42 protein-coding genes (1 of these 42 running past the window's edge) are annotated in these 57671 nt (G+C 72.4%); 15 read left to right on the forward strand and 27 right to left on the reverse strand.

All coding sequences use genetic code 11. The annotated features are described in order from the left end of the window. The 9 genes from R2B67_RS01630 to R2B67_RS01670 all read right to left on the reverse strand — a co-directional run. Window positions 1-879 carry the 5' portion of a nitroreductase gene (locus tag R2B67_RS01630; protein WP_317816012.1) on the reverse strand. The gene continues 477 nt to the left of window position 1, outside the view, so the window shows 879 of its 1356 coding nt (coding positions 1-879); it begins with the start codon at window positions 877-879; the stop codon falls past the left edge of the window. Window positions 880-893: 14 nt separating this feature from the next. Continuing rightward, window positions 894-2261 carry a YcaO-like family protein gene (locus tag R2B67_RS01635; protein WP_317816013.1) on the reverse strand — a complete coding sequence of 456 codons (1368 nt, stop codon included), beginning with the start codon at window positions 2259-2261 and terminating at the stop codon, window positions 894-896. Further along, complete coding sequence (locus R2B67_RS01640) at window positions 2258-3775, reverse strand: CocE/NonD family hydrolase (RefSeq protein ID WP_317824756.1); 1518 nt, start codon at window positions 3773-3775, stop codon at window positions 2258-2260. The genes R2B67_RS01635 and R2B67_RS01640 overlap by 4 nt, the downstream gene beginning before the upstream one ends. 62 nt (window positions 3776-3837) lie before the next feature. Next, window positions 3838-4677: a hypothetical protein gene (locus R2B67_RS01645; protein WP_317816014.1), complete on the reverse strand. Its 840-nt coding sequence runs from the start codon at window positions 4675-4677 to the stop codon at window positions 3838-3840. A gap of 80 nt (window positions 4678-4757) precedes the next feature. Next, window positions 4758-4892, reverse strand: coding sequence for a streptamidine family RiPP (gene amiA / locus R2B67_RS01650; RefSeq protein WP_317816015.1), 135 nt, complete (start codon window positions 4890-4892; stop codon window positions 4758-4760). A 67-nt stretch (window positions 4893-4959) separates the two neighbouring features. After that, window positions 4960-5826: an ABC transporter ATP-binding protein gene (locus tag R2B67_RS01655; protein ID WP_317824757.1), complete on the reverse strand. Its 867-nt coding sequence runs from the start codon at window positions 5824-5826 to the stop codon at window positions 4960-4962. A gap of 71 nt (window positions 5827-5897) precedes the next feature. Continuing rightward, a complete protein-coding gene (locus R2B67_RS01660) occupies window positions 5898-6956 on the reverse strand; it encodes a FecCD family ABC transporter permease (protein WP_317816016.1) in 1059 nt (352 codons plus the stop codon). Further along, window positions 6953-8002 (reverse strand): FecCD family ABC transporter permease, encoded by a 1050-nt coding sequence (locus tag R2B67_RS01665; protein ID WP_317816017.1) that lies wholly within the window; start codon window positions 8000-8002, stop codon window positions 6953-6955. The genes R2B67_RS01660 and R2B67_RS01665 overlap by 4 nt, the downstream gene beginning before the upstream one ends. A gap of 32 nt (window positions 8003-8034) precedes the next feature. Continuing rightward, complete coding sequence (locus tag R2B67_RS01670) at window positions 8035-9012, reverse strand: ABC transporter substrate-binding protein (protein WP_317816018.1); 978 nt, start codon at window positions 9010-9012, stop codon at window positions 8035-8037. A gap of 176 nt (window positions 9013-9188) precedes the next feature. On the opposite strand from R2B67_RS01670, the gene R2B67_RS01675 reads away from it, so the two are divergent. Both R2B67_RS01675 and rpmF read left to right on the forward strand, forming a co-directional pair. Next, window positions 9189-10454 carry a hypothetical protein gene (locus R2B67_RS01675; protein WP_317816019.1) on the forward strand — a complete coding sequence of 422 codons (1266 nt, stop codon included), beginning with the start codon at window positions 9189-9191 and terminating at the stop codon, window positions 10452-10454. Between the two features lie 91 nt (window positions 10455-10545). Beyond that, the gene (gene rpmF / locus R2B67_RS01680; RefSeq protein ID WP_109980641.1) at window positions 10546-10716 is read left to right on the forward strand and encodes a 50S ribosomal protein L32; all 171 of its coding nucleotides are present in this window, start codon (window positions 10546-10548) and stop codon (window positions 10714-10716) included. An 84-nt stretch (window positions 10717-10800) separates the two neighbouring features. Here the strand turns inward: rpmF and rpsN are convergent, their stop codons facing one another. Together rpsN and rpmB are read right to left on the reverse strand one after the other, a co-directional pair. After that, on the reverse strand, window positions 10801-11106 hold the full coding sequence (gene rpsN / locus R2B67_RS01685; RefSeq protein WP_128852112.1) for a 30S ribosomal protein S14: 306 nt from the start codon (window positions 11104-11106) through the stop codon (window positions 10801-10803). After that, window positions 11106-11342 carry a 50S ribosomal protein L28 gene (gene rpmB, locus R2B67_RS01690; RefSeq protein ID WP_093692390.1) on the reverse strand — a complete coding sequence of 79 codons (237 nt, stop codon included), beginning with the start codon at window positions 11340-11342 and terminating at the stop codon, window positions 11106-11108. Before rpmB ends, rpsN begins: the two co-directional genes overlap by 1 nt. Window positions 11343-11411: 69 nt before the next feature. On the opposite strand from rpmB, the gene rpmG reads away from it, so the two are divergent. The 5 genes from rpmG (at window position 11412) to R2B67_RS01715 (ending at window position 15095) form a co-directional block, all read left to right on the forward strand. Next, window positions 11412-11576 carry a 50S ribosomal protein L33 gene (gene rpmG, locus R2B67_RS01695; protein ID WP_003964410.1) on the forward strand — a complete coding sequence of 55 codons (165 nt, stop codon included), beginning with the start codon at window positions 11412-11414 and terminating at the stop codon, window positions 11574-11576. An 85-nt stretch (window positions 11577-11661) separates the two neighbouring features. Continuing rightward, window positions 11662-11916, forward strand: a complete 255-nt coding sequence (locus tag R2B67_RS01700) for a type B 50S ribosomal protein L31 (protein WP_018512979.1) — start codon at window positions 11662-11664, stop codon at window positions 11914-11916. Next, on the forward strand, window positions 11913-13070 hold the full coding sequence (locus R2B67_RS01705; protein ID WP_317816020.1) for a CobW family GTP-binding protein: 1158 nt from the start codon (window positions 11913-11915) through the stop codon (window positions 13068-13070). The genes R2B67_RS01700 and R2B67_RS01705 overlap by 4 nt, the downstream gene beginning before the upstream one ends. A gap of 48 nt (window positions 13071-13118) precedes the next feature. Then, complete coding sequence (rpsR, locus tag R2B67_RS01710) at window positions 13119-13361, forward strand: 30S ribosomal protein S18 (RefSeq protein WP_109980637.1); 243 nt, start codon at window positions 13119-13121, stop codon at window positions 13359-13361. A gap of 78 nt (window positions 13362-13439) precedes the next feature. Beyond that, window positions 13440-15095 carry an MFS transporter gene (locus R2B67_RS01715; protein ID WP_317816021.1) on the forward strand — a complete coding sequence of 552 codons (1656 nt, stop codon included), beginning with the start codon at window positions 13440-13442 and terminating at the stop codon, window positions 15093-15095. Here the strand turns inward: R2B67_RS01715 and R2B67_RS01720 are convergent. Continuing rightward, window positions 15083-15526 (reverse strand): subtilase-type protease inhibitor, encoded by a 444-nt coding sequence (locus tag R2B67_RS01720; RefSeq protein WP_317816022.1) that lies wholly within the window; start codon window positions 15524-15526, stop codon window positions 15083-15085. The genes R2B67_RS01715 and R2B67_RS01720 overlap by 13 nt on opposite strands. Before the next feature lie 532 nt (window positions 15527-16058). On the opposite strand from R2B67_RS01720, the gene R2B67_RS01725 reads away from it, so the two are divergent. The 7 genes from R2B67_RS01725 (at window position 16059) to R2B67_RS01755 (ending at window position 40619) form a co-directional block, all read left to right on the forward strand. Continuing rightward, the gene (locus R2B67_RS01725) at window positions 16059-16856 is read left to right on the forward strand and encodes an ABC transporter ATP-binding protein (RefSeq protein WP_032771923.1); all 798 of its coding nucleotides are present in this window, start codon (window positions 16059-16061) and stop codon (window positions 16854-16856) included. Between the two features lie 8 nt (window positions 16857-16864). After that, on the forward strand, window positions 16865-17839 hold the full coding sequence (locus tag R2B67_RS01730) for an iron-siderophore ABC transporter substrate-binding protein (RefSeq protein WP_317816024.1): 975 nt from the start codon (window positions 16865-16867) through the stop codon (window positions 17837-17839). A gap of 2 nt (window positions 17840-17841) precedes the next feature. Further along, window positions 17842-19989, forward strand: coding sequence for an iron ABC transporter permease (locus R2B67_RS01735; protein ID WP_317816025.1), 2148 nt, complete (start codon window positions 17842-17844; stop codon window positions 19987-19989). A gap of 600 nt (window positions 19990-20589) precedes the next feature. After that, window positions 20590-21324, forward strand: a complete 735-nt coding sequence (locus tag R2B67_RS01740; RefSeq protein ID WP_317816026.1) for a thioesterase II family protein — start codon at window positions 20590-20592, stop codon at window positions 21322-21324. A 7-nt stretch (window positions 21325-21331) separates the two neighbouring features. Next, window positions 21332-31657 carry a non-ribosomal peptide synthetase gene (locus R2B67_RS01745; RefSeq protein ID WP_317816027.1) on the forward strand — a complete coding sequence of 3442 codons (10326 nt, stop codon included), beginning with the start codon at window positions 21332-21334 and terminating at the stop codon, window positions 31655-31657. Window positions 31658-31679: 22 nt separating this feature from the next. Further along, window positions 31680-39704, forward strand: a complete 8025-nt coding sequence (locus R2B67_RS01750) for a non-ribosomal peptide synthetase (protein WP_317816028.1) — start codon at window positions 31680-31682, stop codon at window positions 39702-39704. Window positions 39705-39878: 174 nt separating this feature from the next. Continuing rightward, the gene (locus R2B67_RS01755) at window positions 39879-40619 is read left to right on the forward strand and encodes a helix-turn-helix domain-containing protein (protein ID WP_317816029.1); all 741 of its coding nucleotides are present in this window, start codon (window positions 39879-39881) and stop codon (window positions 40617-40619) included. 98 nt (window positions 40620-40717) lie between these two features. On the opposite strand, the gene R2B67_RS01760 is transcribed toward R2B67_RS01755, so the two are convergent. The 14 genes from R2B67_RS01760 to R2B67_RS01825 all read right to left on the reverse strand — a co-directional run bounded on the left by R2B67_RS01760 (window position 40718) and on the right by R2B67_RS01825 (window position 56049). Beyond that, window positions 40718-41890 (reverse strand): MFS transporter, encoded by a 1173-nt coding sequence (locus R2B67_RS01760; protein ID WP_317816030.1) that lies wholly within the window; start codon window positions 41888-41890, stop codon window positions 40718-40720. After that, window positions 41887-42330 (reverse strand): nuclear transport factor 2 family protein, encoded by a 444-nt coding sequence (locus R2B67_RS01765; protein WP_317816031.1) that lies wholly within the window; start codon window positions 42328-42330, stop codon window positions 41887-41889. Before R2B67_RS01765 ends, R2B67_RS01760 begins: the two co-directional genes overlap by 4 nt. An 81-nt stretch (window positions 42331-42411) precedes the next feature. Beyond that, window positions 42412-44031 carry an adenosine deaminase family protein gene (locus tag R2B67_RS01770; RefSeq protein ID WP_317816032.1) on the reverse strand — a complete coding sequence of 540 codons (1620 nt, stop codon included), beginning with the start codon at window positions 44029-44031 and terminating at the stop codon, window positions 42412-42414. 113 nt (window positions 44032-44144) lie between these two features. Next, window positions 44145-44744 (reverse strand): NADPH-dependent FMN reductase, encoded by a 600-nt coding sequence (gene ssuE / locus R2B67_RS01775; protein WP_317816033.1) that lies wholly within the window; start codon window positions 44742-44744, stop codon window positions 44145-44147. Between the two features lie 94 nt (window positions 44745-44838). Then, complete coding sequence (locus tag R2B67_RS01780; RefSeq protein ID WP_317816034.1) at window positions 44839-45603, reverse strand: alpha/beta hydrolase; 765 nt, start codon at window positions 45601-45603, stop codon at window positions 44839-44841. A 33-nt stretch (window positions 45604-45636) separates the two neighbouring features. Continuing rightward, window positions 45637-47415 (reverse strand): FAD-dependent monooxygenase, encoded by a 1779-nt coding sequence (locus R2B67_RS01785; protein ID WP_317816035.1) that lies wholly within the window; start codon window positions 47413-47415, stop codon window positions 45637-45639. Between the two features lie 9 nt (window positions 47416-47424). Then, window positions 47425-48765 (reverse strand): NtaA/DmoA family FMN-dependent monooxygenase, encoded by a 1341-nt coding sequence (locus R2B67_RS01790; RefSeq protein ID WP_237329134.1) that lies wholly within the window; start codon window positions 48763-48765, stop codon window positions 47425-47427. A gap of 36 nt (window positions 48766-48801) precedes the next feature. After that, window positions 48802-49674 carry an ABC transporter ATP-binding protein gene (locus R2B67_RS01795; protein ID WP_317816036.1) on the reverse strand — a complete coding sequence of 291 codons (873 nt, stop codon included), beginning with the start codon at window positions 49672-49674 and terminating at the stop codon, window positions 48802-48804. Continuing rightward, on the reverse strand, window positions 49671-50573 hold the full coding sequence (locus tag R2B67_RS01800) for an ABC transporter ATP-binding protein (protein WP_317816037.1): 903 nt from the start codon (window positions 50571-50573) through the stop codon (window positions 49671-49673). Before R2B67_RS01800 ends, R2B67_RS01795 begins: the two co-directional genes overlap by 4 nt. After that, on the reverse strand, window positions 50570-51463 hold the full coding sequence (locus R2B67_RS01805; RefSeq protein WP_317816038.1) for an ABC transporter permease: 894 nt from the start codon (window positions 51461-51463) through the stop codon (window positions 50570-50572). The genes R2B67_RS01800 and R2B67_RS01805 overlap by 4 nt, the downstream gene beginning before the upstream one ends. Before the next feature lie 2 nt (window positions 51464-51465). Continuing rightward, on the reverse strand, window positions 51466-52494 hold the full coding sequence (locus R2B67_RS01810) for an ABC transporter permease (protein WP_317816039.1): 1029 nt from the start codon (window positions 52492-52494) through the stop codon (window positions 51466-51468). Between the two features lie 77 nt (window positions 52495-52571). After that, window positions 52572-54146 carry an ABC transporter substrate-binding protein gene (locus R2B67_RS01815; protein WP_317816041.1) on the reverse strand — a complete coding sequence of 525 codons (1575 nt, stop codon included), beginning with the start codon at window positions 54144-54146 and terminating at the stop codon, window positions 52572-52574. 512 nt (window positions 54147-54658) lie between these two features. Continuing rightward, window positions 54659-55570 (reverse strand): DsbA family oxidoreductase, encoded by a 912-nt coding sequence (locus R2B67_RS01820; RefSeq protein WP_398869567.1) that lies wholly within the window; start codon window positions 55568-55570, stop codon window positions 54659-54661. A 32-nt stretch (window positions 55571-55602) separates the two neighbouring features. Continuing rightward, complete coding sequence (locus tag R2B67_RS01825) at window positions 55603-56049, reverse strand: RrF2 family transcriptional regulator (protein ID WP_076968353.1); 447 nt, start codon at window positions 56047-56049, stop codon at window positions 55603-55605. A 140-nt stretch (window positions 56050-56189) separates the two neighbouring features. Between R2B67_RS01825 and R2B67_RS01830 the strand changes: the two genes are divergently transcribed. Next, window positions 56190-56702: a cupin domain-containing protein gene (locus tag R2B67_RS01830; RefSeq protein WP_317816042.1), complete on the forward strand. Its 513-nt coding sequence runs from the start codon at window positions 56190-56192 to the stop codon at window positions 56700-56702. On the opposite strand, the gene R2B67_RS01835 is transcribed toward R2B67_RS01830, so the two are convergent. Continuing rightward, window positions 56703-57575 (reverse strand): SDR family NAD(P)-dependent oxidoreductase, encoded by an 873-nt coding sequence (locus R2B67_RS01835; protein ID WP_317816043.1) that lies wholly within the window; start codon window positions 57573-57575, stop codon window positions 56703-56705. Window positions 57576-57671: the final 96 nt, after the last annotated feature.

Raw genomic sequence — 57671 nt, forward strand, 5'->3', positions numbered from 1 at the left:
GTGCGCCAGGTCGGAGGGGGGTGCGCTCCTTCGCGTACGGAGGGTCTCGTCCGTCACCGGGGCGGGGCGGGCAGCCGGGTGCCAGGTGAGGCCTGTTCCTGCGGTCAGGTACGTCAACAGGTGCCGTGCGGCAGCCAGTTCGCGGGGCGGGGCGTCGCCTCCGGCGCCCCGTTGCGGGAGTGGGTCGGCGGCGCAGGGCAGGGCGGCCCAGGCAGTGAGCGGGGCAGTTGAGGGGACGGACCCGTCTGCGGACGGCAACCAGACGGCCGCGAGTGGGAGTTCGGGTTCGACGCCGGGCCATCGGGCCTGCCGATCGGCCGCGCGGGGCAGCCCGGCAGCCGCGGCGAGCTCTTGACCGTCCGCGTCGAGGGAGACCCGCACGTCGCCCGGGGCAGCGGCCAGCGCCAAGGCGGCCGCCGCGTGACCGGCGTCCAGCAGGAGCAGTGGCCAGGCGCGGTGCTCGTAGTGGGCGACCGTACGGGCGGCCGTCACGGTGAGGACGACGGCAACTCCCGGGAGCGCGTCAGCGGGGGCCCGGCCGCGCGGGTGGGCACGGTGGGCACGCGGGTCGTAGGCGTACCGCCCGGGCGGCAGCGAGCAGCCGGGGCCGACGAGCAGATGCGCCCGTACGGGATGGAGCGCGCCCGCCGAGGCGACGGGCCGCAGTCGGCCGCCCGCGTTCCGGGGCGCGGCGAGGGACAGCCGCAGAACACGGTCCAGATCCACCCCTCCCCCGGCCCCGGCCGGGTGCAGTCCCGGTTCGCCCCACGGAAAGGCACGCTCCGGCAGATACGGGACGGTGCGCGGCACGCGGGGTGACCTGGCGTCGGCCAGGGCGCGGCTCAGGAGGCCGGGGGCTGCGGGAGGAGCGTGGGTCATGGGCACGTGCTCCTTTACATGTGCGGCGGCGGTGCGAGGGTGAAGTCCGCCGGGCCGGTAGGGGGTTGGGTGCGCCAGCCCCGGTCGAGCGCGGCCCCGGCGAAGCGCGGGCAGCCGAAGTAGGCGAAGGCGGCGGGCGCGTTGGGGATCAGGCCGGAGACCAGCACACGGGCGACCCGCAGGGAGGTTTCGGCGATGTCCTCGGTGGTCAGGTCGACCGTGATCACCCGGTGGCCACCGGCGGCGAGTGCCGCGTCCAGGGCGGGGCGGCTGCCGGGGGCGATCTCGGTGACGGGGACGACGCCCCCGGCGGGGGCGGTGAAGCGACTGGCCAGCGGCGCCATCCGGTCGTCGAGCCAGACCTGCACATGGGCGCCGAGGTCCCGTACTGCGGCGAACTCCGTTCCGCAGTCGTCGAGATAGCGGCGGTCGGTCCGGTGGTCCAGGTAGAGGCCCCGGGCGAAGAGTCCGGCCTCCACGGAGCGGTGGACCCAGCCGTCGGCATCCACCGCGCCTTGCGTGAAGACCCAGGTGTGCACCGCCTCCAGCACCGCCTTGCGGGCCGCCTCCGCAGGGTCGTACCGGCAGGCGAACCCGGCGGCGTGGATGCCGCGCCGGGGATCGTGGACCAGGGCGGCCACGCAGGGGGCGAACTCGGAGGGCATCTCCACGATGTGGACGTCCAGTTCGGCGCCCGCGAGATCCTCGGTCAGGCCGGGCACGCTCGCCGGGTCGATGCCCCGGGTGGGTCCGTCCAGGTGCCACCACAGCTCCAGGGCGTCACGCTCCACGACTTCGAGCAGCCCGCGCTCGACGGCGTCGTCGGAGCCCTGGCCGGTGGCTATGCCCGCGTAGTTGAGGTGGTGCGTGCGGGGCAGTGAACGCAACTCACCCTGGCGCCAGTTGAGGTGGGTGAGGGAGACCGGCGCCCAGCAGGGCTGCCCGCCCTCCGTGCCCGGTGTCCAGAGCGCCGGGGTGTCGGGGGTGAGTTCGGCGTACGGGAAGCCTGAACGCCCGTGCTGCCAGGTGGCGTACGCGGGGACCGCCCCGGGCCCGTACAGCCGCAGCCCCTCCGCCTCCAGCTCGGCGGCCGTGGCCCTGCGGGGTGCGGCGGGGTGGCCGGGCGGCGGGACCCGGTTGCCGCAGTAGCGTTCCACGGCCTCGGCGACGGCGGCGATCCAGGCGCCTCGGGCGTCCCCGAAGGTGGTGCCGAGCGAGACCCGGTCGGCGGGCCAGGCGCCGAGGCGTCGGGCGTCGGCGACCTCGGCGGTCATCGCGGTGTAGCGGGGCGGCGCCCCTGCGGGGCGCTCGACGGGCTCGACACCGCGGATCAGCCCGCAGACGGGGTCGACCAGGGCTTCGATGGGCAAGGTGCTGGTCAACGGCATATCTCCGGTACGGGCTCGACGTAACGACGCCGGGCGACGACGGTCAGGTGCAGGGCGCTCCCCCGGGCCGTGACGGCTCTGCGGGACGGGACGAGGCGGGTGGCGGTCACCGGGTTCTCCCCGGTGTGCGGGTTGCGGGCGTGGGCCGGGAAGTGGTGTCCGGCGATCTCCGTGCGGAGCCTCGTCCCGGCGGGCAGCCGGCGGCCCAGGGTGCCGAGGGGCACGGTGATCTCCGCGGCCTCCCCGGGAGGGTCGGTGCGCCGGACGATGCCGAACGCGAGCGGCTCCGCCCGGCCGGCCGGGTCGAGCGCGGTGACGCGTACGGCCCAGTCGGCGGCGGGGGTGTCGGCGGTGGCGTGGAGCCGGGCGGTGGCGGGTCCGGCCAGGTCGAGCGGGCGGGGCAGGGGCGGGGAGAGGAGGAGGCAGCGGTCGGCGCACGTGGTGTCGGCCGGGACGGCCAGGTCGTCGGAGCGGACGGGGCGGGCCGGGTCGGCGGTGAACTCGGCTCCGTGCAGCAGCCGGAGGCCGGTTGGGGCGTCGAAGGGCCAGCTGGCGGTGCGAGCTGTGTTGGCGGCCTGCCTCCCCACGCCGTGCCAACGGCCGCTGCCGCCCAGGGTGATGACCCCGCGCCGATCGGGCTCCAGCCGTCCGGCGAGGGCGGCGCGGGCCCACCGTACGTACAGAGCACCGAGGTTGACGCGGTCGGCGGCCAACCGGGGGCGCTCCGCGGTGAGGTGGTGGCCCCAGGGGCCGAGCAGCAGGCGGGCGGGGCCGCCCCAGGCACGCCACAGCGCCACGGTGTCCTCGGCGAAGGGGTCGTGGGTGCCGCCGACGGCGAGGAGCGGGAGCCGGGAGGCGGAGCCGCGCCGGACGATCCGGCCGCGCGGGCGGTCGTCCCAGAGTCCGGGCCAGGAGGGCAGGGCCCGGCCCAGGCGGTCGGCCAGCCGGGTGACCGGGAGGTGTTCCAGCAACCGGGGGTCGGCGGCGAGGGCGTCGGCCAGCGCGTCGGGGGCGGAGTCGGGGCGGTCGCCGTGGGCGGCCCACCAGCCGGCGCGGGCCCAAAGCCGTTCGGGCCCCGCGGGTTCGCGGGCGGTGTCGGCGAGGCCGAGGGCGGGGACGGCGGCGATGACGGCGTCCGCCCGGCCGACGCCGGGCGGGCCGAGCGCGGTGACGAGGGCGCAGTGGGCGGCGTAGGAGGAGCCGACGGCGACGACCGGACCCCCGCCGCTCCACGCCTGGTCGCGCACCCAGGCCACGGTCGCGGCGCCGTCGCTCTCCTCGTGGTCCTGGTAGGGGTGCCACGGTCCCGGCGAACCGTTCCGGCCGCGGACGTCCTGGGCGAGGGCGGCGAATCCGTGGGCCGCCCAGCCGCGCAGCTCGACGCGGTGGGCGGTGCGGCCGTAGGGGGTGCGGATGACGACGGCGGGGCGGGGGCCCGGTGTGGCGGGCAGGCAGAGGTCGGTGGCGAGCGGGGTGCCGTCGGGGGCGGGAACGTACACGGTCGTGATGCCTGCCGTGGTGTTGGTCGCGGTGCTCGCCGTGGCGCTTGCTGTGGTGTTCGCCGTGGTGGTCACGGGGCCGTCCGTGCGGTGGGGGCGGGCAGCGGGGCGACCTCCGGTACGGGGAACACGGGGTGTTCGGTGACGGTCAGGTCGCGCAGGTCGATCCGGCGCAGCCGACGGCGGGCCGGGAGGCCGGAGCCCCGGTGTGGCTCTCCGCTCGCCCAGGCGATCAGGTCGGCGGTGAGCAGTGCGGCGATGAGGGCGGCGGCCGGTTCGGTGGGGTGCGGGCCGGTGTCGGGGGTACGGTGGCCGGCCCAGTAGGCGGCGAGTTCGCGGTGGGCGGCGGTGGCCGCGAGTCTGCGGAGGCGGACGTGGGCGGCGGTGACGTCGCCGGGGGCGGAGGCGAGGGGCTCGGTCCAGGTGTGGGCGCCTTCGCGGTGGCAGCGCAGCCAGGCGGTGTGCCGGGCGGGCAGCCGGTCGGCTTCGTCCCAGAGCCCTTCGGGCACGGGTGAGTCGAGGCACCAGACCAGGGCGGTGTCCCGCCGCCCCGCGAGACCGGCCACGTCGTCGGCGGAGGCGGACTGGACCTCGGCCCCTTCGGCCGCGGCGAAGCGGGCGAGGGGTTCGGTGAGGACGGGGTCGCCAAGGAGGTGGACGGTCCGTCCGGTGAGCGGTGGGCGGCGGGGTTCGGTCACCGCGTGCCCGGCCTCCTCGAACGCCGCGACCAGACGGTCGAGTTCAGCCGATGACGCCTGCCCCTCCCCCTCGGTCAGCCGGTCGACCAGCTCCCCCGGGCCGACGTGGCCGGTGTCGATGCGCAGGAACTCCCCTTCGGAGGTGCGGAGTACGGGCCGGTCACCGGGGGCGGTGACGATCCCGGCTCCGGGAGCGAGTCGACTGCGGTTCACGGGGGCCTCCGAGGGGCGTCGTACGGGGGTGATCAGGTGGTGCGAACGGGGCGGGAGCCTGCCTCAGCGGCAGGTGCCGCTTACTGCTCGTCCGCGGTGTCGGCCTCGACGGCGTCGTCGAAGGGGTTCTCGACGAGGGCGTTCGAGTGGGTGGCGGAGAGGTGGGCGAGCTGGCCCTGGTCGGCGATCGGGCTGAACACCTTGTTGTGCTCCATGAGTTGAAGCCTCCATTCGGATCGGTTGGTGATGGTTGCGACGCCGTTCTTTGCCGCACCACAGACACTAATGAATATGATTTTCATTCCGCAATAGCTTGAGCTGATCTAGAGGGTGATCTGGGTAACAGACGGGCCAGCCGCCCTCGGTATCGATCCCCACCCGCCCCTGGACGCCCAGGACTTCGGCCAGCAGCCGCTCCGTGACCACCTCTCCGGGCGCGCCGTCGGCGGCGATGCGCCCCTCGCGCAGCGCCACGATCCGGTCGGCGAACCGTGCCGCGTGGTTGAGGTCGTGCAGCACCATCACCACCGTGAGCCGGCGCTCGGCGCGCAGCCGTACGACGGTCTGGAGCACCTCCAGTTGGTGCCGCAGGTCGAGATAGGTGGTGGGCTCGTCCAGGAAGAGGACCGGGGCGTCCTGGGCCAGCGCCATGGCCAGCCGGACCCGTTGCCGCTCACCGCCGGACAGCGCGTCGACCGGCCGGTCCGCCCAGCCGGTGACGCCGACGTCCGCGAGGGCCCGGGCCGTCACCTCGTCGTCGCCGTCCCGCAGCATCCCGAGCGGGCCGCGGGTGGCGTAACGGCCCTGGCGGACCAATTGCCGTACGGTCAGGGCCGGTACGGCCGGGGCCGACTGGTGGAGCAGCGCCACGCGGCGGGCGGCGGCCCGTCTCGGCAGGCGTGCCGCGTCGTCCCCGTCGAGCAGGACCCGGCCGTCGCTCGGGATGAGCAGTCCGGCGGCGAGCTTGAGGAAGGTGCTCTTGCCGCAGCCGTTCAGGCCGATGAGGGCGACGAGTTCGCCGGCTCCGATGCTCAGGTCGATCCCGCGCAGCACCTCACGCCCCGGATAGCCGAAGCTGAGCCGTTCCGCCCGGACCACCACGTCCGGTGCTCCCGCTGTGGGTTTCCTCCCGTCCGGCGTGTCCGCCATGCCCTTCTTCCCGTCCTCCCCGTGCGTCGTGACATCTCTCGTACGTGCTGCCATGTCCGGCCGCCTCCCCGTCATCGTTCGTCCGCCCGTCGCCGCGCCACGATCAGCAGCAGCCCGGCCCCGAGAGAGGTGGTCAGCGCGCCGACCGGCAGGGTCAGCCGGTCCGCGTCGAGCGCCACCACCAGGAGCCGGGACAGCAGTTGGGCCGCCGCGTCCGCCCCGCCCACCACCACCGCGCCGAGCAGCGCGGCGCCGGGCAGGGTGATGCGCAGGTCGGCCCCGAAGACGGCCAGCGCCAGATGCGGCACCAGCAGCCCCACGAAGCCGAGGGCCCCCACGGCCGAGACGGCGCCGGCCGTCAGGGCCACCGCACACACGAGCGCGGCGGCACGGCTCCGCCCGGCGTCCAGTCCGGCGGCGGAGGCCTGTTCGTCGCCGCAGCGCAGCAGGGTCAGGGGCGCGGAGAGCAGCCATGCGGCGGCTCCCCAGACCGCGGCCCACGGCCACAGCAGGTGCCAGTGCTGCCAGACCCGGCCCTCGGTGGAGCCGATCAACCACTGGACCACGCTGCCGAGTTCGCCGGGGGCCACCAAGAGGACGACGGCGGTGAGTCCGGCGAGGACCGCCGACACCAGCACTCCGTAGACGGCGGTCTGTTCGGGGTCGCCCTTCTCCCGGCCCGCGAGCAGCCAGAGCAGTCCCGCGCCCGCGAACCCGCCGAGGCAGGCCGCGACGACGACCGCCGTCGGGGAGTCCCAGCCGGCCAGGCCGAGGCCCGTGGCGGCGACCGCGCCGAGGACCGCGCCGGGGGTGACCCCGGTGACCTCGGGCCCGGCCAGCGGATTGCGCAGGGCCGACTGGAGGACGAGCCCGGCGACTCCCAGGCTCGCCCCGGCGACCAGCGCCACCAGCAGCCGGGGCAAACGGAGTTGGAGGACGATGTGTTCGGCCATCGGGTCGCCGCCCCCGCCGAGGAGTACGGCCCGCACCCCCTCGCCCGTGACGCCCCGCCCGGCGAACAGGTCCGCGCAGGCGACGGCGCAGACCAGGACCGCCAGGGCGCCCATCCGGACAGCCGGTGAGCGCCAGGCCCGCCGGGGTGGTGCGGGCGCCACTTCCAGGACGCTCATCGTTCCGCCTTCCGCAGGAGAGGTACGGGGTCGTCGACGGGGCGCCCGCCGACCGGCCCCCGGTCCTTGGCCGCCCGCCGCCCCCGCTTCAGCAGCACCACCCCGACCGGCACACCGACCAGGGCCGTCCACGCGCCGACGGGCGTCTCGACCGGTGCGAGCGCCAGCCGCGCGGGCTGGTCAGCGCAGAGCACCACGACCGCCCCGCACAGCGCGGACCGGACGAGCCAGCCCGCGGCCCCGCCGTCCGGCCGCAGCCGTCGGGCGAGGTGGGGCGCGAGGAAGCCGACCCAGGCGACCGGGCCGCAGACCGCCACCACGGGGGCGATCAGGACGACGGCGATGCCCAGCGCCGCGACCCGCGCACGCTCCACGCGTACGCCGAGGGCGCGGGCGTCGTCGTCGCCGAGCCGCAGCACGCCGAGCACCGGCACACAGAGCACGAGCGCCGGAACGGCGACGGCCAGCCAGGGCAGCAGGCCGGTGACGTCGTCCCAGGTGCGGGCGGACAGACTGCCCAGCAGATAGCGGTAGATGAGCTGGAGGTCGAGCTGGTCGGCCATCACCATGAGCACCAGCAGCCCGGCCTGGAGCGCCGCCGCGACGGCGGCCCCCGTCAGCAGCACCGACGACGGGCTGCGCCCGAACCCGGCGGCCACCAGCGTGAGCAGCCCGCCGAACGCGGCCCCGGCGAGAGCCAGGAAGGGCTGGAGGCCGAGCGGCACGGAGAGGGCGAGCACCAGCGGTGCCGCGACCCCGAGCGCGGCGCCGGAGGAGACGCCGAGCATCTCCGGGACGGCGAGCGGATTACGCAGCGCCTCCTGGAGGACGAGGCCCGCGGCGCCGAGGCAGGCACCGGCAACCAGCGCCAACACCATGCGGGGAAGCCGCAGTTCGGTGACGACGAGGCCCGCGAGGCCGTCGGACCCCAGGGTGGTCAGGAGCCGGCCGGGCGGGACGTACGGCGTACCGAGGCTGAGGGCGCACACCGCGCCCACCACGGCCGCCGCCGTCAGACAGACCGGCGCCACGGGCAGGCGCCTCACTGCGGTGCCGCTCGTCGCCGAAGTGGCGCCCCTCACCGCAGTGCGGCCGTGGCCTCGTCGAGGACGACGCCCAGGGACCGGGTGCCGCGCCCCTTGGCCCAGACCTCGGAGTCGACCTCGATGACCTTGCCGTTCTTCACCGCCGGGATCCGCGACCAGAGCGGATTCTTGGCGAGCTTGTCGGAGAGCTTGCCGTCCGGGGCGCCGAAGGAGAGCGTCTCCACGAACAGGACGTCGACGTCCCGGGCGAGGATCTCCTCCAGGCTGTAGGAGCCGTCGATCCCCCGGCTCTTCCAGGGGTAGTGGGAGATCTTCGGGAAGAGTCCGGCGGCCACGTCGGTCTCCGGGGTGGCCACGCCGAAGTTCTCGTCGCTGCCGAAGATGATCAGCGAGGTCTTGTCGCTCCTGGCCTCCTCGGCCTTGGCCAGGCGGGCGCGGAACGTCTTCTCGGCCTTCTCGCCCTCCTCCGTACGGCCGGTGAGTGCGGCCAGGTCCCGCAGGTAGCCGACGCTGTCCTTCCAGGAGCCGGGCTGCACCGGCCAGAAGGTGGTGGCGCCCTTCAGTGCGGGGGCGAGCTTGCCGTGGGTGTCCTCCAGGCCGATCACCAGGTCGGGCCGGTGGGAGAGGATCGCCTCGACCTCGGGGCTGAGGAAGCCGCCGGGCACGACGGGGACCTTCGCCGCCTTCTCCTTGCCGAGGAACTCCGGGTGCGCGAGCACGGCGGAGTTGGTGGCGGTGGGGGTCATGCCCAGCTCGACCAGGATGTCGTCGCAGAGGGCGACCAGGCAGACGATCTTCTGCGGGGGCTTCTTCAGGGAGACCGTGACGCCCTTGGCGTCGGTGATCTCGGTGGCGGCCTTGATGGGCTGGACCTCGGTGCTCGTACGGGGCCCGGCCGCGGGCTCGGCGGCGGTCCCGGATTCACCGCCCGTCGTGCCGCAGCCGGCCAGCAGCCCTCCCAGTACGGCGATCGCGGCCCAGCGGCGGACTCTCAGTGCGGTGCGTGGCATCGGCTCGTTCCTCAGATTCTGTACGGCCCCGGGAAGGAGGCAGGTGCGACGGCGGGGCCCCGGGGAGCCATCCCCACCACAGAGCGGAACCTTACACATGATTATCATTTCCAATAAAGCGGGCCAAGGCTTCCCACCGGACCGCCGGACCCATCGACCGCCCTCAGGAGCTCCCCATGCCCCACCCTCCCCATCCGCCACCCCGCCTCCTGGTCGCCGACCAAGTCTCGGGACGCATCAGCCTGTTGGACCTCCCGGACGGCGACGAACGGGCAGCACTGAACCACCGGCACCTCGCTGAGCACGCCGGGTTCCTCGCCCTGCCGGACGGCTTGGTCGCCTGCGTGGACGACCGGGCGGGCGAGCTGCTGGTCCTCGATCCGTACAGTCCCGATGCGGGCCGGCCCCTGGTCCGGCGCCGGATACCGGTCGCCGTGCCCGCCGAACACCTTGCGGCCGCGCCGGGCGGCAGGCACCTCGCGGTGACCACCGGTCTCGGGCGTAACGAGGAGGCCTGGACCGGGCTGTTGACGGCCGTCGACCTCGACGCACCGGACGGAGCCGTCGCCGTACGCGTACGGGGCCGGACCGGTGAGCCGGGCGTCACGGTCCTCGGCGGTCCGTCGCCGCTCGTGGTGCTGCGCCACCGGGAGCCCGGCGAACTCCTGGTCCACCGGCACCACGACCTGATGGCCGCACCCCCTTCGTGCCCGCCGGTGGAGCCCGTCCGGCGCATCGGGCTGCCGGACGACGACGGGCACGGGGACGCCTACGACCCGGCCACCGGGCGGGTGTTCGCGGCGGCGGGCTCGGGCGTGCACCGGGTCCGGCACGACGGCGAGGAGCTCACGCGGGAGGCGCCCCTCCCCTGGGCCGCCGACGGACGCACGGGAGGCCGGGGCTACTACCTGCGGCTGGACCCCGTACGGCGCACCCTCTGGTCCTGCGTACGCGGCGGGCCCTCCGCGCCGGGGCGGTGGCCGGAGTGGACCAACGACGCCTGGTGGCACGGGCTGGACACGGGCACCACGGCGAGGCTGGAGCTGGGGCCCGGGCTGGTGTTCCGGCTCGCCGTGACCGCCCGGCACATCGCGTACTCCCGCGTCCACCCGGACGGCGACGAGCTGATCCTGCTGGCCGCGCCCACCACTCCCGGGGCCCGGCCGCACCTCACCGCCCGCCTCCCGCTGCCCGCGATGTCCGGTGCGCCCCGGCGTGGAGGCACCCCATGGGACGGCGTCCAGCGGCGGGCGATCGCCGCCTCCCCCGGCGCCGGCCTGGTCGCGGTCAGCCGGGGCGGCCATGGCGAGGTGCACGTCTTCGACGCCGACCGGGCGGAGCCGGTCACCACCCTCACCTTCCCCACACCACTCGACGACGGCGGCCATCTGGCGCTGATCACGCCCGACGATGGCGCGCACGCGGACCTCGTGGGGCGGTGACGGATCGCCCGACGGATCGTCATTTGAAAACGACTTCCATTTCCCTATACGGTCGGCGCCACCGACCGGCCGCCACCCCCAGGAGAGACCCATGGCAGTTCCGAAGCGCAAGATGTCCCGCAGCAACACCCGCCACCGCCGCGCCCAGTGGAAGGCCACGACGCCGCAGCTCGTGCCGGTGACCATCGACGGCGCGGTCCACCAGGTGCCGCAGCGGCTGGTGAAGGCGTACGAGCGCGGCCTGATCCGGCCGGAGGGCTGAGCCCCCACGGCACGGAGAGGGGCGGGTGGTGGCGCGGCACGATCGCCGCGCCACCACCCGCCCCTCGTCGCGCTCAGACCGGCGTCACCAGGAGGACTTGGTCACCCCGGGCAGGAATCCGGCGTGCGCCTGTTCGCGCATCCGGACCCGGGAGAGGCCGAAGGTGCGCAGATACCCCCGGGGCCTGCCGTCGACACTGTCCCGGTTGCGCACCCGTGTGGCGCTGGCGTCACGCGGCTGGCGCCGCAACTCCGCGAGGGCGGCGGCACGTTCGGCCGCCGGGGTGCCGGGGCGGCGGACGATCTCCTTGAGTTCGGCCCGGCGGGCCGCGTAACGCTCGACGATCACCTTGCGCTTCTCGTTCTGCGCGATCTTGCTCTTCTTCGCCATCAGACCTTCCCTCCTCGCGCACGGATACGGGCGACCGCCGCTTCGATACCGATCACGTCGATCGTCTTGATCGCCCGGGCGCTGAGGGTCAGCCGCACATGGCGCCCCTCACTGGGGAGCCAGTACCGCTTGCGCTGGACATTGGGGTCGAACCGGCGTGACGTACGGCGGTGCGAGTGGGAAATGGCGTTGCCGAATCCCGGCTTGGAGCCGGTCAGTTGGCAGTGGGCGGACACGGACGTTACCTGCCTCTCATCGATGCATCCATTATTGAAAATGGAAACCATTGCCATATAGTAGCGCCCATGGCTCGCAACGAAGTACGCCCGGTCATCAAGCTCCGCTCCACCGCGGGGACCGGCTACACCTACGTCACCCGTAAGAACCGCCGGAACGACCCCGACCGCATGGTGCTGCGCAAGTACGACCCGGTCGCCCGCCGTCATGTCGACTTCCGCGAGGAGCGCTGAGGGCCCTCCTCCTCCGGCCCTCCCCTCTCCGGCCCGACTTTCTCCGGCCCGCCCCGCAGCAACCCTGACCGCTAGGACCCCCCTCATGAAGCCCGGAATCCACCCCGCCTACGGCCCCGTCGTCTTCCGCGACAAGGCCGCCGACTTCGCTTTCCTCACCCGCTCCACGCTGACCAGCGAGAAGACCGTCGAGTGGGAGGACGGCCGGACCTACCCGGTCGTCGATGTGGAGATCTCCTCCGCGAGCCACCCCTTCTACACCGGCACCGCCCGCGTCCTGGACACCGCGGGCCGCGTCGAGCGCTTCGAGCGCCGCTACGGGCGCGGTGAGGCCCGGTGACGGCGGAACCGCGGCGGAAACTACCCGTCGTCATCGTCTGCGGGCTGCACGCGGAGGTGCGGCACGAGGTGGTGGAGACGCTGCTCTCCCAGGTTCCGCACAGCGTCGCCCTCCACCACGACCTGTCCACGGCGACCGACGGGACCGTACGCCGCACCCTGCGGGACGCCACCGGGGAGCTGTCGGCCGGCGAGACGCCCCTGGTCAACGACTGCGCGTGCTGCGCACTGCGGGAGGACCTGGTCCCCGAGCTGCAACGGCTGGCGGACAGCGGTCTGACCCGGCTGGCCGTCCTGGAGCTCTGGGACTCCGTGGAGCCGAAGTCGATGGCCGAGGTCATCGCGGTGCACGGGGCGAGCAGCTTCGAGGTCACCAATGTGATCACCGCGGTCGATCCCACCCTCGTCCTGCCGTGCCTCACCAACGGCGACGACCTGGCGGAGGCCGGTCTCGCGGCGGCCCCCGCCGACCAGCGGACCATCGGGGACACCTGGGCCCGGCAGGTGGAGTACGCCCCCGTCCTCGCCGTGGCCGACAGTCCGGCGGCCGACGACGAGGACCGTGCGCTGATCCGCCAGATGAACCCGATGGCACGTCAGATCGCTTCGGATGCGGCCGAGTTGGCGCCGGTAGCGGTCGCCGGGTTCGATGTGGAGGCGGCTGCCGCAGGTCAGCATCCCGCCTGTGCGCTGCTGCCGCAGGAGGCGGAGGAGGCCGGGGTGTCCACGCTCGTCTGGCGGCGCCACCGCCCCTTCCACCCCGAGCGCCTCTACCACGCGCTGGAGGACCTGTGCTGTGCGGCGGCCCGCAGCCGGGGCCGGTTCTGGCTCGCGGACCGGCCCGACACCCTGCTCTCCTGGGACGCGGCGGGCGGTGCCCTCTGCGTGGAGAACACCGGCCCTTATCTCGCCTCCCTCCCGGACGCGGCCTGGGCTCTGGTGCCGCCCTACCGGCAGGCCGCGGCCGCGCTGGACTGGCACCCCGAGCACGGCGACCGCTGCCAGCACCTGGTCTTCGTCTCCCCCGGCCTCGACCGCGACGGGCTGACCGGGCTGCTGGAGTCGTGCCTGCTCAGCGACGAGGAGTACCGGGCGGGCCCGGAGGCGTGGAAGAGCCTGCCCGCCGCGTTCGACGCGCTCCTCGACCCGGTGTGAACCGGCGAGCCACCCCCGTACCCCCGACCACCCGCACAAGGAACCCCGATGGCACGCAAGCAGGACCCCCGTAAGCCCCTCAAGACCCGCCCCAACCCGCTGGACGCGGCGGGGATCACCTACATCGACTACAAGGACACCGATCTGCTGCGGAAGTTCATCTCCGACCGCGGCAAGATCCGCAGCCGCAGGGTGAGCCGGGTGAGCGCCCAGCAGCAGCGGCAGCTCGCCGCGGCCATCAAGAACGCCCGTGAGATGGCGCTGCTGCCGTACTCCGGCTCCGGCAAGTAGCCCACGTCCGCCCCTGTCAGGACTGGGGCGACGGCCGCTCGGGATGCAGCACCGTGGCAGGCCGAGCACCATGAACGTATGGGCACAGACACCTCCAAGGGGGACGGCCCGGAACCGGCGTCGTCAGGCCCGGCGGCCTCAGGCCGCCGGGCCGGATCCCCGAATCAGAGCCTCGCTCTCGCGGCCATGCTGTTCGCCGTGTCGATGACCTTCATCGACCAGACGATCGTCGCCATCGCCGCACCGGACATCATCCACGAACTGGGCCTCACCTCCACGCAGATGCAGTGGGTCGTCAACGCCTATCTGCTCACCCTGGCCGCGTTCTTCGCGCTGGGCGGGCGGCTGTCCGACATCTACGGGCACCGCCGCGTGATGCTGATCGGCACCCTCGTGTTCGTCATCTCCTCCGCGATGTGCGGTGCCGTGCCGGCCGGGGACTTCGCGCAGGCCTGGCTGATCGGCTTCCGCGCCGTGCAGGGCATCGGCGCGGCCCTGATGTTCCCGGCCGCTCTGGCCGTGGTCATCGCGGTGTTCCCGGTGGAGCGGCGAGGGCGGGCGCTGGCGCTGTTCTTCGGGCTCTCCGGGGCTCTCACCGCGGTGGGGCCGCTGCTCGGCGGCTGGCTGACCTCGTGGACGTGGCGCGCGATCTTCTGGGTCAACGTCCCCGTCGCCGTCATCGCCATCGTGCTGACGCTGCTGGCACGTATCCCGGACCGGTCGCGGCGCGAGCCGCTGGATCTGCCCGGCGCCGCGCTGGTCGCGGTCGGGATGGGGCTGACGGTGCTGGGGCTGCAACAAGCGTCCACCTGGGGCTGGAGCTCCGTCACCACTTGGGCGTGCATCGTGGTCGGGCTGCTGGTGCTGGCGTTCTTCTGCTGGTTCGAACTGCGGGCGCGGTTCCCCCTCATCAAGCTCCAGGTGTTCCGGGACCGGGCGTTCCAGATCGACAACGCGGTGCTGTTCTTCTCGATGATGGCGTTCGTCCCGGTCTTCTTCTTCGCCTCCGTGTACGCGCAGGTCTCGCTGAGCGCCTCTCCGAACCAGGCCGCGCTCTACCTCCTGTACTTCTTCATCGGCTTCGGCATCGCCTCCCAGTGGGGCGGTCGCATCCTGGACAAGCGCGGTGCCCGGCCGGCGCTGAAGCTGGGCACCGCGCTCGGTGCGGTCGGATTCTTCCTGTGGGCCCAGAAGTTGACCACGCTGTCCATGCACGACCAGTGGCTGTACGCGGCCATGGCCGGCGCCGGGATCGGGCTGCTGCTGGCGCCGGCCTCGACCGATGCCGTGAACCGGGCGATCGGCGCTTCGTACGGGGAGGTCACCGGGATCACCCAGACCGTGCGGAACTTCGCGGCCAGCATCGGACTCGCCGTGTTCGGCACGGTGTTGACGCACCGTACGGTCACCAACGTGGAGGGCACGCTGGTCGGCAAGGGTGTGCCGGAGGGTGCGGCAGGCGATGCCGCGGAGTCGGTCGCGCAGGCGGTGACCGGTCAGGCCGATACCCGCGGTCCTTCAGGGAGCGGCCCGGTGACCGATGCGGTGAAGGACTCGATGTCGGCGATCCGGATGGACTTCGCCCAGGCCAACCAGTGGGTGTTCTACGGGATGGCGATCGTCCTGGCCATCGCGTTCCTGTTCGCGCTGCGTCACCCGGGGACCCGGGTGACGCAGGATTCCCCCAAGGACCAGGATTCCCCCAAGGGTGCCGAACCGGCTCAGAACGAGTAGACGGCGCTGTCGTTCATGCTGCCGGCCAGCTCGCAGGCGTTGCCGTACGTGGTCGAGAACGCGACGCGCTTGCCGTGCCAGACGCCGTGGGCGGTGATCACGACCGGGTCCCACTGCCGGGTACACATGCGGTCGGGCGAGGTCCGGGCCAGCGCGGTGAACTGGCCGCCGACCGCGTCGAGTTCGGCGCACGCGGCTGCCGGGGCCGGGTGGGTGCCCTCGGCGTTCGGGGCGCAGGTGAGCGTGACCGCCCGCTTGACCGTCGCGGTGAGCGGGTCCTCGCCCTGGGCCACGGTGAGGACGAGGGCGGAGGGCGCGTAGAGGCTCTCCGCCTTCGCCGGCGCCGCGTGGGCGGAGGTGGCGGCGAGGCCGCCGAGGACCAGGGCGCTCGCGGCGATGGTCGCGAAGATTGCGTGACGGTTGTGTCGCATGAGTGAAAACTCCTCGGTCGGGTGCTGATTGCGGTCAGGAGTCTTACGCATGCGGACAGTAGGCGCACATCGACAGCCCGCTTCCAGCCGCAGACGTTCGTTCGAACCGACCGGATGGTCGTTCGGGCAGCTCACACGGGTTGCGGGGGCCGTCCAGCATATGGACACCCGTCGACGGTTCAACGGAAAACGACCGCCTGACCTGCGGTGATTCCGGAGCGTCCGGAAACCTTCAGAAGCCGCTTCGACTGGAAAGCGCTGCGATTCGGGCCCATCAGCACCCTCACGGCCGCGCCGGGAGGCGACCGCCGGAGCCGCCCGTGACCCTTGGAAGTGAACGTTCCGTATACCGGGTGCAGCGCCAAATTAAGGTTAGGCTACCCTCACCGTCGTGATCGCTCCTGCCCACGACCGTGAAGACAGCCCGCCGCTCCGGACCACCACGTCCGGCCTCGCCGCGAGCCCTGACAGCCCCGTAGGTCCCACCGGCCATGTCGGCCCCTCCGGCCACGTCGGTCTGGACGCCCGTGACATGACCGTCGCGTACGACCGGGCCGATGTCGTCCACGGGGCCGACCTGCGGCTGCCTCGCGGTCGGGTCACCGCCCTGATCGGGCCGAACGGCAGCGGGAAGTCCACCCTGCTGCGCGCCGTCGCCCGGCTCCACAAGGCCCGCACCGGCACGGTGACGGTGTCCGCCCCGGGCGACGACGAGCCGGTCGACGCCCTCGCCCTGTCCCGTAACGACTTCGCCCGCCGCATCACCCTGCTCGCCCAGAGCCGCAACGCCCCGGCGGGGCTGAGCGTGCGGGACGTGGTGGGATTCGGCCGCCACCCCTACCGGGGACGGCTGCGCGGGAGTGACCCCGACGGCGCCCGGAGGATCGACCACGCGCTCGCCGTCACCAACCTCACCGACTTCGCCGACCGCGGCGTCGAGAGCCTCTCCGGCGGTCAGCTGCAACGCGTCTGGTTCGCCTGCTGCCTGGCGCAGGACACCGACGTGCTGCTGCTCGACGAACCGACGACCTATCTCGACCTGCGCTACCAGGTGGAGATCCTCGATCTCGTACGCGATCTCGCCGACACCCACGGCGTGACCGTCGGGGTCGTCCTGCACGACCTGGACCAGGCCGCCGCCGTGGCCGACCAGGTCGTCCTGCTCTCGTCGGGGCGGATCGCCGCCTCCGGCACCCCCGCGGAGGTCTACGACTCCGAGCGGCTGACCCAGACCTACGGCATCCGGATCGACGTCGAACCGGACCCGTCCACCGGCATCCCGCGCACCCGCGCGGTGGGCCGCCACCACCTCCGTACCGAAAGGCCCTGAACCCCCTCATGAAGAACCAGTACCTGGCCTGGCCCGCACTCGCCGCCACGGCCGCCCTCGCCCTCTCCGGCTGCGGCACCACCGAGGCGCCGAAGAAGGAGTCCGCCAAGGAGACCGCGGTGACGGTCACCGACTCCCGCGGCAAGAAGGTCACGCTCGACGGTCCGGCCAAGCGCGTCGTCGGCACCGAGTGGAACGTCGTCGAGACGCTCGTGACGCTCGGCGTGCAGCCGGTCGGCGTCGCCGACGTCAAGGGCTACACGGCGTACGACAAGTCCGCGCCGCTCACCAAGGACGTCAAGGACATAGGCACCCGGGGTGAGCCCAGCGTCGCCACCGTGGCAGGCCTGAAGCCCGACCTCATCGTGGCGACCAGCGACCTCTCCGACTCGGCCATCGCGCAGCTGTCCAAGGCCGCGCCGGTCGTCGTGGTGCGCTCGGCCGACGCGAGCCGGCAGATCGACCAGATGGTCGACAACGTCAACCTCATCGCGGAGGCCACCGGCACCGAGGAGAAGGCGAAGAGCGAGATCGCCTCCTTCCGCAAGGCGATCGAGGACGGGAAGAAGAAGCTCTCGGCGGCCGGTCTCGACGGCAAGGAGGTCGCCTTCGCCGACGGCTGGCAGGAGGGCAACCAGGTCTCCGTGCGCCCGTACGTCAAGGGCTCGCTGCTCGCCGACGTCAACACCGAACTCGGCCTGGTCAGCCCGTGGAAGCTGGAGGGCGACAAGGCCTACGGTCTCGCGGCCACCGATGTCGAGGGGCTGACGAAGATCGGCGACGCGCGGTTCGCGTACATCGCCAACGACTCCGACGGCGGCGACCCGTTCGCCGACGGGCTCAAGGACAACGCGGTGTGGAAGTCGCTGCCGTTCGTGAAGAAGGACCAGGTCCACCGGCTGCCCGACGGCATCTGGATGTTCGGCGGGACCGCGGCCATGCGCGAGTACATCGATGCGCTCGTCGGCGCGCTGACCGCCTGACGATGAGCACCCGCACCACTCCCGCCCCGCCCGCCCCCGTGAAGACGGTGGCGGGCGCGGCCGGTCCGGCCGGGGCACCGTCCCCGGCCGCGCCCGGCCGCCCGGCCCGCCGCGGCCGCATGTTCCTTCTCGCGTTCGCCGCGCTGCTGGCCCTCGGCGCCCTCGCGGTCGTCCACCTGAGCCAGGGCACGGCCGCCGTCGACCTGCACACGCTCTGGCAGTTGCTCACCGGCCCCGCGTCGGACCGGACCGCCGACGAGCAGAGCGCCGCCGTCGTCCTGGACTCCCGGCTGCCCCGGCTCGCGGCCGGGCTCCTCGTCGGCTGCGCGCTCGGCGCGGCGGGCGCGGCCCTCCAGTCGGTGTCGCGCAACATGCTGGCCTCGCCCGACACCCTCGCCGTCAACGCGGGGGCGTACCTCGCGGTCGTCGCCGTCGCCGCGTTCGGCATCACGCTGCCCGCGCTCCCGGCGGGCGGTACGGCGTTCCTCGGCGGGCTCCTCGCGGCGGGCGTCGTCCTCGGTCTGTCACGGGCGGGGGCCGGTCCGATCCGGCTGGTGCTGGCGGGCTCCGCGCTCACCCTCGCCCTGTCCGGGCTGAGCGGGATGCTCCTGCTCCTGCGCTCCCAGCAGACGACGGGGCTGTTCGCCTGGGGCAACGGCTCGCTCGCCCAGATCGGTATGCAGTCCATCGACCGGCTCGCCCCCGTCGCGCTCGTGGCGTTCGCCGGGCTGATGCTGATGGGCCGGCGGCTGGACATTCTCGCCCTCGGGGACGACGGCGCCGCGGTCGTGGGCGTCAGTCCCCGGCTGACGCGTTCCGTCGTCGTGGTCCTCGCCGTGCTGCTCGCGGCGGTCGCCGTGACGGTGGCGGGGCCGATCGGCTTCGTCGGGCTGTGCGCACCGGCCGTGGTCCGCCTGCTCGGTACGTGGGTGCCGGTCCTGGTCCGGCACCACGCGTTCATCCCGGCGTCGGCGCTCGCGGGCGTGCTCGTGGTGCTCGGCGCGGATGTGCTGCTGCGTGCGGTGTTCGGCGCGCAGGCGGGGGCCGAGGTCCCCACCGGGATCGTCACGACCTGCTTCGGCGCGCTCGTCCTGGTCTTCCTGGCCTACCGGTCGCGCGATCTGGGCACGGACGGCGGCTCGACGGCGTTCGCCCGCATGCGCGGCCGGCGCGCCTTCGTCGTCACGCTGGTGGTGACGGTCGTGGGACTGCTCGGTGCGGTGGTGGCGGCGACGCTCCTCGGCGACGCCACGCTGCTCCTGGGCGATGTGGTCAACTGGCTCGCCGGCCGGTCGGGGCAGTTCACGACGTACGTGCTCGACACCCGCGTGCCCCGGGTCGCCGCCGCCCTGCTGGCGGGGGCGGCGCTGGCGGTGGCGGGCGCCGTTGTCCAGGCGGTGTCGCGCAACCCGCTCGCGGAGCCGGGCGTCCTCGGCGTCGTCAGTGGGGCGGGGGTCGGGGCGGTCGCCGTCCTCACCGTCGTACCGCTGGCGAGTTTCTGGCTGATCGGCGGCTCCGCGCTGGCCGGTGCGGCGGCCGCCGCCGCACTGGTCTTCGGTCTGGCCGCGCGGCGTGGGCTGGAGCAGAACCGCCTGGTGCTGATCGGTATCGGGGTCCAGGCGGGCGGCGGTGCGTTCGTCAGCCTGCTGATCGTGCTCACCGACCCGTACAACGCGACCAAGGCGCTGGCCTGGCTGGGCGGGTCGACGTACGGGCGTACGTTCCCGGAGCTGATCCCGGTGCTGGTGGCGCTGGCCGCAGCCCTTCCGGTGCTGGCGGTGATGCGCCGGGACCTCGATCTCATCGGGCTGGACGGCGACACACCCCGGCTGCTCGGGGTCCGCCTGGGCACCACCCGGCTCGGGCTGCTGTCCATCGCCGTCGTCCTGACCGCCGGGGCGGTGGCGGCGGTCGGCGTGATCGGCTTCGTCGGGCTCGTCGCACCGCACGCGGCCCGGGCTCTGGTGGGGCGGCGGCATGTGCGGGTCGTCCCGGTGAGCGCGCTGCTCGGAGCGCTGCTGGTGGTGGTCTCCGACACGGTGGGCCGCACGATCATCGCCCCGGCGCAGATCCCGGTGGGGCTGCTGACCGCGGTGATCGGGGCGCCGTACTTCATCTGGCTGCTCTGGCGGTCCCGCAGGGAGGGGTGAGGGGGACCGGCGACCGGCCGGCGGAGGCGGCCGGAAGATCACCGCGCGCCGACTACTGTCCGTAGTCATCCGGTCGCGCGCGCCGGAAGTTCCGGGGGGCGTCCGTGCCCGGTCGGCAGGGGGGTGCGGCGGGGCGGCCGGACCGGCCTGACCGCCGCGCCCGGGGGGCCTTTCGCCCCGGTGCGCCCCGGTCGGCCTACCGGTAATTCCGCCCGCCCGGCCGACGAGCCATCGCCATAGCCGATGACTCCCCGTCAGCCTGATATCAACCGGGCAGAAACTAACCGGCAGAACTTCCGGCGCGACGTACCGTTCGGTAACTCAATTCCGGCTGCCTCCGCATGAGCGCCCATCCGCCGGGAGAAAGTCCCTTAGACCCCGCGCACTCCCGGCGGACCTGGCCATTCCTCTACGGGCTCTGCTAGCGTGCCGCTGAAGCCGATGCAGGGGGATGCTGATGGCAGGGGGGGCCTCCGTGCGAGTTATGAATAACTTCGCAGACCGTTCACACTCCGACCGATCCGCTGTGGGAGTGTTGGGAAAACGTCGATGCCCCTTTCGTGAGCGAAAGCGTGGCAACCAGAACACCGGGCCGTACCGGTGAAACTTCTCTGTCTGCCCCACGCCGGGGGCACCGCGAGCCGCTATCACCGGTGGACATCCCTGATGCCGCCATCCATCGAGATCGTCCCGCTGGAGCTCAACGGACGTGGCGACCGAATGTCCTACGGGTTTTACGCGTCTTTCGCCGAAGCCCTCGACGACCTCACCCGCCGAGCCCTCTCGGTACTGGAACCAGGAGATTCTTTTGCGATCTTCGGCCACAGCATGGGCGCCTACATCGCGCTGGAGCTCGAAAGGCGTCTGGAGTCCCTGGGGGTCCGGGCCGACCGGTTGTTCCTCTCGGGACGGGGCACGCCGGCCTACCGCAACGTCCTGAGCAGGCCCGCCCGGGAGCTGAGCGATCAGCAGCTGATCGCCGGGCTCGACGCGTACGGCGGTCTACCGCAGGCCGTCGCCGGCCATGAGCTCATGCGCACGCTGTTCCTGCCGATCATCCGGGCGGATTTCCATCTGCTGGAGGACGGTGCGCGGTCGATCGACGAGCGCGTTCCCGTCCGGAGTCCCCTGGTGATTCTCAACGGCAAGGACGACGCCGCCGCGCAACAGGCTCCGCCCGGCGTCTGGGAGGCGCTCAGCGTGTCCGGCGTGGAATTCCATTCCTACGCCGGAGGTCATTTCTTTGTCGACGAAAACCTGCAGAGCATCATTCAATTGATCGTGGAAAAGTCGAAGAGGGGGCTGGAGAAAGATGGTGTCTCCTTCCAGGGATGACGCTGGAGTGACTTCGTACGTCTCGGGCGGTGAGGTGGTTTCCCCACCCCGCTGGAAGACCGTCTTCGGAGCATTGGAAGAAGCCGCCGCACAGGCGCCCGGCACGAAAATTCACCTGTACGACGCCGACGGTTCGTACGATGTCACCACCTACGGCGCCCTGTACGAGGACGCATTACGCCTCTCGTGGTGGCTGACGGAAGCGGCCGGCCTGCGCGCGGGCGAACACCTGATTCTCCAGCTGAACAACGCACATGAATATCTGCGGGCTTTCTGGGCGGCCGTCCATGCCGGAGTCGTCGTCGTTCCGCTAAGTGTTCCGAATATCGTCGACCGGGACAATCTGGAGAGCGTTTCCCGGGTTCTCGCCACGCTGGGGTCCGGCCGGGTGATCGTCGGCCCGGGGCTGGCCGAGGCCTATCTTCCGGTCGTCTCCGATGCCGGTGTCGAGCGCGACGCGGTCATCGTCCTTCCCCGGAACGCGGAGCTGCCGAGCGCGGGCGACGCGTCCGGTGTCCAGGCCGCGGAGCCCGATGGGGCGGCGGTCATCTTCTTCACCTCCGGGAGCACCGGAGCACCCAAGGGTGCCGTGCAGACGCACGGGGCGATCCTGGCCCGGGAAGCCGGCGTCATGCAGAGCGACGGCGGCGGCAGGGACGTTCAGCTCAATTGGATGCCGCTGGAACATGCGGCGGGCATTCTCATGTCCCATCTGCGGGGCGTCTGCCGGCTCAGCGAACAGGTACAGGTCGCGCCCGGACACATTCTGGCCGATCCGCTGGTATGGCTCGATCTCATCGACACGTACCGGGTCAATTACACGTGGGCACCGCAGTTCGCCTACTCCCTGCTCGGCAATCTCGTGCCGGGACGGGAACACGCGTCGTGGGATCTGTCCTGCCTTCGCGAGTCCATCAATGCCGGCGAGATGCTCAACGCCCGCGCCATCGCACAACTCACCACCCAGCTGGCCGGGTTCGGGCTGCGCCCCGATGTCTTCGTACCGGTGTGGGGCATGGCCGAGACCTGCTCCGGGGTCTTCTACAACCGGGAGTTCGTCCCGGCGACCGAGGAGCCGGCCACCCCGGAGGACGGGGAAGGTGCCGGGCGCGTACCGAAATTCGTCGCGCTGGGCCGTCCGATCCCGGGCCTGGAGGTGCTCGTCGCCGACGATGACGGCGCGGCCGTTCCCCAGGGGCAGGTCGGTCATCTCCTGGTCCGCGGGGAGTGTGTGACGCGGGGGTACCTCCACCACCCCACCGCCAACGAGGAGAGCTTCACTCCCGACGGGTGGTTCAGGACCGGGGACCTCGCCCATGTCCGCGACGGCGTGGTCACCATGACCGGGCGGGCCAAGCAGATCCTGATCGTGAACGGTCTCAACTTCGACCTCTCCGAGGTCGAGGCGGCGATCGAGGAACTCCCGGCCGTGGAGACGAGTTTCACGGCCGCCTGGGCCCACACCGACCCCGCCACGGGTGAGGAGCAGGCCGTCGTCTTCTTCGTGCCCCGCGCCGGGCGGACGGCCGAGCAGGTGGCGGACGAAACGGTGACGGACGAGCCGGTGACGGATGCCATCCGCGCCCATGTGCTGCGCCGGATCGGGATCAGGCTGCACGCGGTCATCCCCGTGCGCCGGGAGGACATCCCCAAGACGAACCTGGGCAAGATCCAGCGGGCCAAGCTCGGTGCGGCCTACCGGGACGGCCTGTTCGCCGACCGTACCGCCGGGCAGGACGGCGACGAGCGGCGCCGGGCGCTCCTCGCGGACGCGCTGCGGCCGCTGATCGGCCCCGGGCGCTACCTCACGGCCTCCGCGAAGGAGCTCGGTCGAACGCGGCCCGCGCCGGGTGCCGGGACGACCGGCGGGATCGCCCTGGGTGGCCTCGGATCGGGGTGGGTCCGCAGCACCGGGATCGAAACGGCGGTGAACGCGCTTCCGGGCGTGGTGGGTTCGCGGGTGTGGACGGCCGATGTGCTGCTGCCCGGCATGCCGGGCGCGGTCGTCGCGATCGAGCCGCGCTCCGGGCACGCCGACTACCGGGCGGCCGTCCACGAGCGTGCGGTCCGCGCCGTGAAGGCGAACGGTGTCGTCCACCACGAGGTGGCCTTCGTCGACGGGATCGCCGCACGCCCCGACGCGGAACTGCTCGAAGCGCTGCTCGGCGGTGCTGCGGCCGACTCGGTGGACCTCGCCCCGGCGCGCCCCGTCGGCGTCTACGCCGACACCCTCGTCCGGGCCGACGCGGAAGCGCTCCCCGCACGGCAGCATCCCGCCCCGGCTCTCGCGGTCTTCGCGGACGACGAGGAGGCCCTGACGGGGTTCCTCGGGTCCGAGAGCCGGCGGGTCGTGTGGGTGCGCCCGGCGGAGGGCGGCGGCGAGGTGCGGCTGGAGAGCGGCGGCCTCCCCGGCGTCCTGACCGCCGAGGTCGATCCCCGCTCCTCGGAGGCGTACGCACAGCTCGGCGCGGCCCTGCGGGGTGCGGGCATCGAGTCTCTGGAGATCGCCCATCTGTGGGCTCTGCGCCCGTCGGCGGAGGCCGCCGGGCGCGGGGGCATCCTCGGCGCACAGGCCCGTGGGGTGTTCAGCGTGCAGAACCTGTTGCGTGAGCTCCCGGCAGCCGGTGTCTCCATCTCGTACGGGGCCGTCTTCACCCGTGACGCGCTCGGCGTCCTCCCGGCCAACCCGGGCTACGGCTCCGCGCCGATCGCCGGGTTCGTCCGGAGCGCGGTGGCCGAGGGGCACGCGCTGACGCACATCGACCTCTCCGGCGCGAACGACGGCCCCGGCAACGGCCCGGCCGACGACCTCGCCGCACTCTTCGAGCGCGAGGCCTCCCAGCCGCACGACGGCCTCTCCGTGGCCTACGTCGACGGCCTGCGCCAGAAGCAGGCGGTCGAACCACTGACGCTCCCCGCGACCGGCACCTCGCTGGACGGGCAGGACGGTTTCCTCGTCGTCACCGGCGGGCTCGGCGGGATCGGGAAGATCCTCGTCGCCCTGCTGCTCCGCCGCTTCCGGCGGAACGTGCTCGTGCTCGGCCGGCGCGAAGAGGCCGCGGTTCAGGACCAGGTCAGCTCGTTCGAGGCGATCGCGGGCGAGCACGGCGGGACGTTCACGTACGCGCGCTCCGATCTCCAGGACCCCGCCCAGCTGCGGGAGACGGTCCGGCACCACGCCGCCTCGTCCGGTCTCGCGCTCCACGGCGTCTTCCACCTGGCCGGCATGGTCCACGAGGCGCTGGTGGGCGATCAGTCGACCGAGGAGCTCGCGGAGGTCTTCAAGCCGAAGGTGGCCGGTCTCCACCATCTGGGCGGTCTGCTCGCCCAGGAGCACCGGGACGCCTTCCTCGTCACCTTCGCCAGTGCGCGCAGCCTCGCACCGGGGGCGACCGTCTCGGCGTACGTCGCCGCGTCGGACTTCGCCGGCCACTACTCGGCCCACCTCCGCTCCCAGGGCGTGCGCGCCACCTCGGTGGCGTGGGGTGTCTGGGACGAGACGGGCATGAGCCGCGATCTGAAGGTGAACCGGTCCCTGCACCGGCGTGGCATCGAGACCGTCGAGCCGCTCCAAGGGCTCGGCGCACTCCTCGACGCGCTCCGCACCGACCGGCCGGCCGTCTACATCGGGGTGGACGGCTCGCGTCTCCCTCACGGTCTGACAACCGGGAGCGACGGCGCGTCGCCCGAACCCGCCTGTGTCGTGACCGACTTCGGTGACTTCGAGCGGCTCTTCGCACCGCGGGCCGACGCCGTCGAGGACACCGTCCGCGACCACCTCGGCGGTGCGCGGCTCCGGTACGAGATCCTCGACGAGCTCCCCGTGGACCGCAACGGCCTCGTGGACCGGGACATGGTGCTGGACCGGCTCGACGTGCTGCGCGGCGCGGTGACGGTCGAGCCGCCCCGCGACGCCGCCGAGGAGCGCATACGCGACATCTGCCGGGCGGTGTTCCGGGTCGGGACCATCGGGGTGACGGAGAACCTGTTCGACCTGGGTGCCGACTCGATCGCCACCATCCAGCTCCTCGCGAAGCTCCGGGACGACGGGGTCGCCGTGGTCTCGCACGAGGAGTTCTACAAGGAACCGACGATCCGCCACCTCGCCGGGCAGGCGGCCGGGAGCACCACCCCCGAGGCCCCGGCCCTCCCCTCGCTGAAGGCCGACGCGACGGCCGAGGTCCCCCTCACCCCGCAGCAGCGCCGCCTCTGGTTCCTGTTCCAGGCCGATCCGGCGAGCCCCTACTACAACAACACCGTCTCCATCGAGGTGTCGGGCGGCGTGGTCCGCCCCCTGCTCAAGACGGCGCTCATGACGCTCGTCGACCGGCACGAGGCCCTACGCGTCCGGTTCCGCGAGGACGCGTCCGGCACGTTCTGGCAGCACGCCGTCCCGATCGAGGAGGTGGACCTGACCTTCGACGAGCACGATCTGCGTGACCTCCCCGAGAGCGACCGGGCCCGCCGGCTGGACGGGATCATCGCGGCCTCGGCCGCCACCCCGTTCGACCTCCTGAGCCAACTGCCGCTGCGCGCCGCCATCGTCACGAGCGCGGACGACCGGGTCACCCTCGTGCTGACCATCCATCACATCGTCTCGGACGGCTGGTCGATGGGGGTGATCCTCTCCGACCTCGCCGCGATCCACGACGACCTCCTGGAGCACGGCGCATCGAAGCTGACGCCGGTCAGGGGGCTCTACGGACGGTACGTCGCCGACGTCACGGCGTACGAGAACTCGGCGGGCTACCAGGAGCAGTTGGCGTACTGGACGGACGAGCTGGGGCAGGTCACCGTTCCCGCCGAGCTGCCGGCCCGCGCGGATGCGACGGAGGCGCCTACCTCCGACGGTGAACACCACGAGTCCACCGTGGGCCCCGAGGTGCTGCGCGGTCTGCGCAAGCTCGCGCGCGACCACGACGTCTCCCTGTACGTGCTGCTGCTCGCGGCCTACGCGGTGCTCCACCAACGCCTGACGCTCAGTCATCATGTGCGGCTCGGCACGCTGATCGCCAACCGTGGCCGGGGGAACACCTCCGACATGGTCGGGTTCCTGGCGAACACCCTGCCGCTGGACATCCGCATCGACGACGCCGAGCCGTTCTCCGCGCTGGTCCAGCAGGTCAAGCGGAAGGTGATCGGCCTCCAGGACCACCAGGACGTCCAGTTCGACTCGTTGGTGCAGGCGTTGCAGCCCGAGCGGGCGCACAACAAGAACCCGTTGTTCCAGGTGCTGTTCGTGCTGCAGAACGCCCAGATCGAGCGGCTCAGCACGCCGCGGGCCGACTGGCGGCTGAAGATCTGGGAGAGCGACACCGCGAAGTTCGACCTGTCCATCCAGGCGTTCGAACGGGACGGGGATCTCGACCTCGTCTTCGAGTACCGCCGCGACCTCTTCCCCCGGCAGGACGTCGAGCGCTGGGTGGAGGCGTACCACACGGTTCTCCGCGATCTCCCGGGGCTGCCGGACCCGGAGGTCGGGCACATCGACATCGTGCCGGAGACCGAGCGGGAGCGCATCCTCTCGGTCAACGGACCTCTCGACGCGCCCCTGCCGTCGTCGGTCCCGGCAGTGCTGTCCGCCGTGGTGCGGGAGCGGACCGACCGTCCGGCGCTGGTCATGGGGTCGGAGTCGTACACCTTCACCGAGCTCTGGGACCGGTCCGCCGCCTACGCCGCGTATCTGCGGGCCGAGGGTGTCGTCCCCGGCAGCCGGGTCGGGATCACGGCCCGCCGCTCCCCGCATGTGGTGATCGCCATGATCGCGGTCGCCCGGCTCGGCGCGGCCTATGTGCCCGTACGGCCCTCCGACCCGGAGGAGCGCCGAAGGCTGGTGCTCTCCGACTCCGAGGCACTGGTCCTGCTGGACGACGCCGCGGCCGAACCTCTCGGTGACGTACTCCAGTTGCCTCTCGCGGTGTACGACGCCGCGGTGCCGGAGTCCGGGCCCGCGTGGCACGAGACGGACGCCGCGTCGAGCCCGGCGTACATCATGTACACCTCGGGCTCCACGGGCCGGCCCAAGGGCGTCGCCGTCTCCGTGGAGAACGTCCTCCGCCTGGCGCACCGGCCGGACTTCGTCGAACTCGGCCCCGGGGACGTGGTGTTGCAGACGGGGTCGCTGACCTTCGACGCGTCCACGCTGGAGGTCTGGGGCTCGCTGCTGAACGGGGCGGCGCTCCACCTGGTCGACGAGCACGTGCTGCTGGACATCACCGCGCTGCGCGAGGCGATCGACGCTTCGGGTGCGACGGTCATGTGGATGAGCGCCCCGCTGTTCAGCCAGATCGTGGACTCCGACCCCGGTGTCTTCGGGCCGCTGCGGCAGCTCCTCGTGGGCGGTGACGTGCTGCCGCCCCGGCAGATCAGGGCGGTCGTCGAGGCGTGCCCCGGCATCCGGATCATCAACGGGTACGGGCCGACCGAGAACACCACCTTCTCCACGACGTACCGCATCCCCGACGACGTTCCGGCCGACCGCGCGATCCCCATCGGCCGGCCCATCGGCCACTCCTCCGCGTACGTCCTGGGCGGTGCCGGCCGGCTCCAGCCCATCGGGGTCCCCGGCGAACTCCATGTCGGCGGGCGGGGCGTGGCGCTCGGCTATGTGAACCGGGACGACCTGACGGCGGCCTCCTTCCTCGACGACCCGTTCACCGAGGGCGGCCGGATGTACCGGACCGGTGACCTGGTCCGGCTCAACGAGGAGCTGGACCTTGAATTCATCGGGCGCGTGGACCACCAGGTGAAGGTCCGCGGCTACCGGGTGGAGCTGTCGGAGATCGAGCTCGCCGTCCGTTCCCTGGAGTACGTACGGGACGTGGCGATCGAGGCGCGTACGCCGGAGGGCGGCACCCTGCGGCTCGTCGCGTTCTACGCGGCCGACGGCGACGCGGACATCCGTGCCGACCTGGAGCGGCTGCTCCCCGACTACATGGTCCCCGCCGTCTTCGTCCGGCTCGACCGGCTCCCGCTCGACCGGAACGGCAAGGTCGACCGACGCCAGCTCTCCGCTGTCGAGATCGCCGTCGGCGGGACCGGTGGGGACGATACGGCGGACGATGGCCTGAGTCCCCAGGCGAACGAGCTGCGGCGCATCTGGGCCGATCTCCTCGGCTTCGACACGTTCGGCGCGGACGACAACTTCTTCAGCCTGGGCGGGGACTCCATCCAAGTCATCCAGATGACCAACCGGCTCCGCGGCTCCGGGTACCAGATCTCCGCGAAGGAGGTCTTCGAGAACCAGTCGGTCCGCCGACTGGCCGCGCTGATGGTGCCGAGTTCGCCGCACGCGCAGTCGGACCCGGCGGTGAACACCGTCGAGCGGGCGGGGACGGCCGAACTCGCCCCCGTACACGCATGGTTCTTCGAGACGCTCGGCGGCGACAACTGGCTCGACCACTGGAATCTGCCGCTCGTCCTGGATCTGGACGAGGACTACCCGCTGCCCCGGATCGCGCAGGCCCTGCGGGCGGTCCAGGAACAGCACCCGGCGCTGCGGGCGCGGTTCTGGCGGGAGGGGGCCACCTGGCACTACCAGGAGGGGCTGCCCGCCCATGACATCCCGGTCCGCAAGTGGACCACCGAGCATGTCGCGGACATCCAGCCTCAGTTGACGGCGATGCAGCGGGCGCTCAGCGTCGGCGAGGGCCGGATGCTGCTGGCGGGGAAGGTGAACGCCGGGGCGGAGGTTAAGCTCGTCCTCGCCCTGCACCACCTGGTCAGCGACGGTGTCTCCCTGCGCATCCTGGCCCGCGGCATCCGCACGGCCCTGCGCGAAGCCCCGGCGGAGCTGCGGCTGCCGCCCGTCGCGGCGACCTTCTCGTCCTGGATCGCCGCCACCCATCAGCGGGTGGCCTCGCCCGAGGTCCAGGGGCAGATCCCCTACTGGACCGAGGTCGCCTCGAAGATCCGGAGCCCCTTCCCGCGGACCACGCTCACGGAGTCCGGCACGGTGGACCGGGAGTTCGGTGTGAGCGCCGAGGTCACGGGCCGGCTCGCCCGGATCGGGGCGTCCGTCGCGGGCGCCGAGCTCCAGCACGCCCTGCTCGCCACGCTCGCCCGGGCGTACCGCGAGGCGTTCGCCGTCCCGGAGTTCCCGGTCCTGCTGGAGGGCCACGGGCGGTCGGACTCCCCCGGCTCCCCGGACATCTCCGGGACGGTGGGCTGGTTCACCAGCATGTACCCGGCCGTCCTGTGCGGTGCGGGCGACGGCGGAACCCCGGTCGCCGATGTCCAGGCCGTACGGGAGCAGCTGAGGGCGATACCGGGCGGCGGGGACGACTACGGTGTCCTCGCCTACCTGGACCACTCCGTGCCGCCCCTGGTCTCCGCCGTACCGGTCGCCTTCAACTACCTCGGGGCCATGCCCAGCGGGATGGAGCTGGCGAGTTCGGCGTACGGGGACTTCCGCTCGGGGTCCTCACGGCGTGAGTGCGCCATCGAGTTCAACCTCTTCAAGTACGGCGACGACCTCAAGGTCTCGATGCGGGTGGACCGCGCCTTTGCGGACTCCCCCGAGGTGCTGAAGCTCCTGGAGGCGTACGAGCGGAATCTGCTCGCGCTCGCGGAAGGGCTGGACGGCACCCACGCTCCCGCCGTGAAGGAGCCGGCCGCCCTGCCCGCCGCCGACCGGGCGGCCGTGCTCACGGCGTACGGGGACGACGTCCAGCACATCCTGCCGCTGACGCCTACTCAGGAGGGTTTGCTCTACCACGAGTTGATGCACCCGGGCAGCAGCGACTACTTCGGCCAGGTCGTCACCACCCTCCACGGCTCCCTCGACCTCCCGGCGTTCGAGGCGGCCTGGAACATCGTCATCGCCGAGAACGAGATGCTGCGGACCGTCTACGGCTGGGAGAACCTCTCCCGGCCCGTGCAGATCGTCCTGGGCTCGGCCGGCTTCCGGATCGACCACCGGGATCTGACCGACCGGGCCGACGAGGCCGAGCGCCGGCGTGCGGTGGACGACCTCCTCGCCGCCGACATCGCGGCCGGGTTCGACCTGACCGCCGGCCCGCTGCTCCGGGTCACCGTCGCACGGACCGGCGACGACGAGCACGTCTTCGCCTTCAGCTTCCCGCACATCTCGCTGGACGGCTGGAGCGTCTTCCGGATCCTCGCGAGGACCCTGGAGCTGTACGACGCGGGCGTGCCGGAGCCCGCCGCGATCGAGCCGGCGCCGAGCTTCCGGAGCTACGCGGAGTGGCTGGGGAACCTCGATCTCACCGAGGCCCGCGCCTACTGGTCGCGGTACCTCGCGGACTCCACTCCGTGGGTCCTGCCCCCGGAGGCGCGGTCGAGCGCCGACGAGGACCGGTTCTCGCAGCTGGACCTCGTGCTCGACGAGGAAGAGACCACGCTCGTCCGGGAGTTCGCCGCCGGCGCCCACTGCACCTTGAGCACCGTGCTCCAGACCGCGCTCGCCCTCACTCTGCGCATCGTGTCGGGCGCGGACGATGTGATCTTCGGCGTGACGGTGTCCGGGCGCTCCCCCGACGTACCGGATGTGGAGCGGGTGGTGGGGCTGCTCATCAACACGCTGCCCATGCGCGTCCGGATGGCCGGTGACGAACCGGTCGATTCCCTCATGGGGCGCATCCAGACCGACGGGTTCGGTGCCATCGAGCACAGCGGCCTGGCGACCACCCACATTCTGGAGAGCGCAGGCCCGGAAAAGGGCTCGGGTGCGGGGTCGCGTGCGGCCTCGGGTGCGGGTAAGAGCCGTGCGCAATTCGATGTGCTGTTCATCCTGGAGAACTATCCGCTGGGCCCGGAGTTCCTCACATCAAAGAATCTGGGCATCGGATCGTTCGCGAGCCACGAGCGGACGAATTACCCCCTGACCGTCGTCGCCATTCCCGGCGAGCGGCTCACGGTCCGGTTCTCGTCGATGACCGGTGTCGTCGAGCCGGCCTGGGTCTCCGCGTTCATGGGGCTCTTCCGCACCGCGCTCCACCAGGTCTCCTCGGGCCACCGTCTGGTGGCCGATGTGGACGGCGTGGACGCGGCGGCCCTGGCCGACCTGCTGCGGAGCTCGCAGAACGCGCCCACCGTCGAGGCCGAGCACGAGGATCAGCAGAAGTTCTTCGCGGACTTCCGCGGCCCGGTCTTCGTCCTGGACGAGCAGGCCCGGCCCTGCCCGGTCGGCGTTCCGGGCCATATCCATGTGGCGGCCGATTCCGTCTCCGATCTTCCCGTCGACGGCGAGTGGGGGCAGTGGATGGCGGAGGGCGAGACCGAACCCGGATTCCCCTCACCCCACCGGTATCTCTATCCCACGGGCGATGTCGGTATGTGGACGGGCCGCGACTCCATCAAGCTTCTTGACTGATCCAAGGAAAACAGGGTTCATCATGCCGATTCGCACCACCCATCGCGTATCCGAGCTGATTCGCCACCAGGGACGCCGCTATCCGGTCGCCGTGGTGGAAGCACGTGTCCGGGAGGTCGCCGACGTGGCGGAGTGCGCGGCGGTCCAGCTGCGCACCCCGGCCGGCTCGACGCGTTCCGTGGCCTTCGTCCGGACGGTGTCCGGCCGCGCCCTCACGGTCGAGAGCCTGGCGGGGCTCCCGGTGGACGACGTCGTCACCGTCTCCTGCCTGCCGCTCGACGACCGGGGCGGGGTGGACTACGCGACGCTGCGGCAGGCGGCGCTCGTGGACGCGCCGCGACTGGCGGAGCTGGAGGCCGGATGGCGGGAGAGCCATGGCCTCGGCGAGAGCGTCGTGCTGTACGGGGAGTCGTACGACTTCGGCGCCCCGCTGGCACGCCGGGCGTACGCCGCCACCTCTCCCGTGCCTGAGACTCCCGTGCCTGAGCAGGAGGGCGACGGGCTGATACCCGGTGCGGCTCCCGCCGTTCCCGCGTACATCCAGGGGCCGCCGCTCTTACCCGTACCGGGTGACGCGCGGACGCTGGCCGACACCCTGCGCCGGGCCGCCGGCAGTGGGGCCGGGCGGGGCTGCCGCTTCGTCGACTCCGCCGGTACGGAGAGGTTCCTGCCGTACGCCGAGCTGCTGGAGCGGTCCGAGCGGGTGGCGGCCTTCCTCCGGGGCGACGGGGTCGCCCCCGGTGACCGGGTCCTCCTTCTGGCCGCCGGTCACGAGGAGTTCGTCGTCGCGCTGTGGGGTGCGCTGCTGGCCGGGGCGGTGGCCGTGCCGGTGACGGCGTCGGCGGACTACGAGGAGCGGCGGGCCGAGGCCGAGAGCCTCCGGCGGATCTGGACCACGGCACGCGAGCCGCGGGTCCTGGCCTCCCCCGCCCTGGTGGAGGCGGTCCGGCCCCTGCTGGAGGGCGCGTCGCTGCTGTCGCTGGCCGAGGCGGAGACGTGCTCCGCCGCGCCCGTCGTGGTGGACGTCGACCCGGAATCGCCCGCACTGATCCTCTTCACCTCGGGAAGCACCGGCACCCCGAAGGGGGTGGTGCAGTCCCACGCGAACATCGTGCACAAGCAGCAGGCGGCGGTTCAGCACAGCGCGTACGCGGCCGACGACGTCTTCCTCAACTGGCTGGCCATCGAGCACGTGGTCGGGCTCATCCACTCCCATCTCCTCCCCCTGTACCTGGGCGCCCACCAGGTCCACGCGGCCACCGACCACGTCCTCACCCGGCCCACCCGCTGGCTGGACCTGGCGACCCGGCACCGGGCGACGGTCACCTGGGGCCCGAACTCCATGCTGGCCCTGCTCGCCGACACCGTCGCGGGCGGCGAGGCAGCGGACTGGGAGCTCTCGGCCGTACGCCGCTGGATCAACGCGGGCGAGCAGGTCCACTTCGCCACCTGCCAGCGGCTCCTGGGCCTGCTGGAGCGGTACGGGCTGCCCGGGCAGGCGATCAAGCCGGAGTGGGGCATGTCGGAGACGTGCAACATGGTCGTGGTCTCGGACGCGCTGGAGTACGGGAAGTCCACCGGCGTGCAGTACGTCGACCGGATCCGCCCGGACGGCGGGATCGAGTTCGCTCCGTCCGAGCCCACCGCGCTGAGCCGGTTCGTCGAGTGCGGCCGGGTCTATCCGGGGGTGGACGTGCGGGTCGTCGACGACGCCGGCGAGCTGGTCGACGAGGGGCACGTGGGCCACTTCCAGGTCCGCGGGCTGACCCGGCTCGTCGAGTACTTCAACAACCCGGAGGCGAACGCGAAGTTCTTCCGCGACGACGCCTGGTTCGACACCGGGGACCTGGCCTTCATCCGGGACCGCAAGGTCACCTTCACCGGCCGCGGCGCCGACCTGATCATCGTGAACGGCGTCAACATCCAGAACGTCGACCTGGAGGCCGTGGTCGAGACGGTCGACGGCGTCCTGCCGTCCTTCGCCGCCGCGTGCTCGGTCCGTGACGAGGACGACGTCACCGATCACCTCGCGATCTTCTACGTCTCCGAACTGACAGCACCGGACGCGCTGTTGCGGCAGATCAAGGACATCCAGGCCACCCTGCGCCGGGAGTTCAGCCTCTCCGCCCGCCATGTGATCCCCCTGCCTGCCGAGGAGATCCCCAAGACGAGCATCGGGAAGATCCAGCGGAGCAAGCTCGTCGCCCGGCTCCAGGACGGCACGCTGGACGAGCGACTCCACGCGGTCGGGCAGTCGCGCGGCTCGGGCGCGGCGTTCGTCCCGCCGTGGTTCTTCGTCGAGACCGAGCAGCCGCGCGTCCTTCCGGCGGTGGACGGGCAGCCGGTGACGCTCGGCCTGGTGGGCGGTGAGCCGGCGGACCGGGCCGAGGTCACGCGCGTACTGTCGGAGGGGCTCTCCGTCCAGGCGGGCGAGGGGGCCGAGCGTCCCGACGGCACGATCGACGCCGTGGTCGACCTGCGGCTGACCCGGCCCGGGTGGGACAGCCAGGCGGTGTACGAGCTGATCGGCGCCACCACGCGGCTGATCGGGGACCACGCCGCCGCCGGACGCGGGGAGGGGCTGCGGATCGCCCTCGTCACCGTCGGCGGACGCGCGCACGACGACAGCGCCCGGGCCCACCTCGGCGCGCTCCAGGGCTATGTGCAGAGCGTCAACGCCGAGGCCGGTGCACCGGTGCTCGTCTGGAGCGACCTCGATGCGGTCGACGAGGCCAACGTGGCGCTTCTGGCACGCGAGTTGGTGGCGTACGCGCCTGCTCCGGCGGTGGCCTACCACGCGGGGACCCGTACGGAACGGGCGCTCTCCCCGGCTCCGCGCGACCCCGCCGGGGTGGCGGCCGAGATCAAGGAGGGCGGCCGGTACATCGTCACCGGCGGCCTGGGCGGTGTGGGGCGGGAGCTGTCCCGGTTCCTGGCCGAGAAGTACGGCGCCCGGCTCGTCCTGGTCGGCTCCACCCCGGCCGGGCAGCTCGACGAGAGCCGCAGCCACGCCCTGCGCACCCTGGAGGCCCGCACCCAGGTCGACTACGTCTCGGTGGACCTCGCGGCCGCCGACGCGCCGGAGCGGCTCCGGGCCGCACTGCGGTCCACCGTGGACGGGCGCATCGACGGGGCGTTCCATCTGGCCGGCCTCGGCAACTTCGGCGAGGACGACGCGCTGGAGGGCCTCGACGGGGCCCCGCACCTGGACGAGAGCCGGCTGGCGCGGTACACGGCCCTGAAGGTACGGGGCATGGCGGCGCTGGCCGGGGAGCTGGCCAGGGACGCACTGCTCGTCGGCTTCAGCTCGGTCAACGCCTACTTCGGCGGCGCCGGGTACACGGAGTACTCCGCGTCCAACAGCGCGCTCAACGCGGCGGTGCGGGCCCTGCGGGAGCAGGGGTACCGGCGCGCCATGTCCCTCGGCTGGAGCGCGTGGTCCGGCACCGGTATGTCGGGCGGGGCGGGCGGCAGCCTGCCGGCCGAGCGGCGCGGCTTCCTCTCCCTCGACGTCGATCTGGCCCTGGAGTCCGTGGACATCGCGGTCCGGCGCAACCAGCCGGTCACGTACATCGGTCTGGACGGCGCACACCCCGATGTGGCCTCGCACGTCCGCCACAAGCCCGGCTGGGAGCTCGTACCCCGCTACTTCTACGTGGCGGAGAGCGAGCTGGAGACCGGGCAACTCGCCGATCTGGCACCGGCCTTGCGGAGCTCGCGGGTCGACCGGATCCCCCGGAAGGGCGACGGGCACATCGACACGGTCCGGCTGCTCCAGACGGCGAGCTCCACGGCGGCCGCCGCCCCGCCGGAGACGGCGACGGAGCAGCGGCTCGCCACGCTGTGGGAGGAGATCCTCGGTACGGAGAACCTCGCACGCGACGACGACTTCTTCATGCTGGGCGGCCACTCCCTGATGGCGGCCCGGCTGGCCAACGACATCCGGCTCGCGTTCGGTGTGACGGTCGCGCTGCACGAGTTCTTCAAGAGCTCCCGGCTCTCCGCCGTGGCCTCCCTGATCGACGAGAAGGCGGCGGCGAGCGCCACCGACGAAGCGACACCGCAGTCGGCACAGGCAGCGGCGACGGCGGAGGAGGACGGCCTCTCCAGCGCCCAGCGCCGGATCTACTTCGCCGAGCGCGTCGAACCCGAGCTCGCGCTCTACAACATCGTGGCCGCCTGGGAGTTGGCGGGAGTTCTGGAGCCCCGGCTGCTGGAGAAGGCGCTCGTCCACGTCACCCGTCGGCACGAGTCGCTGCGTACGGTCTTCGAGACCGTCGACGGCACCCCGCGCAGCCGGCTGGTCGAGGCGCCCTCCGTCTCCCTGGACCATGTGGAGCTGCGGGACCGGGAGACCGGCGAGGCGGAGTCGGTGCTGCGGGAGACCCTGGACCGGGAGCTGGCGCACAAGTACGACCTCGAAGCGGCGCCGCTGGCCCGCTACACCCTCGTAAGTCTGCCTGCGCAACGGGACGTTCTGGTCGTCTCGCACCACCACATCACCTCCGACGGCTGGTCGCTGAGCGTCTTCATGCGTGACCTGGTGACCGTCTACAACGCGCTGGTCTCGCAGGACATACCGCTGCTCGCCGCTCTGCCCACGGGCATCACGCGGGCCGTGGCGCGGCAGGACGCGGCCGGTGCCGCCTCCGAGAAGGCGGCGGACCACTGGCGCACGGTGCTGGAGCAGGACGTCGAACCGCTGGAGCTGCCCACGGACTTCAGCCGTCCGCGCCTCCAGTCCTACGCCGGGGACACCCTCTTCCTCGAACTCGACCGGGACGAGGTGCGCCGGGTGGGCGAGGCCGCCGCGTCGGCCGGGGTGTCGAGCGCGGTCTTCGTGGCCACCGTCTTCGGTGTCTTCCTCTCCCGGCTGAGCGGGCAGCGGGAGTTCTTCGTCGGCATGCCCGCGATGCGGCGGGACGATCCGGCGCTGCTCGACGCGGTGGGCATGCTGGTGAACACCCTCCCCTGCCGGGTGTCTCTGGCCGGCTCCGCCTCCGTACGCGATCAGTGCGCCGCTGTCCACCGGTCCATGACGGGGCTGCTGGAGCACCAGGACTACCCCTTCGACCACATGGTCACCCGCTTCTCCGAGGGCCGCGACACCTCGCGCCCGCCCATCGTCCAGACCATGTTCAACTACGTTCCCCGGGAGGACTTCCCGGAGTTCGCGGGCGCCGCCCGGACACCGCTCGATCTGCGGCACCGCATCGCCCGCTTCGACCTGTCCCTCCACGCGTACGAGCGGGACCACGGGCTGACCCTGGCCTTCGAGTACGCGACCTCCCTCTTCCGCGAGGAGACGGTCCAGGGCTGGCGCGCCCACTTCCGTACGCTCCTGTTCTCCATGGCCGACGATCCCGGCTCGCCTGTAAGGGTGTTGAGCGTGCTGACGCCTCAGGAGCGGGCGGAGGTGGTGCGTCTCTCCGACCGCACGCGGGAGAGCGCGCCCGCCGGGTCGGTCGCCGCCGCGTTCTCGGACACGGCCCGCGCCCACGGTGGGCGGACCGCCGTGGTCCACGGGGAGGAGGAGATCACCTACCGGGAGCTGGACGCCCGCAGTTCGTCCCTCGCGGCCCGTCTCCGGGAACAGGGGGTCACCGCCGGGGCCCGTGTCGCGATCGACGCCGAGAAGGCCCTCTCCACGATCACCGGGATTCTCGGCATCCTGAAGCTCGGCGGTGCGTACGTTCCGATCGACCCCGGCCTTCCGCCGGCAGTCGCCGCGTCCATCCTCCGCGCGGGCTCCATCCGTTGGCGCCTGACGGCCCGGGGGCTGTCCCCGGTCGACGCGTCGGGTGAGCCCGCGGGTGAGCCGGTCGCCCTCCCGTCGCAGCAGGGCGGGACCGGGGGCGAGGTGCCGCCCGTCACCGGGGGCGACGAAGCGTACGTCATGTTCACCTCGGGCACGACGGGCCTCCCCAAGGGGGTCTCCATCAGCCAGGCGAGTGTGGTGGGGCTGGTGCGGGATCCGGGGTGGATCACACTCGACGAGCAGGTACGGGTGCTCCAGACCGGCGCGCTCTCCTTCGACGCGTCCACCTTCGAGATCTGGGCGGCGCTCCTCAACGGCGGCACGCTGATCCTCACCGGGAAGGACACCGTCCTGGACGTCGGCGCGCTGCGGCGGGAGATCGAGGAGCGCCGTCCCACCCTCATGTGGGTGAGCGCACCCCTGTTCCACCAGCTGACGGACGCCGACGCGTCCCTCTTCGACGGGCTCCGGGAGCTGGTCGTCGGCGGCGACGTCGTCTCACCGGCCCACGTCAACCGGGTCCTGGAACAGAGCGCGGGTCTCCGTATCACCAACGGCTACGGTCCGACCGAGAACACCACGTTCACCACCACGTTCTCGACGACCCGGCCCGTGGCGGGCGCCCTCCCGATCGGGCGCCCCTTCCCCGGCCGGATCGCCCTCCCCCTGGACGCGACGGGCGCGCCCGTCCCGTACGGCGTGCTGGGTGAGCTGTACGTCGGCGGCGAGGGACTCGCCCTCGGGTACGTCGGCAACGAGGAGGAGGCCGCCCGCCGCTTCGTGGAGGTGCCGGCGCTGCCGGGCGTGCGGCTCTACCGCACCGGCGACTGGGTCACCCTGAGCCGTGACGGCCAACTCCACTACCACGGACGCCGCGACGGCCAGGTGAAGGTCCGGGGCCACCGGGTGGAACTGAACGCCGTACGGAGCGCGCTCTGCTCGCTGGCCGGGGTGAAGGACGCCTTCGTCGTCGCGCGTCCGGGGTCGGCGGGGGCGCTGACAGCTCATGTCGCCGCCGAGGGGTTGGGGTCGGCCGAGATTCTGGAGGGGGTACGCCGTCTGGTGCCGCCGTACGCGGTGCCCTCGGCCGTCCACGTCTACGACGCGCTGCCGCTCAGGAGCAGCGGCAAGGTGGATGTCACGCGGCTGCGCTCCGGCGGCGGCGAGGAGGCACCGGGCACGGCACCTGAGGCCGTTGCCGAACTCCCCCCGCAGGAGCGGACGTTGCTCGCCGCCTACCGGTCCGTCCTGGGGCGCGAGCGCGTCCACCCCGACGAGTCCTTCTTCGATCTCGGGGGCGACTCGCTGCTGACCATCAAGCTGGTCTCGGTGCTCCACGGGGAAGGCGTTCTCGTCGACCCCAAGCAGGTGTTCCTGTACCCGGACGTCCGCAGCCTGGCGCGGGCGCTCGACGAGCGGACGACGGACGGGACGTCCGCCGGTGACCCGGCGGCGAAGCTCGTACGGCTCAACCCGCGCAGCGGCGACGGGCCGGGGATCGTCTTCGCGCCGCCGGCCGGCGGGACCGTCCTCGGCTACATCGAACTGGCCCGCCACCTGCGGGGGTTCGGCGAGATCCACGGCGTCGAGGCGCCCGGGCTCGGCGCCGGGGAGTCCCCGGTCTACCCGTCGTTCGACGAGATGGTGCAGTTCTGCTCCGACTCGGCGGCCGGGGTGGCCGGCGACGGCGTCTACATCGGCGGCCACTCCCTGGGCGGGCACATCGCCTTCCACCTCGCGGCGAGGCTCCTGGACCGGGGCGTGCGGCCGAAGGGGCTCATCATCCTCGACACCCCGCCGAATCTGGGGGACATTCCCGTGGCCGACGCGGACCTCACCGAGGAGGAGACGCGGGTCTTCATCCTCGCCATGGGGATCGGGGGGATGCTGGACCAGGACCGGGATCAACTCAAGGACCTCCCCTACGAGGAGGCGAAGAAGGTCCTTCTCGACCGGGCGAAGAACGATCCGCGGGTCTCCGCCTTCCTCAGCGAGGACTATCTGGACCGGTTCCTGCGCCTCCAGATGCATCAGCTGATGTATTCGCGGGACGTCGTCCTGCCCGAACGGAAGCTGGACATCCCGGTCCATGTGTTCCGGACCAAGAACCACGCGCCGGAGGTGGCGAGCCTCTTCTCGGCCTGGGAGAACTACGCGGCGGGCGAGGTGACCTTCGTCGACATCCCGGGTGACCACGCGACGATGCTCAGGGCACCCCACGTCAGCGAGGTCGCCCACCTGCTGGACCGCTACTGCGGTCTGCCCGCCGGAGACGGCCCGCGCCGCTAGCCGGCCCGCCTCCCCGCCGCCTCCCGCCGGCCGGTGCCGTCCTCCGACGACGGCACCGGCCGGGGGGCGGCGCCACCGACGAACGTATTCGGCCCGTCTCCGACTCAGGGATGCACAGAAATTTCCATGCCTCATCATCACTCCCGTGACCTCCCCTGCCCGGGCCCTTCCGCTGTGGCGATCGTCCTGTCCGAGGACGATCGGAAGGAACTGGCGGCCCGGGCAAAACGGCCGGACCGGCGGCGGGCCGAACGGGCCCGGATCGTCCTGGCGTGCGCCGACGGCATGTCGAACATGGGCGCCGCCCGGTCCCTCGGGGTCGCGGTCAAGACCGTCGCCAAGTGGCGCCGCCGCTTCGCCGCCGAGGGGATGGCGGGGCTCGACGACGCCTGCCGGATCGGCCGGCCCAAGGCCGATCTGGTCCTGGACGACGCCGAGCGGGCCCAGTTGACCCGCTGGGCCAGGCGGGCGAAGACCGCCCAGTTCCTGGCACTGCGCTCGAAGATCGTGCTGCGCTGCGCGGAGGGCGGGACCAACCGGCAGGCGGCGGCCGACCTCGGTATCGACGAATCGACTGTCGAGCGGTGGCGGGCCCGGTTCATCGCCCACCGCCTCGACGGCCTGCGGGACGAGCCCCGGCCGGGGCGGCCGCCGTCGATCCAGCCCGATCAGATCGAGGAGGTCATCGTGGCGACCTTGCAGACCAGTCCGGGCCTGGACACCCACTGGACCCGCGCCGCGATGGCCCGGCGCACCGGGCTGTCGGAGTCGACGATCGGGCGGATCTGGAAGAGGTTCGACCTCAAGCCGCACCTCCGGAACGAGTTGCGCGACGCCCTCTCCGGGCCCGGTGACGCACGGAGCGCACCGGACCCGGCGGCGGCAGGGCCCTCGGGGGACGGGGTCAGACCGTAAAGCGGTGGCCCCGGAGCCAACGGCGAAGACAGGAAAGACCGCGCAGCCGTCCTCCATCCGCAGGTGCCGGGCCCCACTGCGGGTGACGGCGCCGCCCGTCAGGTGCGGGCGGGAGGTCTCCGGGCCAGGTACAGGCCGACGCCCAGGGCCAGGGCCAGCACACACCCGGCGAAAGTCAGCCCGGCGTTCCTGAGCCCGAGCCAGAGGGTCAGCGCGCCCACGCCCACCACCGGCAGCGAGATGCCCAGATAGGCGATGACGAAGAACGCTGACACCGTCGCGGCCCGGTGCTCGGCCGGTGCCGCTCCACTGATCGCCGTCACCGCGCCCCGGAACGCGAGCCCCTGCCCCAGGCCGCCGCAGAGCGCCCCCGCGACGAGCAGCGGCAGCGAGGCGAGCAGCAACGAGGCCGCCACCAGCACCAGTCCCACGACCAGGACGAAGCACCCGCCCGGCAGGGCCCGCCGCTCCCCCACGCGTCCCATGAGCGCCTGCCCGGCCGTGGAGGCGAGGAAGACGGAGAAGACGACGAGTCCGGCCAGGGCGAGGTTGTGCACGTCGAGCGTCTCGGCCACGAACGCCGGGGCGACCGCCGTGAAGAGGCCCAGCAGGGAGAACCCGGCGAAGGCGGCCAGCGCCGAGGGGGCGAACACCCCGCGCACCTGGGGCGGGACGGCGAGGCCTTGCGGGTGCAGCCGGAAGCGTCGTACGGGGGAGGTGACCGTTTCGGGCAGCAGCCAGGTCAGCACGGCGGCCACGGCGATCAGCGCCAGGTGGGCGACGAAGGGCAGCGTCAGGGGCCGGGGGGCGTACTCGGCGAGGAGCCCCGCCAGGAGTGGGCCGCAGCCGAGGCCGCCCATGTTCGCGGCGGTCGCGGCGAGGCCCGCTCTGGCCTCACGCCCCGGTGGCGCCAGTTCCATCACCGTGACGGTCGCGGCGCCGCTCAGCAGCCCGGCGGCGAACCCCGACAGCAGGCGGCCCGCGAAGAGGGCCGGGAGCCCGCCCTCGAAGAGGAAGCAGAGGGCACTGGCCGCGGAGAAGCCCAGGGCGGCCAGGAGGACGGGCCGTCGCCCCGTCTCGTCGGAGGCATTCCCGGCGAGGAGCAGGGTGGCGATGACGCCGAGGGCGTAGACGGCGAAGACCACCGTCACCATCAGCTCGGAGAAGCCGAGCTCCTCCCGGTAGAGCCCGTAGAGCGGGGTGGGCAGGGTGGTGCCCGCCATACCGATGGCGAAGACGGCGGCGGCCGCCGGATAGCCCAGGCGGCTCATGAACCCTCGGGAGAGGCGGCCGGGGTGATGTGGCTGAGCACGCACCGCCAGTCGCCGTCCCGCCGTACGAAGACGTCCGTGGTCCATTCGTCGGCGTCGAAGCGGTCGCCGCCGTAGTGGGCGGTGTTCGTGATCCGCGCGGTGACGACGGCGGTGTCCCCGTGGACGCGGATCCTCGGCGGGGTGATCGCCCGCATCGCCGAGTGGGTCAGGTCGCCGGAGGTGACGAAGGCCAGGAAGGTGTCGCGGTCGGTGATGCCGGACTCGGAGACGATGACCCACTCGTCCGCCATGAAGGCGGCGATCCGCTCGGCGTCGTTCGCGACGATCGCGGCGGCCCAGTCGTCCACGGCGGAGGCGAGCAGCGCGTGGGTCGCCGGGTCCGCCGCGCCTTCGGGGCTGTCCGGGGGCGGCCCGGGCCGGTCTCCGCTGTCTCGCATTTTTCGAGCGTAGCCGTGGGGGGCGCGGGCCGCAGTTCAAGACCCGCGCCCCCCATGGCCTGCCTCAGCGGCGGTGTGGCGTCAGCGCCATCCGCCGTACCGGCGTTCGAATCCGGCGAACGCCGCTTCCTGGCGCCACTGGGTCGCGGCCTTCGCGTTGCCCTCCAGGTGGCGGACGCAGTCCGGGGCGGGCGGGACGATGCCCGGCCGGGCTCCGGCGCAGGCGCGCACCGGGCGGTAGCCGGCCCGGGCCGATCCGGTGGCCCACAGGCCGTCGCCCTCGAGGAAGGCGTACTCCAGCGAGGCGCGGGCCAGGTCCTTCAGCTCGGGGTAGCTCAGGCCGTAGGTCTCCCGGGCGTACCGGTACTCATGGCTGATGTCGATGCGCGAGACGCCGGGGTCGTCGGTGGCCAGGACCACGGGGACGCCGTGGTGGCGGTAGGCGTTGAACGGGTGGTCGTCGCCGGCCACGCCGAGGATCTGCTTGTTGCTGCTGAACGGGACCTCGACGGCGACACCGCGCCGGGCCATCGTCCGGGCGAGGCCGCGCCAGTCGTCCTCGTGGACCAGGTCGACGCCGTGGCCGATGCGTTCGGCTCCGGCCACGAGCACGGCCTCGCGGATGTGGAAGGTGAGGTCCTCGGGCTTGACCAGGCCGGGCGTCAGCTCACCGGCGTGCAGGGTGATGCGGACGTCGGGGTACTGGCTGCGCAGGTATTGGAGCATCCGCATCTGGAGGCTGTAGTTGCGCAGCGCGCTCTCGCCGTCCTCCGGCTGGACGAGGTTGACCGCGACGAACCGCGGGTCGCGTTCGGCGAGCCGCAGGCCGACGGCCATCTGGGTGAACACGCGCTCGTTCGAACTGCCCCGGGAGACCTGGGAGATCCACCGTACGGGGAGCCGGCAGCCCGGGTCGGGGCGGCGGGTGTCGCAGTGCGCGGCCTCACGGAACTGGGCGTCGGCGGCATCGGCCTCGCGGACGGCCTCGGTGACGACCTTGTCGAGCTTCCCGCCGGCGACGAGCTTGCGGTGGAAGGCGGCGAGGTCGGTGTCGTAGCCGACGGACTCGGCGAGCTTCCGCGCGCTGTCGGAGGCGGGGGTGACCAGGGTCTCCAGATAGAACTGGTTCTGCTCCACGACGGTGTTGGCGACATTGGCGAGCAGCTTGCCGCGATCGCGCGTCGCCTCGCCGAACTTGCCGAACGTGTCGAAGAAGTGGTCGTGGCCCGACTGGTCGGCGGGGAAGTCCTGCATCGACCAGGCCCGGACGATGCGCTGCCGGAACTGGCTGTCCGTACGGGCGTCGGCGGCCGGTCGCGTGCCGGGTCCGCAGGGCGGGCGTACGGCGGTGTCCGTGGCGTCGATGCAGAGCCCGTTCTCGCCCGCGAGCTGGATCAGGTACTCGGTGGTGACCGCGCCGGACAGGTGGTTGTGGAGGTCGCCGCCCTTGGGCAGTGCGGTGAAGAAGGCCTGCAGCCGTTCCGGGTCGCTCCGCAGGGCGTCGAGGTGGGCGGCGGTCCGGCGCTCGGCCGGGGTGATGGAGCGGTGCTGGGGCTGCGCGGCCGAGGTGGGGGCCGGGTCCTGCGCGGGTGCGGCAGCGGCGGCCGGGACGGTGGGGAGGAGGGTGAGGAGAGCGAGGGCGCCGATCCCGGCCGGGACCAGGGACTTGGGACGATGAGCCGTCCGAATCGAGTTGATCACCGCCGAATGATCGCGTCGCCGGGCCCGCTTCCCCGCCCGAACCGCATGGATCAGGAGCAAGATCCACTCGTTCGAGTGGGGAAGCCGTGGCCACCCCTGCGCTACCGGCTCGTTCAGGCGCTGGGGGCCAGCACCGCCGTGCTGGGTGCCGGCAGCACCGCCGTACGCTCCTGGAGTGCCGTACGTTCGCGGAGTACGGCGGAGAACCGGTCCGTGACCTCGCCCAGGGCCTCGGCCGTGGGCGCCGCGAGAGCGACCGTGCCGTCGGCGTTGACGGTGATGTCCTTGTCCAGGGTGAACCAGCCCGGTACGACGTGCGCGGCGCCCATCGAGGTCAGCACCGGGCGCAACGCGTAGTCGATGGCGAGGACATGAGCCGTGCTGCCGCCCGTGGCGAGCGGCAGCACGGTCTTGCCGGTCAGCGCGTACTGCGGGAGCAGGTCCAGCAGCGACTTGAGCAGCCCCGAGTAGGCGGCCTTGTAGATCGGGGTGCCGATGACCACCCCGTCCACCCGGTCGAACAGCGCGGTGGCCTCGACGATGGCCGGGTGGGCGAAGTCGGCGCCGAGCAGGGCGTCGGCGGGCAGGGTGCGCACGTCCAGGGAGACCACGTCGTGGCCCTGGCCCCGGAGCCGGTCGTCGAGGTGGAGCAGGAGGCGTGCGGTGCGGGAGGTGGCGGAGGGGCTTCCGGAGACGGAGAGGACGGTGGCCATGAGGTGACCTTTCGGGATGCGGTCTTCGCAAACGGCTTGGTTGTTACGGCAGTTCGCTGGGGTACTACGGCGGTTCAGGTGCGGACGGCCGGGCTCACCAGGCGGTGGACTCCACCGTGACGAGCGGCACGAGTTCGTTGCGCAGCGCCTCCAGGAACGTGACGATCTCGGCGGCGACCGAGCGGTGCTGCATGTCGTTGAGGACGTCGTGGTGGGCGTCGCGCACGATCGAAAGGCGGGCCCGGGGTAGGGACTTGGCGGTACGGGTGAGGGCGTCGCGGTCCGCGAGCGGATCGGCGTCGCCGGTCAGGATCAGCGCCGGGACCTCCGCCTCGCTCTCGTACGCCGCCGTGAGCAGGGCCTCCGGCACCGCCTCGTCGAGTGCGCCCCGGCGGAATCCGGAGTCGCCGGAGAGCGTGGAGCGGTGGGCGGGACAGAACGTACGGACGTCGAGCTCGTCGTCCCAGTCGGCGGAGGCGGCGGTACGCGCGGGGAGCCCGGCGAGGACGACGGCGTCGGCCGCCGCGCTCTCGCCGCTCCCCAGGAGTGCCGCCACCACGACCGCCCCGGTGTCGGCGCCCACCAGGACCACCGGGCGGGCGACCCCGTCCGGGCCCGCCGTGCCCGCGACGGCCTCGGCGACCTGGGCGCCGAACCGGGTGAGGGAGCCGGCCGGGTCGTCGGCGTCGAGGCGGACGGCGTCCACGACCCGGACCCGGTAGGCGTCGGCGGCGAGCCGTCGGCCCAGCCGCGTGTAGGTGTCCCGGGTCTCACCCCGGCCGGGCACCACGACGACCGTGCCGCGGATGGCGGGCCCCTCGGGGCCGTGGTGGTCGGTGTACTCGGCGTGCTCGGTCATCTCGGGCTCCTGGCTCGGTGGGGGGGGAGGGGATCAAAGGACACGCTGGGCGGGGACGGGCCCGAGGGCCTCCGCCGCGGTGCCGGACCGGGTCCGGCCCAGCACCCGGTCGAGGACCGCGCGGGCGCCGCCGTCGGGCAGCACGGAGCCGCGCCAGGCGACGTGCTGGTCGGGGCGGACGAGGACGTACGAGGTGCCGTAGACCGCGCGGGCGTCGGGGTCGGTCAGGTGGATCACCGTCAGCGGCAGCGACCGGGCGGCCGCCTCCTGGGTGAAGGCGTCCTCGACCGCCCGGTCCCGGGTGCCGCCTTCGGCGAACTGCACGACGGGGCCCTCGGTGAGGACGAGCAGGGCGAAGGACGTGCCGATGCGGTCGTGGAGGGTGGAGCCGTGCGGGTCGATCCGGCCGTCCGGCGCGCGGTGACCCGGCCGGGGATCGTCCTCGTACACGTCGGGCCGCCAGCCCGGTTCGGAGGCCAACTGCCCCTCCTCGTACCAGATCACGTCCGACGCGTCGTACCGCTCGTCGAAGGTGACCCCCGCTCCCCCGGCATGGTCCCGGCGCAGCCGCTCGCCGATCTCGGCCCGCCGCCGTACGGCCTCGTCGCCGAGGTCGGCGTCGTCCGGGATGCCGCCCGCGCGGATCTCGGCCAGCGTGGCCTGCGAGCGGCGTGACCGCTCCAACGAGTGGTCGGCCACCCGCCAGTTGTGCGGCCGGCGTTCCTGGTCGTAGGAGTCGAGGAGCGTGTCGGGGGCGTGGCCGGCGAGGACGGCGGCCAGCTTCCAGCCGAGGTTGGCGACGTCCCCGATGCCCTCGCCGAGGTTGCCGCCGGGTGTACGGACGTGGGCGGCGTCCCCGGCGAGCAGGACCCGGCCCTTGCGGAACGTCGTGGCGATCCGGGTGGCGTGGTAGAAGGTCGTCGCGGAGACCAGGTCGAGTTCGAGGTCGAAGCCGAACGCGGCCCGCCCGATCTCCAGCAGCTCGTCCTCGGTGGGCTCGTGACCGAGCGGGTACGGTCCCGCGTACACCCGCCACTCGCGGGTGCTGACGGCCGCGAGGAAGCCGGACGCCCGGTGGTTGAACACGATGTTGGTGGCGCTCGGGGCCGCGCCGACCCGGTCGGAGATGTCGCCGGTGCGGACGATCAGGCGCAGCCGCTTCTCGGTCGCGTGGTCGCCCTCCCGGTCGATCCCGGCGAGCCGGCGGGTGGTGCTGGAGCCGCCGTCGGTGCCGAGGACGTACGCCGCCCGGACCGTGCGCCGCTCCCCCGAGTCGACGTCCACCACCCCGCCGCGGACCCCCTCGGTGTCCTCTGCCAGCTCCCGGAGCTCCCATCCTCCGGCGACGCTGACGCCGTGTTCGGCGAGGTGGTCGAGGAAGACCTGCTGGAGCACGGTCTGCGGGCGGCGCAGCGCCTCGTCCGCCGCGTGGTCGGGGGTGCCGGAACCACGGAACGACGGGCGGGACACGGGGACGAGTTCATGGCCGGTGAGCGAGGTGACCAGCCGGGTCCCCCGGTTCCACTCCGGCGGGTAGGTCCAGGCCTCGCGGATGCGCTGGAGCAGGCCCCAGCGGCGGAAGTGTTCGACCACGCGGGGGGTGTGGCCCATCGCGCCGGCCCGCACCAGGGTCGCGGTGCGGGCGCCGTCGACGACGGCGACCCTAAGGCCCCGGGCGGTCAGTTCGGTCGCGGCGGCGAGGCCGACCGGGCCCGCGCCGACGATGAGGACGTCGACGGTGGCCGGGGGTCTGCCGACGGGGAAGCGGACGGTGTGGACGTCGCGGCCGCCCGTCGCGGGGAGCTGGGGCATGGCGGGGCCTTAGCCGCCCGCGAGTTCGCGCTCGCGGGTGTGGCGGTTGGCGGGGATGGGCAGGCCGAGGTTGCCGCGCAGGGTGTCGGCCTCGTACGCGGTGCGGAACAGCCCGCGCTTCTGGAGCAGCGGCACGACACCGTCGACGAAGAGGTTGAGGTCGTCGTTGTTCCGGAAGGCGAGGTTGATGCCGTCGAGGGTGCCCGCGTCGTACCACTTCTCGATGGTGTCGGCGACGGTGTCGGGGGCACCGACGAACGGCGACTGCCGGAACGCGTTGGCCTCTTGCGCGACTTGACGCAGGGTCAGCTTCTGCTCCCGGGCGCGCTCGATGATCCTCGCCGCTCCCGTTCGGCCTCCCTTCTCGGCGAGGTGGGCGACGTCGGGGAAGGGGGCGTCCAGGTCGTGGACGCTGAAGTCGTACGCGCCGAAGGAGCGGCCGAGCAGGGCGAGGTTGCGCTCGAAGTCGTTGTCCTCCTCGAATATCTCCCGCTCGCGGCGGCGGGCCTCCTCGTCGGTGGAGGCGACGATGGGGCCGCCGTGGATGAAGACCTTGATGTGGTCGGGGTCGCGGCCGTGGGCGGCGGTGCGCTGCTTGATGTCGGCGTAGTACTCCTGCGCCTGCTCCAGCGTGCCGCCGGGTGCGTAGATGCCCTCGGCGACCCGGGCGGCGAGGTCGCGGCCCTCGGCGGAGACCCCGGCCTGGAAGATGACGGGCTGGCCCTGCGGGGAGCGGGAGACGTTGAGCGGTCCGGCGACCTTGAAGTGCTCCCCCACGTGGTCCAGGGCGTGCAGCCGCTCGGGGTCGAGGAAGAGGCTCCGCTCGACGTCGGCGGGGAAGGCGTCGTCCTCGTAGGAGTCCCACAGGCCCCGGGCGACCTGGACGAACTCCAGGGCGCGGCCGTAGCGGGTGGCGTAGTCGAGGTGCTCGTCGAGGCCGAAGTTCTTCGAGGTGCCGGTGTCGAAGCTGGTCACCACGTTCCAGCCGGCGCGGCCGCCGCTGATGAGGTCGAGGGAGGCGAAGCGGCGGGCGAGGTTGAACGGTGAGTTGTACGTCGAACTCGCCGTGGCGACCAGGCCGATGTGGCGGGTGTGGGTGGCAACCGCCGACAACAGGGTCAGCGGCTCGAGCCGGTTGAGGTAGTGGGCGGGGTAGGTGGAGTTGATGAACTGGCTGTCGACGATGAACAGGGCGTCGAAGAGAGCGTGTTCGGCCGCCTGCGCCTGCTGGATGTAGTAGTTGATGTCGATGCTGGCGTCCTTGGCGACGCGCGGGTCCTTCCAGAGACCGTGCTGGCCGGGGCCGCCGACACCGTAGGGGTGCAGGGCGAGATGGATTCTGCGGGACATGGCCGGTCCTATCGGTAGGTGGTTAGGGGGGTGGGCTCAGGCGATCAACAGCGCGCGCAGGGCCTCGCGTTCGGCGCGGTCGGCGGGCTTTCCCCGCAGGGTGGGGGCGGAGCCGAGGAGCAGGCGGGTGTAGGGGTGCTGCGGCTCGTTGACGACCGCGCGGGCGGTGCCGGTCTCCACCAGTTCGCCCTGGTAGAGGACGGCGATGCGGTCGGCGGTCCCGGCGACGGAGCCGAGGTCGTGGGAGATGAAGACGAGGGCGACCCCGGAGGTACGGAGTTCCTTGAGGATCTCCAGGACCTGGACGCGGTTGGCGGAGTCGAGGGCGCTGACCGGTTCGTCGAGGATGACGAGGCGGGGTTCGGTGACCAGGGCCCGGGCGACGGAGACCCGTTGGCGCTGGCCGCCGGAGAGTTCGCCGGGCAGCCGGTCCAGCAGGTCGGTGGTGAGGTGGACCCGGTCGAGGAAGGAGCGGGCCCGCAGCGCCGCCTCCTTGCGCCGGACGCCCTGGATGAGGAGGGGTTCGGTCAGGGAGTCCTCGATGGTGAGGTCCGGGTCGAGGCTGCGGAGCGGGTCCTGGAAGACGTACTGGATCACGCCGCGCCGCCGCAGGTCGCGCCACTGGCGGGGCCCGTACCCGCTGACCTCCTCCCCGGCGATGCGGATCGAGCCGGCCGACGCGGGGACGAGGCCGAGGACCGTGCGGGCCAGGGTGGACTTGCCGGAGCCCGTCTCACCGATGACGCCGACGGCCTCGCCGGGCGCGATGTCCAGGGTGACGCCGTGCAGGGCGCGGCGACGCTTGCGCCCCCGGCCGTAGTGCACGTCGAGTCCGGCCACCTCCAGGACCGGGCCAGGCCCGTCCTCGCGTACGGCGTCCTTCGCCTCCGGTGCCGTGGTGGTGGTCATGACGCCTCCTTCGGCGCGAGGAACTTGTCCAGGCCGTAGCTGTCGTGCTCGGCGATGAGCAGCCGGGTGTAGTCGTGCCGCGGGTCGTGGAGCACCGCGCGGGTCTCGCCCTGCTCCACCACCTCGCCCTGCCGCATCACCAGGACCTCGTCACAGAGATGGGCGACGACGGCGAGGTCGTGGGAGACGACGACGAGGGCGAGGCCGGTGCGCTCGCGCAGCTCGGCGAGGAGGTCGAGGATCTCGGCCTGGACGGTGACGTCGAGGGCGGTGGTCGCCTCGTCGGCGATGAGGGCCCGGGGTTCGACGGCGATCGCGGCGGCGATCAGGACGCGTTGGAGCATGCCGCCGGAGAGCTCGTAGGGGTACTGCCCGTAGACGAGTTCCGGGTCGCGCAGCCGTACGGCTCCGAGCAGATCGACGGCGCGGCGGCGGGCGGCCCTTCGCCCCAGCCCCTGCTTGACCCGGATGACCTCGGCGATCTGGGCGCCGACCTTGATCGCCGGGTTGAGGTAGGAGGCAGGGTCCTGGAAGACGGCGCTGATGGTGGCGCCGCGCAGGTCCGTCCACTGCCGGGGGGTGAGCGTCGCGATGTCGGTGCCCGCGAGGTCGATGCGGCCGGCCGTGATCTCGAAGTGCGGGGGCAGGATGCCGAGCGCGGCCCGGCAGGTGAGGGTCTTGCCACTGCCGGACTCCCCGACGATCCCGACCGCCTTGCCGGGGGTCAGCTCGAAGGTGACGCCGTGGACGATCTCCCGTTCGGTGACCCGGTCGGTGATGCGTACGTCGTGGAGTGCGAGGACGGGTTGGGCCGCCTCCGGAACGTCCCGGGCGTCGAAGGTCTTCTCGGCGGTGCCGGCCGGGCGGGCGGTGAGGGTGTCGGGGGTCAGCGGGCTCATCGGGAACCTCCGGCGGGGTGGGGTCCGGCCGCCGCCTCGCGGCGGTTGGCGCGGGCCTTGTGGTCGTTGGCCAGCGCCCGGCCCGCCTCACCGGAGACGTCGCGGATCGCGTCGGCGAGGAGGTTGCAGGCCCAGACGGTGACCATGATCAGCAGTGCGGGTGCGACCGGGGCCCAGGGGCGGTGGCTGAGGTAGCCCAGGTCGGAGGCGAGCAGCCCGCCCCAGGTGGGCTCGGGCGGCTGGACGCCGATGCCGAGGAAGGTGAGGCTCGAGACGATCACGAAGCCGACGCCGATGGTCTGGGCGAGCGCGACAGCGATCGGCGGGAGCACCTTGGTCCACACATGGCGGCGAACGATCCAGCCGATGGAGGCGCCGGAGACGATCGCGGCTTCCACGTACGGGGAGCGGGCGACGGCCAGGGTGGCGGCGCGGGAGACCCGGTAGAAGAGCGGGGAGACCAGGACTCCGGTGACAAGCATGGCCTGGGTGATGCCGTTGCCGAGCAGGGCGATCACCGCGATGGCGAAGAGCAGGAACGGCAGGGCGACCAGCGTGTCCGCGATGCGGAGCGTGAACCACTCGAAGGCGCGGCCGAGGTAGACCGACAGGATGCCGGGGATCGCGCCGACGACGAGGGCCACCAGGGCGACCTCCAGCGAGCCGAGCACGCTGACGCGGGAGCCGTCCAGCAGGCGACTGAGCACATCGCGGCCGAGGTAGTCCGTGCCCAGCCAGTGGGCGGCCGAGGTGGCCGCGAGCGCGTTGTCGCTGGTGGCCAGGGGGTTCTGCGGGGCGAGCCACGGGCCGAGGAGCGCGAGGAGCGCGATCAGGGCGAGGATGGTGACGGCGATCCGTCCGGAGTTGAGTGCGAGAACGCGGCGCACCATGGTCACACCCCCCGCTGGGAGGCCGGCATCACACGGGCCAGCACCAGGTTGATGATGAGGTTGAAGGAGACGACCAGGGCGATCGAGACCACCAGGACGCCCTGTACGGCGGGTACGTCACCGGCCTGCGCGGAGTCGTTGGCGAACCGGCCGAACCCCTGGAGGCCGAAGATCCACTCGGTGACGACGGAGGCGCCGACCAGGGCCGGGAACTTCTGCCCGAGCGTGGCGAGCGTCGGGCCGAGGCCGTTGCGCAGGACGTGCCCGAAGAAGATCCGGCGCGGGCTCAGTCCCCGTACCACCGCGCCCGTCACGTAGTTCTCCTGGTAGGCGCCGATGAGGCTGGAGCGCAGCTGGCGTGCCACATCGGCGATGACGTCGAAGCTGAGCGCCAGGGCGGGCAGGGTGATGTGGGCGAGCCAGGGACCGACGCCCTGCTCCGCCGGGATGTAGCCGGCGGAGGGGAAGAACCCGAACCCGACGGCGAGTACGGCGACCAGCACGATGCCGACGACGAAGGCGGGCATCACCGAGATCACGGTGACGAACCCGGTGATCGCCCGGTCGATCGCGGTGGTCCGCCGGAGCGCCGCGACCGTACCGAGGACGAATCCGACGACCACTCCGATCACCAGGGCGAACGTGGCGACCGAGAGGCTCACCCCCAGGCCGAGGCCGATGAGGGTGGAGATGTCGGCGCCGTTCACCCAACTGCTGCCGAGCTCACCGTGCAGAACGCCGCTGAACCAGTCCCAGTATTGAGTCAGGAAGGGCTTGTCCAGCCCCCACTGGGACTCGATGCGGGCGATGGCCTCGGGGGTGGCGTCCTCCCCCAACTGGATGCGGGCCGGGCTGAGTCCGCTGAGTGAGCGGAGTGCGAAGGTCACGAAGGTCGCGACCAGGAAGACCGGTACGAAGATGGCGACCGACCGGGCGAGGACGGCCAGGACGCGGGTGCTCGCGTGCCGTGTCCTGGCCACGGCGACCCCGCGACGGCGGGCAGAGGTGACCGGTGGCTCGGTCGTCGTCATGGGGCTGCCCCCTCTCTGTGCGATGGACGGACGGGCGGATGGGTGGTACTGGAAGAGTGATCGGTGCTGCGGGCAGGTCAGTTGGCGCCGGAGAGCTTCACGCCGGTCCAGTCGATGTGCCCGGGGTTCTTCGGGAGCGCGGAGAGCGCCTTCGTCTTGGCGAAGAGGTTCGGTGAGGCGTACGTGAACACCAGCGCCTTGCTCTCGAGCCCGGCCCGGGTCGCGGCCTGGAGAGTGGCGGCGTAGTCGGGCGAGTCCAGCGGGGTCTGACGGACCTTGGCCACGGCCTCCTCAAACCCGGCCGGCTCGTACGGGGTGGAGAGGTTGAGCGGGCCGTTGGGGCCGAAGTGCGCGGTGAGGGTCTGGGCGGCGGAGTCGCGGCCGGTGGTCCCGTACAGCGAGAACGTCAGGTCCTTGGCGAAGAACGGGGTGGACCAGTTCTTGTCGATCTTGATGGTGACCTTGATGCCGACGGCTGCCAGCTGCGACTGGACGATCTCGGCCTGCGGGTCCTCGGACGGGATGACCAGGTTCAGCTTGAGGTCACCGGGCTGGTGGCCCGCCTCGGCCAGGAGCTTCTTCGCCTTCGCGGGGTCGTAGGGGTAGGCGTTCTCGGACTTCGGGTCGTAGGCCACGTACCCCTTCGGGAAGGGCTGGTCGGTCGGCTCGCCGTAGCCGAAGGTCAGCTTCTGCACGAACTCCTCGCGGTTGACCGCGTGCCGGACCGCGTCGACGACCTTGTCGTTGTCGAAGGGCGCCTTGTTGATGTTGAGGCTCAGGTTGGCGGCGTTGAAGCCGGGCTGGACGAAGACGTCGAGTCCGGCCTTCTTCGCCGCGTCCGCCTGGCTGGGGTCGATGTCGGCGAAGTTGTAGACGCCGGTGCGCAGTCCGGAGACGACCGTCGAGGTGTCGGGGGCGGAGACCAGCTCGACGTTGTCGATGTGGATGTTCTCGGCGTCCCAGTAGTCCGGGTTCTTCTTGAGGACGGCCTTGGTACCGGGGATCAGCTGCTGGACCACGAAGGGCCCGGCCCCGACCGGGTTCTGGTCCAGCTTCTCGGGGTCCTTCGCCGCCTTGGGGCTGGCGATCTGGAGGACGCGCTGACCGAGCAACTGCGGTATCTGGTAGTCGACCTGAGTGAGGTTCAGGGTTGCTTCGAGCCCGTCGGCCTCGACCTTTCCGATCGAGGTGAGGTCGCCGAAGAGCGCGGAGTTCTTCTGCTTCTGGGCGCGTTCGATGGCGGCCTTCACCGCGGTGGCGTCGATCGGTTCGCCGTCGCTGAACTTCTGGCCGGGGCGCAGCTTGAAGGTGATGCGGTCGCCCTTGTCGTTGTACTCCCAGCTCTCGGCGAGGTCCGGGACGGCCTTGCCTTGCTCATCGGTGCGGGTCAAGGAGGCGTAGACGAGGGCGAGTTGGCGGAACTGGGCGCCGCTGCCCGACACGACCGGGTCCCAGTGGGCCGGGAAGTAGGAGGAGGCCCACTTCAGCGTGGCGTTGCCGGTCGCGGACGAGGCGTCCGAGCCGCAAGCGCTCAGGGCCGGGACGAGCAGGGCGGCGAGGGCGGTCCCGAGGGCGGTGGCCCGCAGACGTCCGGCCCGTCGGGCGGGCCGGACGCGGAGTCCCGGGCGGGGGTTCGTGGGTCGTGCGGGCATCTCGGTGTTCTCTCTGTGAGGGGCTCCGGCCGCGGTACGGGGCGGGCGGAGCGGAACCGGGGGCGGCCGGCGCCCACGCCGGAGCCGGACGTGGGGCATCCGGGCAGGGCGGTGGGAGCGTCGGCACGCGTCGGTGCGAGCGCGGTCCGGGACGGTCGACGGCAGCGGTGACGGCGACGGGGTCACGAACGGGGCGCACGGCGAGGGCCGTTGAAGGTGCGCGGGGATGCACGGAAGGGACGCGGAGGAGACAGGGGCCGGCCGGTGTGACGACGGCCGGCGGGGCTGTCGTCGGCGGTCGGGGAGCGCCTGTGGGCCGAAGTGGCGGGGTCGGTCAGCGACAGAGAGCGCTGGAGGTGCGCCGCAGGTCCACGTAGCGGCACATCACGCCGGGGTGCGTCGTGAGCATGCGGCACATCCTGGTGCCGCACGGCACCGGATGTCAATGGACACCTTTTGGTGTCTCATTCGGTGGAACGGCACTCGGCCGCAGCTCAGGGCGTTGCGGCCCTCTACTGCCGGGCGGCGGGGTGGTGTTGGGCCTCGTCGGGGTGCAGCCAAACGGCCCCTTGGGCGGTGTCCACCCGCACCGCGCGCGGCGGCGGCCAGACCCCCTCCGACAGCACCAGCCGCTCCGGCTCGGTGAGGCTCCGATAGCGCTCCAGCGCCCGGTCAGGAGCGAACGGCACGGCCTCCTGGCGCAGCCCCGGGCTCAGCGCGTCGACGGCGGCCGCGTACGCCTCGTACGGCCGCCAGCCGGGCACCGCACGACAGGCGCCCGGGGTCCGGAACAGCAGCGTCGGCAGCGCGTACCGGACTTCGCCGCCGGGGGTCTCCTTCGCCGCCCCGGGGTGCGGCGACCGCTCCCGTACGGAGAACACCTCGGGGACCGGACGGCGCGCCTCGGCCCGGTCGGCGCGCACACTCTCCCGTACGTCGACGGAGGCGGCGTCCCGCGCCAGCCGGCCGGGATCCAGGCCCGGCACCCCGCGTACGGACCGGAGCGCGAGGGCCTCGGTGTCCGCGGGCTCACCGAGGACGAAGACGCTCTCGCGCAGCCGTCGCAGCACCCGCTCGGCGATCTCGGGGCCTTGGGCCTCGGCAGCCCTGGCGACGAGCGAGGAGGGCCAGGAGCTGGCCGCGACCCGGCTCAGCCGATGCGCGCGGGGAGCCTGCGTGTGGGCGGCGATGTCCGCCAAGTGACCTGCGTACCAAGCGGTTTCGGCGGCGGGGTCGGGGGGCGGATCGTCCTCGTCGTCGTCGAAGAGGATGGCGTACGCGCGCCGCCAGTGGACCCGGCCGGCCAGCGCCGCCCGGAGCCGACGGAAGGAGGGCTCGGAGCCCCAGGCCCAGGGGCAGAGCGGATCGGTGTACTCCACCACCTCCAGCGGCGGCGGTCCCTCCGGGGCGGGAGTGGCCTCCAGCAGAGGCGGGCCGTCCGGGTCCGGTGTGGCCGTCACGCGGCGCCGACCTCGGAGTGGTGTTCGCGGGCGCCGGCGGAGAGCCCGGCGGGCAGCAGCGCGGCCAGGGTCAGCCCGCCGAGGACGGCGGCCGCTCCCGCCTCGATCTGCCGCCACACACCGGGCAGCGGCGCGGCGGGACCGGGATAGCCGAGCCCGTCCAGCGGTTCGCCGCGCAGGGTGAGGACGTCGCCGTCGATGGCGCGCACCACGTCGAGGAGGGTGACCTCGTCGGCGGGTCTGCCGAGCCAGTAGCCGCCCTCGCAGCCGCGCTGGCTGCGGACGAGCCCGGCGCGGCGCAACTCGCCCACCACGGACTTCAGGAAACGGAAGGGAATCTCCTGCGAGGAGGCGATGGCTTCGCAGGTGAGCGGACGGCCAGGTTCACGGGCGAGCTCCAGGAGGGCCCGCGTGGCGTAGTCCGCTTTCGCGGAGATATGCATGGCGCTCATCATGCCCGAAAGGCCGTGCGGAGGCCCGGCCTCCGCCGGATTGAGCTGCTACGTGACAGCAGTGTTGCCGCAGATGAACCGCAAAGGACACCTCTTGACATCCTTTTCCGCGCCGCCTTAGCGTCCCCGCCATGAGCGAGCCCCTGACCACCGCAGGCGAAGGTTTCCACCCGCACCTCCACGAGACCCCCGGGGACCGCCCCACCACTCCGCTGCACACCCGGCTGCACCACATCCGCGCGGACGCGCTGGACGGCGACACCGCCCAGACCGGCGGGATGCGCCGGTTCGCGGCCATCAGCGGGAAGACGACCGGCTCCGAGAAGCTGTGGATGGGCCAGACCCATGTCGCACCCTCCACCTCCTCCTCCGACCACCACCACGGCGCCTCGGAGACGGCCATCCATGTGGTCAGCGGGCACCCGGAGTTCGTGTTCCTAGACGACTCGGGCGAGGAGCCGCAGGAGGTACGGCTGCGCACGTCACCGGGCGACTACATCTTCGTCCCGCCGTTCGTGCCGCACCGGGAGGAGAACCCCGACCCCTCCGAGGAGGCCGTGGTCGTCATCGCCCGCTCCACGCAGGAGGCGATCGTGGTCAACCTGCCGCGCCTGTACGCCCTTCCAGCGGATCAGGGCCTCTAGTCACGAGCGCTGGTCGGCGAGCCAGCGGGAGCCGTCACCCTCCGCCTCGTCGTGGTCGGTGGAGACGCTGACGTACCGCCACTTCTCGTCCTCCTCCAGCCGCCCGGCCCACGCTGCACGCCCGTACGCGTAGGAGTCCGAGCCCAGCAGCAGGCGCAGCGGGGGCTCGTCGAGGGCGGAGACGGTGAGGACGGCCTGCGCGACCTTGGCCGGATCACCGTTGGCCTCGGCGGCGAAGTTCTTCATCGACTCGGCCGCGGCGCCGACGGTGGCCCGGTACGGCTCACTGACGGGCGGGGTACTCATGGACGACCCGGCCCATTCCGTCCGCATGCCACCCGGCTCCAGGACGGTGACCTTGATGCCCAGCGGGGCGACCTCGGCGGCCAGGGACTCGGAGAAGCCGCCGACGGCCCACTTGGCGGCGTGGTAGGCGCTCATGCCGGGGCTGCCGATGCGGCCGCCGAGGGACGAGATCTGGATGATGCGGCCGCCGCCCTGGCGGCGCAGTACGGGGACGGCGGCCCGGCTGACGTACACGGTGCCGTAGAAGTTGGTGTCGACCTGCCGGCGGAACACCTCCAGGGTCGTGTCCTCCAGGGCGGCGCGATCGCCCTGGCCCGCGTTGTTGACCACGACGTCCAGCCGCCCGAAGGCCTCGACGGCCTCGCGGACGACGCGCTCGGCGGCGTCGGCGTCGGTCACGTCGAGCCGGGCGGCGCGCACCCGGTCGCCGTGGGCGGCGACCAGATCGTCCAGGGTGCGCGGATCGCGGGCGGTGGCCAGCACCCGGTGGCCGGCGGCGAGTGCGGCGGTGACGATCTCGCGGCCGAGGCCCCGGGAGGAGCCGGTGACCAGGAATACCTTCGACATGGATGAACTCCGTCCGTACGGGATGAGAACGATGAGCACAGGAAAAGGGACGTGCGGGGGCGCGGCACGGACCGTGCCGGACAGTCCCCCGGGAAG

The sequence above is a fragment of the Streptomyces cyaneofuscatus genome (assembly GCF_033109485.1).
Lineage (GTDB): Bacteria > Actinomycetota > Actinomycetes > Streptomycetales > Streptomycetaceae > Streptomyces > Streptomyces cyaneofuscatus.

Bases quoted from the DNA above. Each gene is read 5' to 3' on its own strand.
- R2B67_RS01655 (WP_317824757.1), bottom strand. From the start codon at position 5,826: ATGGCGGACACGCCGGACGGGAGGAAACCCACAGCGGGAGCACCGGAC.
- R2B67_RS01815 (WP_317816041.1), bottom strand. From the start codon at position 54,146: ATGCCCGCACGACCCACGAACCCCCGCCCGGGACTCCGCGTCCGGCCC.
- R2B67_RS01825 (WP_076968353.1), bottom strand. From the start codon at position 56,049: ATGCATATCTCCGCGAAAGCGGACTACGCCACGCGGGCCCTCCTGGAG.
- R2B67_RS01725 (WP_032771923.1), top strand. From the start codon at position 16,059: ATGACCGTCGCGTACGACCGGGCCGATGTCGTCCACGGGGCCGACCTG.
- rpmF (WP_109980641.1), top strand. From the start codon at position 10,546: ATGGCAGTTCCGAAGCGCAAGATGTCCCGCAGCAACACCCGCCACCGC.
- R2B67_RS01830 (WP_317816042.1), top strand. From the start codon at position 56,190: ATGAGCGAGCCCCTGACCACCGCAGGCGAAGGTTTCCACCCGCACCTC.
- R2B67_RS01675 (WP_317816019.1), top strand. From the start codon at position 9,189: ATGCCCCACCCTCCCCATCCGCCACCCCGCCTCCTGGTCGCCGACCAA.
- amiA (WP_317816015.1), bottom strand. From the start codon at position 4,892: ATGGAGCACAACAAGGTGTTCAGCCCGATCGCCGACCAGGGCCAGCTC.
- rpmG (WP_003964410.1), top strand. From the start codon at position 11,412: ATGGCTCGCAACGAAGTACGCCCGGTCATCAAGCTCCGCTCCACCGCG.
- R2B67_RS01735 (WP_317816025.1), top strand. From the start codon at position 17,842: ATGAGCACCCGCACCACTCCCGCCCCGCCCGCCCCCGTGAAGACGGTG.
- R2B67_RS01790 (WP_237329134.1), bottom strand. From the start codon at position 48,765: ATGTCCCGCAGAATCCATCTCGCCCTGCACCCCTACGGTGTCGGCGGC.
- R2B67_RS01760 (WP_317816030.1), bottom strand. From the start codon at position 41,890: ATGAGCCGCCTGGGCTATCCGGCGGCCGCCGCCGTCTTCGCCATCGGT.
- R2B67_RS01730 (WP_317816024.1), top strand. From the start codon at position 16,865: ATGAAGAACCAGTACCTGGCCTGGCCCGCACTCGCCGCCACGGCCGCC.
- R2B67_RS01765 (WP_317816031.1), bottom strand. From the start codon at position 42,330: ATGCGAGACAGCGGAGACCGGCCCGGGCCGCCCCCGGACAGCCCCGAA.
- R2B67_RS01715 (WP_317816021.1), top strand. From the start codon at position 13,440: ATGGGCACAGACACCTCCAAGGGGGACGGCCCGGAACCGGCGTCGTCA.
- R2B67_RS01750 (WP_317816028.1), top strand. From the start codon at position 31,680: ATGCCGATTCGCACCACCCATCGCGTATCCGAGCTGATTCGCCACCAG.
- ssuE (WP_317816033.1), bottom strand. From the start codon at position 44,744: ATGGCCACCGTCCTCTCCGTCTCCGGAAGCCCCTCCGCCACCTCCCGC.
- R2B67_RS01805 (WP_317816038.1), bottom strand. From the start codon at position 51,463: ATGGTGCGCCGCGTTCTCGCACTCAACTCCGGACGGATCGCCGTCACC.
- R2B67_RS01795 (WP_317816036.1), bottom strand. From the start codon at position 49,674: ATGACCACCACCACGGCACCGGAGGCGAAGGACGCCGTACGCGAGGAC.
- R2B67_RS01810 (WP_317816039.1), bottom strand. From the start codon at position 52,494: ATGACGACGACCGAGCCACCGGTCACCTCTGCCCGCCGTCGCGGGGTC.
- R2B67_RS01660 (WP_317816016.1), bottom strand. From the start codon at position 6,956: ATGAGCGTCCTGGAAGTGGCGCCCGCACCACCCCGGCGGGCCTGGCGC.
- R2B67_RS01780 (WP_317816034.1), bottom strand. From the start codon at position 45,603: ATGACCGAGCACGCCGAGTACACCGACCACCACGGCCCCGAGGGGCCC.
- R2B67_RS01835 (WP_317816043.1), bottom strand. From the start codon at position 57,575: ATGTCGAAGGTATTCCTGGTCACCGGCTCCTCCCGGGGCCTCGGCCGC.
- rpsR (WP_109980637.1), top strand. From the start codon at position 13,119: ATGGCACGCAAGCAGGACCCCCGTAAGCCCCTCAAGACCCGCCCCAAC.
- R2B67_RS01670 (WP_317816018.1), bottom strand. From the start codon at position 9,012: ATGCCACGCACCGCACTGAGAGTCCGCCGCTGGGCCGCGATCGCCGTA.
- R2B67_RS01785 (WP_317816035.1), bottom strand. From the start codon at position 47,415: ATGCCCCAGCTCCCCGCGACGGGCGGCCGCGACGTCCACACCGTCCGC.
- R2B67_RS01700 (WP_018512979.1), top strand. From the start codon at position 11,662: ATGAAGCCCGGAATCCACCCCGCCTACGGCCCCGTCGTCTTCCGCGAC.
- R2B67_RS01720 (WP_317816022.1), bottom strand. From the start codon at position 15,526: ATGCGACACAACCGTCACGCAATCTTCGCGACCATCGCCGCGAGCGCC.
- R2B67_RS01800 (WP_317816037.1), bottom strand. From the start codon at position 50,573: ATGAGCCCGCTGACCCCCGACACCCTCACCGCCCGCCCGGCCGGCACC.
- rpsN (WP_128852112.1), bottom strand. From the start codon at position 11,106: ATGGCGAAGAAGAGCAAGATCGCGCAGAACGAGAAGCGCAAGGTGATC.